At 61.3% G+C, this 55922-nt stretch carries 53 protein-coding genes and 1 pseudogene (2 of these 54 cut by a window edge); 39 read left to right on the forward strand and 15 right to left on the reverse strand.

The annotated features are described in order from the left end of the window. The 12 genes from cobA to ACSQ2W_RS15895 all read left to right on the forward strand — a co-directional run. Window positions 1-282 carry the end of a uroporphyrinogen-III C-methyltransferase gene (cobA, locus tag ACSQ2W_RS15840; protein WP_436087110.1) on the forward strand. It extends 561 nt beyond the left edge of the window, so only the last 282 of its 843 coding nucleotides appear in the window; its start codon lies off the left edge, out of view; it ends in the stop codon at window positions 280-282. Continuing rightward, window positions 279-1583, forward strand: coding sequence for a cobyrinate a,c-diamide synthase (locus ACSQ2W_RS15845; RefSeq protein ID WP_436087111.1), 1305 nt, complete (start codon window positions 279-281; stop codon window positions 1581-1583). The genes cobA and ACSQ2W_RS15845 overlap by 4 nt, the downstream gene beginning before the upstream one ends. Further along, window positions 1580-2584, forward strand: a complete 1005-nt coding sequence (cobD, locus tag ACSQ2W_RS15850; protein WP_436087112.1) for a threonine-phosphate decarboxylase CobD — start codon at window positions 1580-1582, stop codon at window positions 2582-2584. The genes ACSQ2W_RS15845 and cobD overlap by 4 nt, the downstream gene beginning before the upstream one ends. 13 nt (window positions 2585-2597) lie before the next feature. Further along, on the forward strand, window positions 2598-3581 hold the full coding sequence (cbiB, locus tag ACSQ2W_RS15855; protein WP_436087113.1) for an adenosylcobinamide-phosphate synthase CbiB: 984 nt from the start codon (window positions 2598-2600) through the stop codon (window positions 3579-3581). A 145-nt stretch (window positions 3582-3726) separates the two neighbouring features. After that, window positions 3727-4155, forward strand: a complete 429-nt coding sequence (locus ACSQ2W_RS15860; protein WP_436087114.1) for a L,D-transpeptidase — start codon at window positions 3727-3729, stop codon at window positions 4153-4155. Between the two features lie 176 nt (window positions 4156-4331). Next, window positions 4332-4616: an acyl carrier protein gene (locus ACSQ2W_RS15865; protein WP_436087115.1), complete on the forward strand. Its 285-nt coding sequence runs from the start codon at window positions 4332-4334 to the stop codon at window positions 4614-4616. 240 nt (window positions 4617-4856) lie between these two features. Next, entirely contained in the window at window positions 4857-5342 is a 486-nt protein-coding gene (locus ACSQ2W_RS15870) for a 3-hydroxyacyl-ACP dehydratase FabZ family protein (protein WP_436087116.1), read from the forward strand. A 2-nt stretch (window positions 5343-5344) separates the two neighbouring features. Continuing rightward, on the forward strand, window positions 5345-6550 hold the full coding sequence (locus tag ACSQ2W_RS15875) for a beta-ketoacyl-ACP synthase (protein ID WP_436087117.1): 1206 nt from the start codon (window positions 5345-5347) through the stop codon (window positions 6548-6550). A 13-nt stretch (window positions 6551-6563) separates the two neighbouring features. Beyond that, a complete protein-coding gene (locus ACSQ2W_RS15880) occupies window positions 6564-7850 on the forward strand; it encodes a beta-ketoacyl-ACP synthase (RefSeq protein ID WP_436087118.1) in 1287 nt (428 codons plus the stop codon). Between the two features lie 56 nt (window positions 7851-7906). Continuing rightward, the gene (locus tag ACSQ2W_RS15885; protein WP_436087119.1) at window positions 7907-8935 is read left to right on the forward strand and encodes a zinc-binding dehydrogenase; all 1029 of its coding nucleotides are present in this window, start codon (window positions 7907-7909) and stop codon (window positions 8933-8935) included. Window positions 8936-8946: 11 nt separating this feature from the next. Then, window positions 8947-9879 carry a lipid A biosynthesis lauroyl acyltransferase gene (locus ACSQ2W_RS15890; RefSeq protein ID WP_436087806.1) on the forward strand — a complete coding sequence of 311 codons (933 nt, stop codon included), beginning with the start codon at window positions 8947-8949 and terminating at the stop codon, window positions 9877-9879. A gap of 343 nt (window positions 9880-10222) precedes the next feature. Next, window positions 10223-10933: a PAS domain-containing protein gene (locus ACSQ2W_RS15895; protein ID WP_436087120.1), complete on the forward strand. Its 711-nt coding sequence runs from the start codon at window positions 10223-10225 to the stop codon at window positions 10931-10933. Between the two features lie 47 nt (window positions 10934-10980). Here ACSQ2W_RS15895 and ACSQ2W_RS15900 read toward each other — a convergent pair whose 3' ends face one another. Together ACSQ2W_RS15900 and ACSQ2W_RS15905 are read right to left on the reverse strand one after the other, a co-directional pair. Next, on the reverse strand, window positions 10981-11331 hold the full coding sequence (locus ACSQ2W_RS15900) for a VOC family protein (RefSeq protein ID WP_436087121.1): 351 nt from the start codon (window positions 11329-11331) through the stop codon (window positions 10981-10983). 14 nt (window positions 11332-11345) lie between these two features. Then, on the reverse strand, window positions 11346-11744 hold the full coding sequence (locus ACSQ2W_RS15905) for an SRPBCC family protein (protein WP_436087122.1): 399 nt from the start codon (window positions 11742-11744) through the stop codon (window positions 11346-11348). Between the two features lie 394 nt (window positions 11745-12138). On the opposite strand from ACSQ2W_RS15905, the gene gndA reads away from it, so the two are divergent. Continuing rightward, window positions 12139-13569 (forward strand): NADP-dependent phosphogluconate dehydrogenase, encoded by a 1431-nt coding sequence (gndA, locus tag ACSQ2W_RS15910; RefSeq protein ID WP_436087123.1) that lies wholly within the window; start codon window positions 12139-12141, stop codon window positions 13567-13569. A gap of 78 nt (window positions 13570-13647) precedes the next feature. On the opposite strand, the gene ACSQ2W_RS15915 is transcribed toward gndA, so the two are convergent. Next, window positions 13648-14676, reverse strand: coding sequence for a LacI family transcriptional regulator (locus tag ACSQ2W_RS15915; RefSeq protein WP_436087124.1), 1029 nt, complete (start codon window positions 14674-14676; stop codon window positions 13648-13650). Between the two features lie 487 nt (window positions 14677-15163). On the opposite strand from ACSQ2W_RS15915, the gene ACSQ2W_RS15920 reads away from it, so the two are divergent. From ACSQ2W_RS15920 to ACSQ2W_RS15960, 9 genes are all read left to right on the forward strand, one after another. Then, entirely contained in the window at window positions 15164-16396 is a 1233-nt protein-coding gene (locus ACSQ2W_RS15920; protein WP_436087125.1) for an ABC transporter substrate-binding protein, read from the forward strand. A gap of 204 nt (window positions 16397-16600) precedes the next feature. Continuing rightward, the gene (locus ACSQ2W_RS15925; RefSeq protein ID WP_436087126.1) at window positions 16601-17503 is read left to right on the forward strand and encodes a carbohydrate ABC transporter permease; all 903 of its coding nucleotides are present in this window, start codon (window positions 16601-16603) and stop codon (window positions 17501-17503) included. Window positions 17504-17603: 100 nt separating this feature from the next. Then, entirely contained in the window at window positions 17604-18431 is an 828-nt protein-coding gene (locus tag ACSQ2W_RS15930; RefSeq protein WP_436087807.1) for a carbohydrate ABC transporter permease, read from the forward strand. 4 nt (window positions 18432-18435) lie between these two features. Further along, on the forward strand, window positions 18436-19527 hold the full coding sequence (locus ACSQ2W_RS15935) for an ABC transporter ATP-binding protein (RefSeq protein WP_436087127.1): 1092 nt from the start codon (window positions 18436-18438) through the stop codon (window positions 19525-19527). Between the two features lie 94 nt (window positions 19528-19621). Continuing rightward, complete coding sequence (locus ACSQ2W_RS15940) at window positions 19622-22096, forward strand: beta-mannosidase (RefSeq protein ID WP_436087128.1); 2475 nt, start codon at window positions 19622-19624, stop codon at window positions 22094-22096. Between the two features lie 41 nt (window positions 22097-22137). Beyond that, the gene (locus tag ACSQ2W_RS15945) at window positions 22138-22899 is read left to right on the forward strand and encodes a sugar phosphate isomerase/epimerase family protein (RefSeq protein WP_436087129.1); all 762 of its coding nucleotides are present in this window, start codon (window positions 22138-22140) and stop codon (window positions 22897-22899) included. Window positions 22900-22914: 15 nt separating this feature from the next. After that, a complete protein-coding gene (locus tag ACSQ2W_RS15950; protein ID WP_436087130.1) occupies window positions 22915-24048 on the forward strand; it encodes a Gfo/Idh/MocA family protein in 1134 nt (377 codons plus the stop codon). A 140-nt stretch (window positions 24049-24188) separates the two neighbouring features. Continuing rightward, window positions 24189-25220 (forward strand): L-glyceraldehyde 3-phosphate reductase, encoded by a 1032-nt coding sequence (mgrA, locus tag ACSQ2W_RS15955; protein ID WP_436087131.1) that lies wholly within the window; start codon window positions 24189-24191, stop codon window positions 25218-25220. A 392-nt stretch (window positions 25221-25612) separates the two neighbouring features. After that, window positions 25613-26719 (forward strand): TRAP transporter substrate-binding protein, encoded by a 1107-nt coding sequence (locus ACSQ2W_RS15960; protein WP_436087132.1) that lies wholly within the window; start codon window positions 25613-25615, stop codon window positions 26717-26719. Between the two features lie 114 nt (window positions 26720-26833). Here the strand turns inward: ACSQ2W_RS15960 and ACSQ2W_RS15965 are convergent, their stop codons facing one another. Both ACSQ2W_RS15965 and ACSQ2W_RS15970 read right to left on the reverse strand, forming a co-directional pair. Continuing rightward, entirely contained in the window at window positions 26834-28630 is a 1797-nt protein-coding gene (locus ACSQ2W_RS15965; protein ID WP_436087133.1) for a TRAP transporter large permease, read from the reverse strand. Next, on the reverse strand, window positions 28627-29202 hold the full coding sequence (locus ACSQ2W_RS15970) for a TRAP transporter small permease subunit (RefSeq protein ID WP_436087134.1): 576 nt from the start codon (window positions 29200-29202) through the stop codon (window positions 28627-28629). The genes ACSQ2W_RS15965 and ACSQ2W_RS15970 overlap by 4 nt, the downstream gene beginning before the upstream one ends. Window positions 29203-29545: 343 nt before the next feature. Here ACSQ2W_RS15970 and ACSQ2W_RS15975 point away from each other — a divergent pair, with 343 nt between their 5' ends. Then, entirely contained in the window at window positions 29546-31165 is a 1620-nt protein-coding gene (locus tag ACSQ2W_RS15975) for a glycoside hydrolase family 43 protein (protein ID WP_436087135.1), read from the forward strand. Window positions 31166-31245: 80 nt separating this feature from the next. On the opposite strand, the gene ACSQ2W_RS15980 is transcribed toward ACSQ2W_RS15975, so the two are convergent. Both ACSQ2W_RS15980 and ACSQ2W_RS15985 read right to left on the reverse strand, forming a co-directional pair. After that, window positions 31246-32451 carry a GTP-binding protein gene (locus ACSQ2W_RS15980; RefSeq protein ID WP_436087136.1) on the reverse strand — a complete coding sequence of 402 codons (1206 nt, stop codon included), beginning with the start codon at window positions 32449-32451 and terminating at the stop codon, window positions 31246-31248. Window positions 32452-32545: 94 nt separating this feature from the next. Then, window positions 32546-33538, reverse strand: coding sequence for a zinc ABC transporter substrate-binding protein (locus ACSQ2W_RS15985; RefSeq protein WP_436087137.1), 993 nt, complete (start codon window positions 33536-33538; stop codon window positions 32546-32548). A gap of 105 nt (window positions 33539-33643) precedes the next feature. Here ACSQ2W_RS15985 and ACSQ2W_RS15990 point away from each other — a divergent pair, with 105 nt between their 5' ends. From ACSQ2W_RS15990 to ACSQ2W_RS16005, 4 genes are read left to right on the forward strand one after another with little or no spacing between them, the layout of a single operon-like run. Beyond that, window positions 33644-34552 (forward strand): ATP-binding cassette domain-containing protein, encoded by a 909-nt coding sequence (locus tag ACSQ2W_RS15990; RefSeq protein ID WP_436087138.1) that lies wholly within the window; start codon window positions 33644-33646, stop codon window positions 34550-34552. Further along, complete coding sequence (gene znuB, locus ACSQ2W_RS15995) at window positions 34545-35378, forward strand: zinc ABC transporter permease subunit ZnuB (protein WP_436087139.1); 834 nt, start codon at window positions 34545-34547, stop codon at window positions 35376-35378. Before ACSQ2W_RS15990 ends, znuB begins: the two co-directional genes overlap by 8 nt. Continuing rightward, on the forward strand, window positions 35375-35779 hold the full coding sequence (locus ACSQ2W_RS16000) for a Fur family transcriptional regulator (RefSeq protein ID WP_113007202.1): 405 nt from the start codon (window positions 35375-35377) through the stop codon (window positions 35777-35779). The genes znuB and ACSQ2W_RS16000 overlap by 4 nt, the downstream gene beginning before the upstream one ends. Before the next feature lie 39 nt (window positions 35780-35818). Further along, on the forward strand, window positions 35819-36091 hold the full coding sequence (locus ACSQ2W_RS16005) for a hypothetical protein (RefSeq protein WP_436087140.1): 273 nt from the start codon (window positions 35819-35821) through the stop codon (window positions 36089-36091). Window positions 36092-36196: 105 nt separating this feature from the next. On the opposite strand, the gene ACSQ2W_RS16010 is transcribed toward ACSQ2W_RS16005, so the two are convergent. The 3 genes from ACSQ2W_RS16010 to ACSQ2W_RS16020 form a co-directional block, all read right to left on the reverse strand. Then, on the reverse strand, window positions 36197-36727 hold the full coding sequence (locus tag ACSQ2W_RS16010; RefSeq protein ID WP_436087141.1) for a gamma carbonic anhydrase family protein: 531 nt from the start codon (window positions 36725-36727) through the stop codon (window positions 36197-36199). An 18-nt stretch (window positions 36728-36745) separates the two neighbouring features. Beyond that, window positions 36746-37432 carry a fumarylacetoacetate hydrolase family protein gene (locus ACSQ2W_RS16015; protein WP_436087142.1) on the reverse strand — a complete coding sequence of 229 codons (687 nt, stop codon included), beginning with the start codon at window positions 37430-37432 and terminating at the stop codon, window positions 36746-36748. A 67-nt stretch (window positions 37433-37499) separates the two neighbouring features. Continuing rightward, entirely contained in the window at window positions 37500-37703 is a 204-nt protein-coding gene (locus ACSQ2W_RS16020) for a hypothetical protein (RefSeq protein ID WP_436081025.1), read from the reverse strand. Between the two features lie 267 nt (window positions 37704-37970). Between ACSQ2W_RS16020 and ACSQ2W_RS16025 the strand changes: the two genes are divergently transcribed. From ACSQ2W_RS16025 to dusA, 3 genes are all read left to right on the forward strand, one after another. Continuing rightward, window positions 37971-38246: a hypothetical protein gene (locus tag ACSQ2W_RS16025; RefSeq protein ID WP_436087143.1), complete on the forward strand. Its 276-nt coding sequence runs from the start codon at window positions 37971-37973 to the stop codon at window positions 38244-38246. 254 nt (window positions 38247-38500) lie between these two features. Continuing rightward, window positions 38501-38743: a DUF982 domain-containing protein gene (locus tag ACSQ2W_RS16030; RefSeq protein ID WP_436087808.1), complete on the forward strand. Its 243-nt coding sequence runs from the start codon at window positions 38501-38503 to the stop codon at window positions 38741-38743. 328 nt (window positions 38744-39071) lie between these two features. Continuing rightward, entirely contained in the window at window positions 39072-40229 is a 1158-nt protein-coding gene (gene dusA / locus ACSQ2W_RS16035; protein ID WP_436087144.1) for a tRNA dihydrouridine(20/20a) synthase DusA, read from the forward strand. Window positions 40230-40360: 131 nt separating this feature from the next. On the opposite strand, the gene ACSQ2W_RS16040 is transcribed toward dusA, so the two are convergent. Beyond that, window positions 40361-40573: a cold-shock protein gene (locus ACSQ2W_RS16040; protein WP_018324555.1), complete on the reverse strand. Its 213-nt coding sequence runs from the start codon at window positions 40571-40573 to the stop codon at window positions 40361-40363. 420 nt (window positions 40574-40993) lie between these two features. On the opposite strand from ACSQ2W_RS16040, the gene ACSQ2W_RS16045 reads away from it, so the two are divergent. Next, window positions 40994-41638: a J domain-containing protein gene (locus ACSQ2W_RS16045; protein ID WP_436087145.1), complete on the forward strand. Its 645-nt coding sequence runs from the start codon at window positions 40994-40996 to the stop codon at window positions 41636-41638. Between the two features lie 19 nt (window positions 41639-41657). On the opposite strand, the gene ACSQ2W_RS16050 is transcribed toward ACSQ2W_RS16045, so the two are convergent. The 3 genes from ACSQ2W_RS16050 to uvrB all read right to left on the reverse strand — a co-directional run bounded on the left by ACSQ2W_RS16050 (window position 41658) and on the right by uvrB (window position 47553). Beyond that, entirely contained in the window at window positions 41658-42083 is a 426-nt protein-coding gene (locus ACSQ2W_RS16050) for a hypothetical protein (RefSeq protein WP_436087146.1), read from the reverse strand. Window positions 42084-43635: 1552 nt separating this feature from the next. Next, complete coding sequence (locus tag ACSQ2W_RS16055) at window positions 43636-44106, reverse strand: DUF3828 domain-containing protein (RefSeq protein WP_436087147.1); 471 nt, start codon at window positions 44104-44106, stop codon at window positions 43636-43638. A gap of 234 nt (window positions 44107-44340) precedes the next feature. Continuing rightward, a complete protein-coding gene (gene uvrB / locus ACSQ2W_RS16060; protein ID WP_436087148.1) occupies window positions 44341-47553 on the reverse strand; it encodes an excinuclease ABC subunit UvrB in 3213 nt (1070 codons plus the stop codon). A 181-nt stretch (window positions 47554-47734) separates the two neighbouring features. Here uvrB and ACSQ2W_RS16065 point away from each other — a divergent pair. Then, a pseudogene (locus tag ACSQ2W_RS16065) lies at window positions 47735-48087 on the forward strand (DMT family protein). 104 nt (window positions 48088-48191) lie between these two features. Here the strand turns inward: ACSQ2W_RS16065 and ACSQ2W_RS16070 are convergent. Continuing rightward, the gene (locus tag ACSQ2W_RS16070) at window positions 48192-48572 is read right to left on the reverse strand and encodes an acyl-CoA thioesterase (protein ID WP_436083042.1); all 381 of its coding nucleotides are present in this window, start codon (window positions 48570-48572) and stop codon (window positions 48192-48194) included. Between the two features lie 216 nt (window positions 48573-48788). Here ACSQ2W_RS16070 and ACSQ2W_RS16075 point away from each other — a divergent pair, with 216 nt between their 5' ends. The 7 genes from ACSQ2W_RS16075 to ACSQ2W_RS16105 all read left to right on the forward strand — a co-directional run. Further along, window positions 48789-50609: a methyl-accepting chemotaxis protein gene (locus ACSQ2W_RS16075; protein WP_436087149.1), complete on the forward strand. Its 1821-nt coding sequence runs from the start codon at window positions 48789-48791 to the stop codon at window positions 50607-50609. 247 nt (window positions 50610-50856) lie between these two features. Continuing rightward, a complete protein-coding gene (locus ACSQ2W_RS16080) occupies window positions 50857-51450 on the forward strand; it encodes a Kazal-type serine protease inhibitor family protein (protein WP_436087150.1) in 594 nt (197 codons plus the stop codon). A gap of 77 nt (window positions 51451-51527) precedes the next feature. After that, the gene (locus tag ACSQ2W_RS16085; protein ID WP_436087151.1) at window positions 51528-52337 is read left to right on the forward strand and encodes an endonuclease/exonuclease/phosphatase family protein; all 810 of its coding nucleotides are present in this window, start codon (window positions 51528-51530) and stop codon (window positions 52335-52337) included. Window positions 52338-52393: 56 nt separating this feature from the next. Further along, on the forward strand, window positions 52394-52837 hold the full coding sequence (locus ACSQ2W_RS16090) for a DUF488 domain-containing protein (RefSeq protein ID WP_436087152.1): 444 nt from the start codon (window positions 52394-52396) through the stop codon (window positions 52835-52837). Window positions 52838-53104: 267 nt separating this feature from the next. Further along, entirely contained in the window at window positions 53105-54436 is a 1332-nt protein-coding gene (locus ACSQ2W_RS16095; RefSeq protein WP_436087809.1) for an extensin-like domain-containing protein, read from the forward strand. Window positions 54437-54695: 259 nt separating this feature from the next. Then, on the forward strand, window positions 54696-55085 hold the full coding sequence (locus ACSQ2W_RS16100) for a nuclear transport factor 2 family protein (protein WP_436087153.1): 390 nt from the start codon (window positions 54696-54698) through the stop codon (window positions 55083-55085). A 743-nt stretch (window positions 55086-55828) separates the two neighbouring features. Beyond that, window positions 55829-55922: the start of a metalloregulator ArsR/SmtB family transcription factor gene (locus tag ACSQ2W_RS16105; protein ID WP_436087154.1), read on the forward strand. 245 nt of this gene lie beyond the right edge of the window; the window shows 94 of its 339 coding nt (coding positions 1-94); it begins with the start codon at window positions 55829-55831; the stop codon falls past the right edge of the window.

A 55922-nucleotide genomic window follows, 5' to 3' on the forward strand; every position in this document is an offset into this window, starting at 1 on the left:
CATATCAGCCAGATTACGGCCAATCTGATCTCCGCCGGCCGCTCGCCGGAGGAGCCGGTTGCCTTCGTCTGCAACGCCGCGACGCCGCAACAGACGGTGTTGGAAACAACGCTGGCGCGCGCCGAGGCGGACGTTGTCGCTTCCGGGCTGGAGCCGCCAGCCATCGTCGTTGTCGGCGAAGTCGTTCGCCTGCGCTCGGCCCTCGACTGGCTAGGCGCCCTTGAGGGGCGCGTGCTCGATGCAGATCCACTGTCGAGCCGCGCCTTCAGGGACCCCGCATGAACGGTCTCCTAATCGCGGCGCCGTCATCGGGTTCCGGAAAGACGACGGTAACGCTCGGACTGATGCGTGCGCTGCGCAATCGTGGCATCGCATCGGCGCCGGGCAAGGCGGGGCCGGACTATATAGATCCGGCTTTTCACACGGCCGCCAGCGGTAAGCCCTGCTTGAATTACGACCCCTGGGCGATGCGGCCGGATCTGCTTCGCGCCAATGCTGGCACGACGACCGCCAACGGCGAAACACTCGTCATCGAGGCCATGATGGGGCTTTACGATGCGGCAGCCGACGGAACGGGGTCGCCGGCCGATCTTGCTGCCTTGCTCGGCCTGCCGGTCATCCTTGTCATCGATTGCGCCCGCATGGCTCACTCGGTTGCTGCCCTGGTGCGCGGCTATGCCGACCATCGCGACGATGTCCATGTTTCGGGCGTCATCCTCAACAAGGTCGGCAGCGACCGTCACGAAAAGATGCTGCGCGACGCACTGGAGACGAGCGGTATGCCGGTGTTGGGCGTGCTTCGCCATAACGCTGCCCTCAATCTTCCGGAACGCCACCTCGGTCTCGTGCAGGCCGGCGAACATGGCGAGCTGAATGCGTTTATCGAGCGGGCGGCGACGCATGTTGAACAAGGCTGCGATCTGGATGCGATCCTGTCTGCAGCACGCTCCGTGTCGCCGCGCCGTTCAAACACGGATGTCCGGCCGCTGAAGCCGTTTGGCCAGAAAATCGCGATCGCCCGCGATATCGCCTTCGCCTTTTGCTACGAGCACCTTTTGTCCGGCTGGCGTAAGGTCGGTGCCGAATTGTCGTTCTTTTCACCGCTCGCGAATGAAGCGCCTTCGGAAGACGCCGACGCGGTCTATCTTCCGGGCGGCTATCCGGAGCTTCACGCCGGGATATTGGCGAATGCCGCGCGGTTCAAATCGGGCATGGCACTGGCACGCGACCGCCGCGCCCGGATTTTCGGCGAGTGCGGCGGTTACATGGTGCTCGGCGACACGCTTGTCGCAGCGGATGGCGCACGGTTCGAGATGCTGGGCTTCCTGCCGCTCTCGACCAGCTTTGCCGAGCGCAAGCGGCATCTCGGCTATCGGCGGATCAGGCCGCTCGACACCACGTTTTTTGACGGTCCGTTGATGGCGCATGAATTTCACTATGCTTCGATCCTGTCCGAGGGTGACGCCGATCGGCTGTTCGACACCACCGATGCCGTCGGCACGCCGCTTGGGCCTGCCGGTTTGCGGCGGGGACAGGTCGCCGGCTCGTTCATGCACATTATCGATACGGCCGGTGTCCCATGAGTGCTCCGATCATCCATGGCGGCGGGATAACCGAAGCGGCAGCCGCGTTCGGCGGAGTGCCAAGGGACTGGCTCGATCTGTCGACCGGCGTCAATCCCAATCCCGTGTCGCTGCCGGATATTCCGGTCAATGCCTGGCATCGGCTGCCAGACCGTCACCTGGTTGATGGCGCGCGAGCTGCCGCCGCCCGCTACTATCGCAGCGGCGATGTCCTGCCGCTTCCGGTTCCGGGCACGCAGTCGGTGATCCAGTTGCTGCCGCGTCTTATTAAAGCTGGCCGTCGCGTCGCCATTTTCGCGCCGACCTATGGCGAATATGCTCGCGTTTTACTAGCCGCCGGTTTTGCCGTCGATGAGATAACGGCGCCTGACGACCTCACGGCCGAGCACGGGTTGGCGATCCTGGTCAATCCCAACAATCCGACGGGACAGGCCCATTTTCCGGGCGAAATCATTGCCCTGGCGCGGCGAATGAAGGCGAATAACGGCACGCTGTTGGTTGATGAAGCCTTTGGCGACACGCAGCCTGATCTGAGTGTCGCGTTCTCGGTGGCAGAGCACGACAACCTGATCGTCTTTCGGTCGTTCGGCAAATTTTTCGGCCTTGCCGGCCTGCGGCTCGGTTTCGTCATTGCCGGCGAGCCGGTGCTGTCGGCCTTTCGCGAATGGCTTGGGCCATGGTCGGTATCCGGTCCGGCACTGGTGATTGCCGCGGCACTCATGAACGCTGATACGAATGCCGTTCAATCTGCCATCACGGAGCGGAAGACCGCGCTTGAAGATGTCCTCCTGAGGGCCGGGCTGAAGATCATCGGCGGTACGCCGCTTTTCACGCTGGTGGAGCTTGAGCAGGCTGCGCATCTCCACACACATCTGTGTCGGGCTTACATCCTGACGAGGAAATTCGATTATGCGCCGTCCTGGCTGAGGATTGGGCTTGCGCCGGATGTTGCAGGCGATACACGTTTGGCGGACGCCCTGCGCCGCGCGGACCTCGCCTGAACGGACCCCTTGCATGTCGACCGAAATCCTCGTTGTCCTCGTCGCCGCTTTGGTGCTCGACCGCATTGTCGGCGATCCCGACTGGCTCTGGCGCCGTCTGCCGCATCCGGTTGCGCTGTTCGGCACCATGATCGGCTGGTGCGACCGGACCTTCAATCGCAAGCATCTGGGCGACGATGCGGTGAAAATCAGCGGAGTTCTCGTCATTGCCGCGCTATTGGCGTGGAGCCTTGTCTGTGGCTGGCTGCTGCATCGGCTGTTTGCTCGATTGGGGCTATTCGGAATGGCGCTTGAAACAGTCCTCGTCGCTATCTTCCTGGCCCAGAAAAGCCTTGCCGACCATGTCTCGCGCGTCGCTTCGGGGCTGCGTCGCGGCGGGATGGAAGGCGGACGCAGGGCAGTATCGATGATCGTCGGGCGGGATTCGGAGACGCTGGACGAGCCGGCGGTCTGCCGTGCCGCGATCGAGAGCCTGGCCGAAAATTTCTCCGACGGCGTCGTCGCGCCCGCCTTCTGGTATGCCGTTCTCGGTCTGCCGGGGCTTCTCGCCTACAAGATGCTCAACACCGCCGATTCGATGATCGGCCACAAGAGCCCGAAATATCTGCATTTCGGCTGGGCCTCGGCCCGTCTCGACGATCTCGCCAATCTTCCTGCAGCTCGGCTGTCGATCTTCCTGATCGCCGCGGCTGCCGCTGTCACTGATGGCCGCCGAGCCGCCCGGAACGCCATCGGCACGGCGCTACGCGACCATGGCCTGCATCGTTCGCCGAATTCGGGATGGCCGGAGGCAGCGATGGCGGGCGCGCTCGACATTCAACTGGCAGGCCCGCGGATCTATACCGGTTCTCTTGTCAATGAACCGATGATCAATGGTTCCGGTCGGGCAGTTGCAACCGTCGGTGATGTCGAAACCGGTGTTTCCATATTCTACGGCGCCTGCACGGCGCTCGTCCTGTTGAGTGCGTCTGTCGCTGTCCTTGTCAGTGTAGCCTAGCGTCTTTACCGAGATCGGAAATTCTGATCCGGATTTGTTAATCCGGCATTTTCCATTTGTCTTAAGCGAATATCATTCGAATATTGTTAGGTCTGCGTCCGTTGGAACACCAGTAATAAGGTGCTTATATCCGGAGAGGACTTTAATGCGTAGAATCGTCGTGGCCCTTTTGGCCTTCTTGTTCATGCAAATTCATTTGCCGTCTGCATTTGCCGCTAATCTTATTGCCAATATCAGTCTTTCTTCTCAGACGATGACAGTCTCGCAGAACGGCATCGTCCGCTATCGCTGGAAGGTCTCGACCGCGCGCAAGGGCTATGTCACGCCGCAGGGAAGCTGGAGCGCCAAGTGGCTGTCGAAGAACCATCGCTCGCGCAAATATGACGACGCACCGATGCCCTATGCGGTGTTCTTCAACGGCGGTTACGCCGTTCACGCGACGTTCGATCTCAAGCGCCTCGGCCGTCCGGCTTCGCATGGGTGCGTTCGCCTGCACCCGGAAAATGCCGCGGAGTTCTTCTCGCTTGCAAGCCAGTACGGTCTGAAGAACACCAAGATCGTCGTGACCCGCTGAAGCTTGCGGCGGTTAAGCGGATGGAGTGGCTCCTGCGCAGCCGGACTGGCGGCGCGGGCCGCTTATCTGATGTTTGCGCAACACAATCGTCATAAATGCAACTCTTGGGCTCAAGGCCATTGGCTTTTCAGCGGCATTTACCTATAGGTTCGCCAAAACATGAATTCTAAAGAGGTATGCGCGTGACAGCTACATTCGACAAGGTTGCCGACATCATTGCAGAAACGAGCGAAATCGATCGCGAGACGATTACGCCGGAAAGCCACACCATCGACGATCTCGGCATCGACAGCCTGGACTTCCTCGACATCGTCTTTGCGATCGACAAGGAATTCGGCATCAAGATCCCGCTCGAAAAGTGGACCCAGGAAGTCAACGAAGGCAAGGTTTCGACTGAGGAATATTTCGTCCTCAAGAACCTGTGCGCCAAGATCGACGACCTGAAGGCTGCCAAGGGCTGACGAATGTCCCGCGTTCAGCACGCGGGAAACACGTGCATGAACGATCTCAATGCCGCCTGTCGCGTGGACTGCGCTTGACAGGCGGCATTTGCGTTTTTACTTGACGGTCGCATGATCGCGCCGCCGCACCGGTTTCGGGCGGGCCAAACCAGGCGGGATCATGCGCGGATTTGAAATCCGGAGCAGTTCACGCGCCACTTCTGATGCGCCGCGCTCCGGGCCAAGCTGGATTTGCTCCTGATGCTCCTTGAATATTTTCAGATGATCGACCGGATCGAGACCCTCGATCTCACCGCCAAGACGTTGACGGCGCGCTCGGTTGTTCCCGCCAAGAGCCCGGTGTTCGAGGGGCACTTTCCCGGCTATCCGCTGGTGCCAGGCGTTCTTCTGATCGAGACGATGGCGCAGGCCTCGGGTTTTCTCGTTCTTGCCGCCACCGATTTCGCGGCCATGCCGTTCCTGATGTCGGTTGATGGTGCCAAGATGCGCACCTTCGTCGAGCCGGAAGCCGTGCTCGACATCGAGGCCTTTCTGGAACATGACGGCTCCGGCTTTGCCGTCACGAAGGCGAAAATCACCTCGCAGGGCAAGAAGGTCTGCGACGCGCAATTAAAACTGCGAACCATGCCGTTCGATCAGGTGCCGCTTGGCCCGATCGTCAAGAAGCGTGCCGAAGAAGTGGGGCTGATGGCGGCGATGGCAGCTATGGCCACGACAGGAGAGTGACCATGAGCAAGTCTGCCAATGACGTAGTCATCACCGGTGTCGGCATCGTCACCAGCCAGGGGGTGGGCACCGAGGTGCACACTGCGCTTCTGACCGCCGCTCAGCCGCCAGCCGTGCGCATCGAGACCGAACGTTTCGCGCCCTATCCCGTGCATCCGCTGCCTGAAATCGACTGGTCGCAGCAGATTCCGAAACGCGGCGACCAGCGCCAGATGGAAAACTGGCAGCGCCTCGGCGTCTTCGCCGCTGGCTTGGCGCTGGATGATGCCGGTTTCAAGGATGACCTCGAAGCCTGCGGCTCGATGGACATGATCGTCGCGGCCGGTGGCGGCGAGCGCGACATCACCGTCGATTCGCTGATCGTCGACGAGGGGCTGAAGCGCAACGACCGCGAGCGGCTGCTCAACGAGAAGCTGACGACGGAACTGCGCCCGACCCTGTTTCTCGCCCAGCTTTCAAACCTGATGGCCGGCAATATCTCGATCGTTCACAAGGTTACCGGCTCCTCCCGCACCTTCATGGGCGAAGAGGGGGCCGGTATTTCGGCCGTGGAAACCGCCTTTGCCCGTATCAAGGCGGGCCAATCCACCCATACGCTCGTCGGCGGCGCCTTCGTTGCCGAACGGCAGGACGTGCTGCTTCTGGTCGAGGCTATCCAGGGCCACGCCCGCGGCGAATGGCAGCCGCTCTGGGCGCGCAAAGCCGAAGATGGCGGCGGCATGATCCTCGGTTCGGTCGGGGCTTTCCTCGTCCTGGAATCGCGCGCTCATGCGGAAGCCCGCGGCGCCCGCATCTATGCGTCGATCGACGCGATCGAGGGCGACCGCGGCAATCGCGACGCTGGCCGGTTGGAGGCGCGGCTCGAACGGCTTCTGGAGCCGGCGAAGGAGCGGGCAGGCGACGGGACCGTCGTTTTCTGCGGCACGACCGGCTTTCAAGATTTGGCCGCGCGCGAGCAGGCCGTGCTCGAGGCCACAGTTCCCGGTGCAGCACTTCGCGCCTATGGTGGCCTGACCGGGCATGCGCTCGAAGCCCAGTTTCCGCTTGGCTTGGCGCTCGCTGCGCTAACGCTCGACGGCCGGGCGAAGGTACCGCCGTTCGACACCGGCCGGGAACGGGCGATGACCGCCGGGGCAACGACGGCCGTCGTCACAACTGTCGGCCATGTTCGCGGTGAGGGTGTTGCCCTCCTGTCGGCCAATGCGTGAGGAGTGAACCATCATGACCGCATCGAAATTCACCGATCATCTCGGCCGTCCGATCATCGCCGTCACCGGCATGGGCGTCATTACCTCGCTCGGCCAGGGGCTGAAGGATAACTGGGCGGCGTTGACCGCCGGCGTCTCCGGCATTCACGCGATCAAGCGCTTTCCCACGGAAGGATTGTCGACCCGCATTTCCGGCACCGTCGATTTCATCGATGTGCCTGCGGAAAATTCCGTCGAGCGTTCCTATGCCTTCGCGCGTGCGACGACGGAGGAAGCACTGGCGCAGGCCGGGCTTTCCGGCGATTTCAACGGGCCGCTATTCCTCGCTGCCCCGCCGATCGAGCCGGAATGGAGCGACCGTTTCGCGCTCGCCGACCGGGCACCGGCCTCCGAACGCCCGGGCGATGCCTATGACCGCTTCATGGCGGTCCTGCGCAACAAGGCCGATCCGGTCTTTCACGAGGCCATGCTGTTCGGCGCCATTTCCGAACGTCTGGCCGATCGTTTCGGCACGCGCGGCCTGCCGGTGACGCTTTCGACCGCTTGTGCTTCCGGCGCGACGGCGATCCAGCTTGGCGTCGAGGCGATCCGCCAGGGTAGAACCGATCGTGCACTGACGGTTGCGACCGACGGTTCGGTCAGCGCCGAAGCGCTGATCCGCTTCTCGCTGCTGTCGGCGCTTTCCACCCAGAACGATCCGCCGGAGAAGGCCTCCAAGCCCTTCAGCAAGGATCGTGACGGTTTCGTCATCGCCGAAGGTGCAGCAACGCTGGTGCTCGAAAGCCTGGAAGCGGCGCTTGCCCGCGGCGCCCGCGTTCTCGGCATCATGAAGGGCTGCGGCGAGAAGGCCGATCTCTTCCACCGCACCCGCTCGTCCCCGGATGGCGGCCCGGCGATCGCGACGATTCGCGCGGCGCTGTCTGATGCGGGCCTTGCCGAAAGCGGCATCGGCTACATCAATGCTCATGGCACCTCGACGCCGGAAAACGACAAGATGGAATACGGCGCCATGTCGGCGGTCTTCGGCGAGGCGCTTGCCAGCATTCCAGTCTCATCGAACAAGTCGATGATCGGCCACACGCTGACGGCGGCCGGCGCGGTCGAGGCTGTCTTCTCGTTGCAGACCATGCTGACTGGCACCTTGCCGCCGACGATCAACTACACCAACGCCGATCCAGCAATCGTGCTCGACGTCGTGCCGAATGTGAAGCGGGATGCAAAGATCACGGCAGTCCTGTCGAACTCCTTCGGCTTTGGTGGCCAGAACGCCAGCCTTGTCATGACGGCGGAACCCGCCTAATCGGTCAGGCGACACTTTATCGATGAAGACGCCTTTGGGCGAAGGACTAAAATATCATGCGCGCTTTGCAACTGATCGACGACCGCAAGCTGGAAATCACCGACCTTCCCGAACCGGAAGCGCCGGGTCCCGGTGAAGTCACGCTCCGGGTCAAGGCGGTTGCGCTCAACCATATCGACGTTTGGGGCTGGCGCGGCATGGCCTTTGCCAAGCGCAAGATGCCGCTGGTGATCGGCGCGGAAGCGTCTGGTGTGGTCGATCAGATCGGCCCGGGCGTCGCCAATGTGCTGCCGGGGCAGCTCGTCTCGATCTACGGCGCGCGCACCTGCGGCCTTTGCCGCCCCTGCCGCGAGGGCCGCGACAATCTCTGCGAACATGTCGGCGGCGTGCACGGGTTCCATCTCGACGGCTTCGCGCAGGAAAAGGTAAACCTGCCGGCACGCCTGCTCGTTCCCGCACCTCCGGGCGTCGATGCGGTGGCCGCGGCTGTCGCTCCGGTGACCTTCGGCACCGTCGAGCACATGCTGTTCGACAATGCCAAGCTCGAACCCGGGGAAACCATTCTCATCCATGCCGGCGGCTCGGGCATCGGCTCGGCGGCGATCCAGCTTGCCAAGAAGATCGGCTGCACCGTTATCACTACCGTCGGTTCCGACGACAAGATCGAGAAGGCCAAGGCACTCGGCGCCGATCATGTCATCAACTACCGTACCGATCGCTTCGAGGGCGTCGTTCGCAAGCTTACCAAGAAAAAAGGCGTCGACGTCGTCTTCGAACATGTCGGCAAGGACACATGGGCAGCCTCCATGTTCAGCCTGAAGCGCGGCGGGCGTCTGGTGACGTGTGGGTCGACCTCAGGCGTCTCGACGGACATGAACCTGATGATGCTCTTCCAGCAGCAGTTGAAGCTGCTCGGCTCCTTCGGTTGCCGCATGGAGAACATGGCCAACGCCATGCAGAAGATGGCGCGTGGCCTCGTTCATCCGGTCATCGACACCGAAGTCGGCTTCAATGAAATCGACCGGGCGCTCGAGCGGATGGAGACACGGCAGGTCTTCGGCAAAATCATCCTGCGGATGGACTGAACATCGTGCGCATGCTGATCACACGGCTGGTTCTTTCGGCGGAGCACTTCCGCCAGTGGTCGATCGCCCAGTTCGTCTTCCTGTTGCTCGGCACGCTGAAACTGTTTCCAGCCAACGGCGCCATCGAATTCGCCGATCGTTTCACTCGCTGGCTCGGGCCGAAGTTGAAGCACCGGCACAAGCTGACCATGACCAATCTGCGCAATGCCTTTCCCGAAAAGAGCGAGGCGGAGATTGAGGCGATCGCGCTCGAAAGCTGGGGTAGCATCGGAAGGCTGGCGGCCGAATACGTCTTTCTCGACGAACTCTTCGATTTCGATCCGGCCAACCCCGAGCCGGGCCGTATCGAAGTTTCCGGCATCCCGTTGTTTATCGAGTTGCGCGACAATCCGCGACCGTTCATCGTCTTTACCGCCCATAGCGGCAATTTCGAACTGCTGCCCGTCGCCGGTGCGGCCTTCGGGCTGGACGTGACCGTGCTTTTCCGCCCGCCGAACAACCCTTATGTCGCCGACAAGGTGTTCGATTTCCGCAGGCAGCGCATGGGCAACCTCGTTCCCTCGCATGCCGGCTCGTCATTCACGCTTGCGCGCAAGCTGGAGGCGGGCGGCGCCGTCGGCGTGCTCGTCGACCAGAAGTTCCGCAAGGGGCTGACGACGAAATTCTTCGGCCGGGATGTCCGCACCAACCCGCTGCTGGCGAAACTGGTGCGGCAGTTCAACTGCGAGGTCTATCCGGCGCGCTCGATCCGGCTGCCGAACGGACGGTTCCGGCTCGAACTCGAACCGGCCATCACCATCCCGCGCAGGGCTGACGGCGGCGTCGACGTCAACGCGACGGCGCAACTGCTCAATGACAAGGTCGAGAGCTGGATCCGGGAGTATCCCGGGCAGTGGCTGTGGTACCACGACCGCTGGAACATCAAGCGCAGTCTGAAGGATTGATCGAAAGCGCCGGCGCGTCGCCAATGCGATAAATCACGATTGGCATATTCTGCCCGCATCGGTGCGATTCCCGATATTTTTTCGCGGATTAGCCGCCGAGTTGCCGCGGCACCTCTTCGCCGTGCTGCGGCATTTAAGCCATTTCGTTGCAATGCCAAAAATAAACTCAACGGCAACGTTTCCGGCCCGGTCCCGGGTGTTGTACGTGGTCTCTTTGCGTGTAGACTGAAGTACTGCAGCAGGCGATTGCAAGCGCTTCGGACGATCGAACATTCATATCTGGATTGCGATGCTTATTCCGTGGCTTCGGGCGCTCGGGTGGCGCGGGAGTGGGGGTGGAAAATTGAAGGCACTGATCGACCTTTTCTGGTTCAAGTATTCCCAGCTGCAACATGCCGTCAAATCTGGCGATGACCTTCTGATAAATATTCTTGATCGAGAGATCGAACCGGTTCTTGACGCCATCTATCACGAAGAAGCGAACGATTCGACCGACGCCCGTTTGCAGTTCCAGTTCGTTCTCGACCTGCTGCAGAAGGAGGCCGGCGACGTTTCGAGCGTGCTGCGCCAGCGCGGCGTCCTGCAGACGCTGGCGGACCGTTATTTCGCGGCGGGAACCGGTGACGTTTTCGAAAAATCCTTTGCGCCGCAGACGGCCGGTGGTTTGCAGAAGGGTCGTGTCGACGAGGGCTTCCTCAATGAGGCGATCCTCGACTGCATGCCGGATCGCATCGCCGTCATCACCACCGACTACAGTTATCTCTACACCAACTCGGTCAATGCCGCGCGGCTGGAAGAGCGGCCGATGGATCTTGTCGGCCGCCATATCGTCGAGTTCGTCGGCATTCAGCGCTTCGAGGAGCGGGTCAAACCGAACCTCGACCGATGTTTTTCCGGCGAACTGGTGGATTACACCTACCCCAAGGACGTTGAGAACCAGACGATCATCGTGCGGTGTCGGATGACGCCCTGCATCTCGAGCACTGGCAAGATCATCGGCGCAATCCTCATCCTTCAGGAGATCGCCGACCGCCGCCGCGCAATCGCCGCATAATGGCGGAAGGCGAGGGCCGGCCGCCCTCGCGCCTCATTTCGTCTCGGCTATTTGTCCGACCAGACCGCCAGTTCGTAGCCGTCCGGATCCTGGAAATGGAATCTCCTGCCGCCCGGAAAGGAAAAAGTCTCCTTGACGATGCGCGCGCCGGCCGCCTCCAGTCGCGCTTGCGTGGCTGCGAGATCGTCCGCATACAGGATCACCAATGGTCCGCCCGGCTTTACCGTTCCTGTCGTCAAGCCGCCAGTCAGCCGGCCGTCGCTGAATTCGCAGTATTGTGGACCGTAGTCGGTGAACGACCAGCCGAACGCAGCGCCGTAAAATGCCCTCGAACGGGCGATGTCGGCAACGGCGAATTCGATATTGTCGATCTGGCGATCGGTGCCTTTCTGGCCCATGTTCGTCTTCCTTGTTATGTTTCCAGCAGTTTTTTCAATGTGTTGAGGTCTTTCAGCACCCAGTTGGAATCGGCAATAAACTGTTCCTCGCTGGTATCGGGCAGTTTCAGCACCGTGAACATCACCTCCGAGCCGTCGCCATTCGGCACGACGCGCAGCGCATTGTTGACTTTAAGCCCCGATTCCATCGTCACGACATGGTCCATCACACCGAGATCGTTCCTCGGCGCAAATTTTACGCGGACGTCGCCAAGCGGGCCGTGTGCCACCCAATCCTCATCGTCGGGCTCCAAACCGCCGCCGAGGCCGGACGCCCAGAGCGGCATGTTTTCCGGCTTGGCAGCAAACTGATAAACGTCACGCCAGTTCCTGTTTATGCTGACATGGACGACTTTCGCTTCCATCACGTCCATCTGGTTTTCCTTTCATCGTTCCGACGAGCCCGGGAACGAACGGATCGGAATCTTGAACAAAATGAACAATCAGCCCGCCAATTGCCGGCAGCCGTCGCCAGGCGAAACGCTTGTCGGCATTCGTAGCTCGCAGGACATGTGGGCCTCATCGCCGCAACGGTCGAACCCTGTGTCCACCTGCGTAAAGCTTACCCGGCATACCCGGAAAAGTCCTCCTTTTTGACAACAATCGCTTGTCGTTAATCGATTTGAATGCCAAAACTCCGTCAGTATTCCGCAAGGCGCTTTCACGCATCCTGCTGCACGAAACGTCCTGCTCAAAGTCAATCTGGTGGAGTTATCGCGCGTGTCCAGCCGGGCATCGGCCACTTCACTGTCTAACGGAGGCACATACGTGGCACAGGCGGAAATCGGCCTTATCGGGCTCGGCGTTATGGGATCGAATCTGGCGCTCAATATTGCCGAGAAGGGCAACAAGATCGCAGTTTTCAACCGCACGGTCGAGGCGACGCGAAAGTTTTATGCCGATGCCGGTGAGTTGCAGAGCCAGATCGTGCCGTGCGAGACCATCGAGGAATTCGTTGCCGCCATCCGCCCGCCTCGGCCGATCATCATCATGATCAAGGCCGGCGAAGCTGTCGATCAGCAGATGGAACTGCTCAAGCCCTATCTTGAGAAGAACGACATCATGATCGATGCCGGCAATGCCAATTTCCGCGATACGATGCGCCGCTTCGACAATCTCAAGGACAGCGGCCTGACCTTTATCGGCATGGGCGTTTCCGGCGGTGAGGAGGGCGCACGCCATGGCCCGTCGATCATGGTCGGCGGCAAGGAGGAGTCCTGGAAGCGCGTCGAGAAGGTGCTGACCTCGATCGCCGCCAAGTACAACGGCGATCCTTGTGTTGCCTGGCTCGGCGAAAATGGTGCCGGTCATTTCGTCAAGACCATCCATAACGGCATCGAATATGCCGATATGCAGATGATCGCCGAAATTTACGGCATCCTGCGCGACGGCCTGAAGATGAGCGCCACCGAAATCGGCGAAGTCTTCGGTGAGTGGAACAAGGGCCGGCTGAATTCCTACCTGATCGAGATCACCGAGAAGGTGCTGAAGGCAGCTGACCCCATCACGGGCAAGCCGATCGTCGATCTGATCCTCGACAAGGCCGGCCAGAAGGGTACCGGCAAATGGTCGGTGATCGAAGCGCAGAACATGGGCGTCCCGGCAACCGGCATCGAAGCCGCTGTCGCCGCGCGCAGCATCTCTTCGATGAAGGATGAGCGCGAGACGGCCGAAAAGGTGCTGGGCTTGCCCAATGTCGGCGAGTTCAGGGTTGCTGACAGGGCCGCCTTCCTCAAGGATCTCGAGAGTGCGCTGCTCGCATCGAAGATCGGTGCGTATGCGCAAGGCTTTGCCGTCATGTCCGCCGCGTCCAGGGAATTCAACTGGAACCTGCCGATGCCGAGCATTGCCAAGATCTGGCGCGCCGGCTGCATCATCCGCTCGCAGTTCCTCGATGAGATCACCACGGCTTTCACCAAGGATCCTGATGTCGCCAACCTGATCGTTACGCCCGCCTTTGCAAGGATGGTCAAGGAGAGCGACGGCGCGCTTCGCCGTGTCGTTTCGGCGGCGGCTCTCGGCGGTCTGCCGGTGCCGGCACTCGCATCCGCGCTCGGTTATTTCGACAGCTACCGCCGCGGCCGCGGCACCGCAAACGTCATTCAGGCGCAGCGCGACTTCTTCGGCGCCCATGGCTTCGATCGCGTCGATGGCGCAGACGCGCATCACGGCCCTTGGGGCAGCGGCCTGAACACCTGACCTCAACGGTCTGCCGGTCGTTGGACAAAAAAGCCGCGCGGATCGATTCGCGCGGCTTTTCAACGCCTGGATGTCAGGTCAGCGCGCTTTGCTCAGACTCTGCAATTCTTCCGCCGGCAAACCGGCAATGCGGCCGATCACGGCCCTGGCCAACTCGCGGCCGGCGTGGCGGATGTCCTCGTTTATGGTGATGACTTCGGGACGCAGCCAGCTGAGGAAATCGCTGGGGACCTTCGAGACCATGTCGACATCCTGGTTGAGCTTTTTGCCAACGGCTTCGAGCCCGGCGATCAACGCGATCGAACCGGCGCCGGAACCCGAAACGATGCCGTCGGGCGCGTCGTCTGCGCGCATCAGCATCTCGAATGCCGCGCGGATTTCCACCAGACTATTGTCGAGGTCCACGGAGTTGAAGGCAACAGCCTCGACGCCGAAATCGCGAATGCCTGCATCAAAGCCCTTTCGCATGTGCCTATGGAAGGTCAGATGCGGCGGCGGCTGCAGGAGCACCATGCGCTTGCGCCCGAGAGCCGCCAGCCGCCGGACGGCCTCGTAGGCAAATCCTTCATTGTCGAAGTCGTGATAGGGATGGATCAGTCCCATATCGGTGCGGCCATGGGTGGCGAAGGGGAAATTCCGCTCCATCATCACTTCAACCCGCGGGTCCTTCGGCTCCGTACGCGAAATGATGACACCGTCCGCCGCACCCGTGTCGAGCACGTAGCGGACCGGGGCGAGAGCGTCCTTCGAAAACCTATAGGGTGTGATGACCAGATGATAGGGGGTCGAGGCCAATACCTCCGAAATGCCGACCACGATCGGGCTCGTCAGGCCCATCACCTCTTCTTCGAGGGATAGCACCAGGCTGATGACGTTGGTCTTGCCGGTGCGAAGGCGCACGCCGGCGCGGTTCGGCTGGTAGCCTACCTGTTTGGCGACGAGCCGTACGCGTTCCTTGGTTTCAGCCCCGATATCTGGGGCATCCTTCAAGGCACGAGAGACCGTCGTGATGCCAAGGCCCGTCATGAAGGCGATTGTCTTCAGGGTCGGACGTTCCTGCAATGAGGAGGGCGCCGGGGCCTGACTGCTCTTGGTTTTCTCGTCCATTCCCCGCCCATCGCCTTCCCATGTTCAGGCCGCATCGTTGCGGTTGCCTGCAGCAGACCCTCTGGTCTTTCATGCCTTATATATGATTTGTGACATATAGGCACCCATCGCACGCTCCTGCGTATTGTCGAAAATCTGTAACGATACAGTTGGCTTGTCGAGGGCTTTTTTTGTCGGCATGCCGCCTCCTTCTCCGTAGAGTTGAATCCTGCGTTCCATCACTTCAGCTTTGCATCTGCGAAGAAGCACGGGAAGTTCATGACGCGGAGCTTATGAGGAAATTCTCTGAAATAACTGGATAAATATGGATTTTTGAAAAGATACTGCACTGCAGCAAGTGGGCGAAGTGAATTTGTCGTGACATATATGTTTACATCCTATGCGAGTATTATATATTTTTTCATGAATTATGCGTTGTGGCTGTTGCGCCGGCAAATCGATTGAACTAAGTTTTTTCCGGTAACGTTACAGTGAGGGAGGAAAGCTCATGAAATTGCGTTTGTTGGCCGCTGCTTTGGCGGCGACTGTGGTGCTTCCATTCAGCGCAGCCAGCGCTGCAGATCTGGAAGTGACCCATTGGTGGACGTCGGGTGGTGAAGCCGCAGCGGTCGCCGAATTGGCAAAGGCGTTCGATGCTACCGGCAACAAATGGGTCGACGGTGCGATCGCCGGCTCCGGCGGTACAGCCCGGCCGATCATGATCAGCCGCATCACCGGCGGTGATCCGATGGGCGCCACGCAGTTTAATCACGGCCGGCAAGCCGAGGAGCTGGTCGAGGCCGGCCTGATGCGCGACCTGACCGATGTTGCGACGAGGGAAAACTGGAAGGACATCGTCAAGCCGTCGAGCCTGCTCGACAGCTGCACCATCGAGGGCAAGATCTATTGCGCGCCGGTCAACATTCATTCCTGGCAGTGGCTGTGGCTGTCGAATGCGGCCTTCAAGCAGGCCGGTGTCGACGTGCCGAAGAACTGGGATGAATTCGTCGCTGCGGCTCCGGCTCTGGAGAAGGCCGGCATCATACCGCTCGCCGTCGGTGGCCAGCCCTGGCAATCGGCCGGTGCGTTTGACGTGCTGATGGTCGCGATTGCCGGCAAGGACGTCTTCAATAAGGTGTTCGGCGAGAAGGATGCCGAAGTGGCCGCCGGTCCAGACATCGCCAAGGTCTTCAAGGCCGCTGATGATGCCCGCAAGATGTCCAAGGGCAGCAACGTGCAGGATTGGAACCAGGCTACCAATCTGGTCATCACCGGAAAGGCCGGTGGTCAGATCATGGGCGACTGGGCGCAGGGCGAATTCCAGGTTGCCGGCCAGAAAGCTGGCACGGATTATACCTGCCTTCCGGGTCTGGGCGTCAACGAGATCATCTCGACGGGTGGCGACGCTTTCTACTTCCCACTCCTGAAGGACGAGGAAAAGTCGAAGGCCCAGGAAGTGCTCGCCTCGACGCTGCTTGATCCCAAGACGCAGGTCGCCTTCAACCTGAAGAAGGGATCGCTGCCTGTACGGGGTGACGTCGACCTCGCCACGGCAAACGACTGCATGAAGAAGGGTCTCGAGATCCTTGCCAAGGGTAACGTGATCCAGGGCACCGACCAGCTTCTGTCTGCAGACAGCCAGAAGCAGAAGGAAGACCTCTTCTCCGAGTTCTTCGCCTCTACGATGACGCCGGAAGATGCGCAGAAGCGCTTCACCGACATCATCGCGTCGGCCGATTGATCAACGGCTACTCTGTCGAAAGCCGGTTCCGCGTTGCGCGGGGCCGGTCCGACCTCAAACCTGAATGATCAACTCGGTGTTGCGGCGGGCTCACGATGTCGTGCCACGGCCGGCGATCCTTCGGACTTGAGGATGGAGCGAAGTGGTGCGGTGTCCGCCGCCGCTTTCAATCGGTTGAACACTGACCCAAGGGAGGAGTGAGACATGACGGGCCAAGCGTATGCCGGCCGGCCAAATCAGTTGTTGCGCAATCTGCATTCCAAGATTGCCTCAATTCCGATGATACTGACCGCCGTTGTCATCTTTCTCGGCGGCACGCTTTGGACGGTGTTTTATTCCTTTACCAATTCGAAGCTCCTCCCGCGCCTCTCGTTTGTCGGGCTCGATCAGTATGAGCGTCTGTGGGCGGCCCCGCGCTGGCTGGTGTCCATTGAGAATCTCGCCATTTACGGCTTCTTCTCGCTGATTTTCAGCCTGGTGATCGGTTTCGTGCTCGCCGCATTGATGGACCAGAAGATCCGTTTCGAGAATACGTTCCGGACGATCTTCCTCTATCCGTTCGCTCTCTCCTTCATCGTCACCGGCCTGGTCTGGCAATGGGTGCTCAATCCGGAGTTCGGCGTGCAGTCGGTCGTTCGATCGCTCGGCTGGACGAGCTTCACCTTCGATCCGCTCTACAATCAGAGCATCGTCATCTATGGCATCCTGATCGCCGCCCTCTGGCAGGGAACGGGCCTCGTCATGTGCCTGATGCTCGCCGGCCTGCGCGGCATTGACGAGGACATCTGGAAAGCCTCCCGTGTCGATGGCATTCCGATGTGGAAGACCTATCTTTTCATCATCATTCCGATGATGCGCGCCGTCTTCATCACCACGCTCGTGATCATCGCAAGCGGCATCGTCCGGGTCTACGACCTCGTCGTGGCTCAGACGAGCGGCGGTCCCGGCATCGCCTCCGAGGTGCCCGCCAAATATGTCTACGACTACATGTTCCAGGCGCAGAATCTCGGTCAGGGGTTTGCCGCCTCGACCATGATGCTGATCACCGTTGCGATCATTATCGTACCCTGGGCCTATCTGGAATTCGGAGGACGCAAGCGTGGATGACACCGTATCGCTGAAGGCGCGGGCTGCCCATGGCGCCTCAAGACTGGCTCCGGGCCCACAGGGAAAAAAGCCTCGCCCGATTTTTTCGCCCAGAAACATCATGATCTATGGCGCGCTGATTTTCGCCGCGGCTTACTATCTCCTACCGCTCTACGTCATGATGGTCACCTCGCTGAAGGGCATGCCGGAAATCCGGCTCGGCAATATCTTTTCGCCGCCCCTCGAGATCACGTTCGAGCCTTGGGTCAAGGCCTGGTCCAGCGCCTGCACCGGCCTGAATTGTGACGGCCTGTCCCGCGGGTTCTGGAACTCGGTGCGGATCACCATTCCCTCGACGATCGTCTCGATCGCGATCGCATCCGTAAACGGCTACGCACTGGCGAACTGGCGCTTCAAGGGCGCCGACCTGTTCTTCACGATCCTGATCGTTGGCGCGTTCATCCCCTACCAGGTGATGATCTATCCGATCGTCATCGTGCTGCGTGAGATGGGCCTCTACGGTTCGCTCACTGGTCTGATCATCGTCCATACCATTTTCGGCATGCCGATTCTGACGCTCTTGTTCCGCAACTATTTCTCGTCGCTGCCGGAAGAGCTGTTCAAGGCGGCGCGTATCGACGGAGCCGGGTTCTGGACGATCTATTTCAAGATCATGCTGCCGATGTCGCTGCCAATCTTCGTCGTCGCCATGATCCTGCAGATCACCGGCATCTGGAACGACTTCCTGTTCGGCGTGGTGTTCACGAGGCCGGAATATTATCCGATGACCGTCCAGCTCAACAACATCGTCAACTCGGTCCAGGGCGTGAAGGAATACAACGTCAACATGGCGGCGACCATCCTCACGGGTGCCGTTCCATTGATCGTCTACTTCGTTTCCGGACGGCTTTTTGTCCGCGGTATTGCCGCCGGCGCAGTGAAAGGGTGAGTGCATGAACAACGTCAGCGTATCGGTCAAGGATCTGTCGTTGAGCTTCGGTGCCGTCACCGTGCTCGACACGCTGAACCTCGACATCAAGAACGGCGAATTCCTCGTCCTCCTCGGCTCGTCCGGTTGCGGCAAGTCCACCCTGTTGAACTGCATAGCCGGTCTTCTCGACGTCACCGGCGGCCAGATCTTCATCAAGGACAAGAACGTCACCTGGGAAGAGCCCAAGGACCGCGGCATCGGCATGGTGTTCCAGTCCTATGCGCTCTATCCGCAGATGACGGTCGAGCGGAACCTGTCCTTCGGCCTGCGCGTCGCCAAGCTGCCGGCCGCCGAAATCGACAAGCGCGTCACGCGCGCCGCCGAAATCCTGCAGATCCAGCCGTTACTCAAGCGCAAGCCATCGGAGCTGTCCGGCGGCCAGCGTCAGCGTGTCGCGATCGGCCGGGCATTGGTGCGCGACGTCGACGTCTTCCTGTTCGACGAGCCGCTTTCCAACCTCGACGCCAAGCTGCGCTCGGAACTGCGCGTCGAAATCAAGCGGCTTCACCAGTCGCTGAACAATACGATGATCTATGTCACCCACGACCAGATCGAGGCCCTGACGCTGGCCGACCGCATCGCCGTCATGAAGAGCGGCGTCATCCAGCAGCTTGCCGATCCGATGACGATCTACAATTTTCCCGAAAACCTCTTCGTCGCCGGCTTCATCGGCTCGCCGTCGATGAATTTCTTCCGCGGCGAGATCAAGGAGCGGGGAGGGCGCAAGGTGGTGGAAGTCAACGGCGTTGATTTCGGCATGGAGGCGTACCCGGCGCGCGGACCGCTGGAGGCCGGCCGCAATGTCGTTCTCGGCGTGCGACCGGAACACGTCAAGGTCGATGAAAACATGCCTGGAACGGAAGTTCACGATGCGGTCGTCGATATCGAGGAGCCGATGGGCGCCGACAACCTCCTTTGGCTGAGGCACGCCGGGCAAACCATGTCGGTGCGCATCGCCGGTTCGCGGCGCTACAAGCCTGGAACGGCGCTCAAACTCAGCTTCGACATGTCGATGGCCTCGGTCTTCGACGCCACCACCGAAAACAGGATCTGATCAATCCGTACCATCGGCCGCGCTTTCCGTGGCCGCCCAAAGACGATGACGCCTGTCCCCGAGCGGGCGCAGGCAGCCAATGGAATTTTTGACAATGTCTGCTGACACCTTCACGTCCGAACCCGTAGCGCTCGACCTATCCGGCGACTGGCTGCTTGCCTCGTCCGACAATAGTCATGCGCTGACGATCGCCATTCCGGGCGACGTCCACAGCGCCCTGCAGGCTGTCGGCATGATCGCCGATCCCTATGCCGGCCGCAACGAGAACGATGTTCAGTGGGTGGCGCACAAGGACTGGGTGCTTGAGCGTACATTCGAGATCGATGCGGCCGATCTCGCCGGTTTCTGGTATCTCGATATCGAAAGCCTGGACACGATCGCTTCGGTCTATGTCAACGATGAGCTGGTTCTTCAGGCGGAGAATTGCTTTCGCCGCTATCGCCCAGCGGTCGGTCCGGCCTTGAAAACGGGCCAGAACCGGCTGCGCGTCGTCATCCACTCGTCGATCGCCGCCGCCGCCGAACGGCAAGCGGCCCAGCCCTTCTATATTCCGTACTCGACCGGAAACTGCCCGATCCCCAACGGCAATATGCTGCGCAAGCCGCAATGCCATTTCGGCTGGGACTGGAACATCGCAATCGCGCCGCTCGGCATCTACGGTTCGATCGCACTCAAGAAGCTTGCGGTCGCCCGCATCGAACATGTCACAACCCGGCAGGTGCCGCAGGCCGGTGGTGCAATCGACCTTCAGGTGACGGTGACGCTTTTCGCCGAGGATCCCGGCATCGTCCGCATCGACTTTTCGCTCGACGGCGCAAGAGAGCATCTGGATTGCGCCGTCAATACCGGTGAGACACAGGTCACGCATGTCTTTACCGTCGAAGATCCGAAGCTCTGGTGGCCGGCTGGCAGCGGCGCGCAGGCATTGTGCGAACTCACCGTCTCGTTCCCGGGCGAGACGGTAACCCGGCAGATCGGCTTCCGCACCATCGAGCTGTTGACGGACGAGGACGACGCCGGCAGCCGCTTTGCCTTTCGTGTCAACGGCCGCGAGATTTTCTGCCGCGGCGCCAACTGGATCCCGGCCGATGCGCTCGCCTCGCTGGTGACGCCGGAGGGCGTCGAGGACCTGCTGCGCTCGGCGGTCGATGCCAACATGAACATGATCCGTGTCTGGGGTGGCGGCTTTTACGAGACGGACTGGTTCTACGATCTGTGCGACCGGCTGGGCCTGATGGTGTGGCAGGATTTCATGTTCGCCTGCAATCTCTACCCCTCGACCCCGGATTTCCTCGAAAACGTCGCGGCGGAGGTGGACTATCAGGTCAAGCGGCTATCGTCGCATCCATCGATCGCGCTCTGGTGTGGCGACAACGAACTGGTCGGAGCGCTTAACTGGTTTGAAGAGAGCCGCAGGGATCGCGACCGCTATCTCGTTTCCTACGACCGCCTCAACCGCACGATCGAGGCTAGCATCAAGGCCGCGGCGCCGGACGCGATCTGGTGGCCATCCAGCCCCTCCGTCGGCCCGCTCAACTTCGGCGATGCCTGGCATGCGGACGGTTCCGGCGACATGCACTATTGGTCAGTCTGGCACGAGAACAAGTCGTTCGACAATTACCGCACCGTCCGGCCGCGCTTCTGCTCGGAATTCGGTTTCCAGTCCTATACCTCGATGCCGGTCGTCCGACAGTTCGCGGAACAGAAGGACCTGAACATCGCCTCGCCGGTGATGGAAACGCACCAGAAGAATGCCGGCGGCAACGAGCGCATCGCCGCGACGATGTTCCGCTATTTCCGCTTCCCCAAGGATTTTTCGAATTTCGTCTATCTGAGCCAGATACAGCAGGGACTGGCGATCCGCACCGCCGTCGATTTCTGGCGGTCGCTCAAACCGCATTGCATGGGCACGCTCTATTGGCAGCTCAACGACACCTGGCCGGTTGCCTCATGGGCGAGCCTTGATCATGGCGGCAACTGGAAGGCCATGCATTACATGGTGCGGCGCTTCTTCCAGCCGGTGGCTGTCGCAGCCATCCCCTCCGACGATGGAAAGACCATCGCCTTCTCTATGGTCAACGACACCGCCGCGCCGGTCACGGTCGAGCTGCAGACCTTCCTTGTTTCGCTGTCGGGCGAGAAGCAGCCCCTGACGGCCGCCGCCGGTACCTGCAGCCCGGATCGCGCCGCAACACTGCTGACGATCGCTGCTGCGGATATCCCGGAGAACATGCTGCTGTTCTGGTCCTTCGAAGCATCGAATAGCATGCGCGGCGAGGGGCATCATGTGCAAGGCACCTACAAGGCGCTCGATCTAGTTCCGTCCGATCTCTTGATCTCGACGAGCGAGGCCGCTGACAACACCTACGAGGTCACGGTCACGGCGACCGGCCTTGCCCTGCATGTCGTTGTCGAGGCTGATGTCGAAGGTCGCTATTCCGACAATGCCTTCGACCTGACGGCCGGCGAGAGCCGCCTGATCCGCTTCACACCGAAACAACAGGCTGCTTCCGGCAACGCCCCGAGTTTCATGGCCTTCGATCTTCAATCCTGCCAGGGCAATGGCTGAGGCCCGCTCTGGCACATCCCCGTCCACCGAGGAGAATTCCGATGAAAGATATCAGCTTCCAGCTTTACAGCGCCCGCAATTTCCCGCCGCTTTCCGATGTCTTGAAGACAGTCGGTGCCGTCGGCTACAAACAGGTCGAGGGTTACGGCGCGCTGTACGCCGCGCTCGACGATAATGCCCTTGCTGCGCTGAAGGCCGACATGGACAAAAGCGGCGTCATCATGCCAACGGCCCATTTCGGTCTGGACATGCTCGAATCCGATCCGGCTGGCGTCCTTAAAATCGTCAATGCCCTCGGCATCAGGGCGATCTATTGCCCCTATCTGCTTCCCGAACAGCGGCCGACGGATGCCGCCGGCTGGAAGGCATTCGGGGAACGCCTGGAAAAGGCGGGAAAACCCTTCCGTGACGCCGGCCTCGACTTTGGCTGGCACAATCATGATTTCGAATTCGCCACGCTGCCGGACGGCTCGATCCCGCAGGACCATATCTTTGCCGGCGGACCGAAACTCTCCTGGGAAGCCGACATTGCCTGGGTCATCCGCGGCGGTGCCGATGCCTTTGCCTGGATCGAAAAATATGGCCGCCGCATTACGGCCGTCCACGTGAAGGACATCGCTGCAGCCGGCGAAAACGCGGATGAGGACGGCTGGGCCGACGTCGGCCACGGCACGGTCGATTGGAAGAGACTGTTCAAGGCGCTGACCGCGACACCTGCCCGGTACTACATCGTCGAGCACGACAACCCCAAGGACTTCAAGGCGACGGCCGAGCGCTCGATCGCGTCGATCAAGACCTACTGATAGAAAGAGCACATCATGACAAAGGAACTCGGCGTCGGCATCATCGGATGCGGCAACATTTCCACCACCTATTTCAGGCTTTCGCCGCTCTTCAAGGGCATCCGGGTGCTCGCATGCGCCGACATCAATCCGGCGGCCGCAGAGACGCGCGCATCCGAATATGACGTCAAGGCGCAGACCATCGAGGAACTGCTTGCCAATTCGGAGATCGACATCGTCGTCAACCTGACAATCCCGGAAGCGCATTTTCCCGTTTCCAAGATGATCCTCGAAGCCGGCAAGCACGTCTATTCCGAAAAGCCGCTCGTACTGACGCTCGAGCAGGGCGAGCAGTTGCGCGGCATCGCCACGGCCAGCAACCTGAAGGTCGGCTGCGCGCCGGACACCTTCCTCGGCGGTGCGCACCAGCTGGCGCGCGACTATATCGACCAAGGCAAAATCGGCCGCGTGACATCGGGCACCTGCCACGTGATGAGCCCGGGCATGGAAATGTGGCATCCGAACCCGGACTTTTTCTTCCTGCCCGGCGGCGGCCCGGTCCTCGACCTCGGCCCCTACTACATCGCCAACCTCGTCAACCTGATCGGCCCGGTCAAGCGGGTGGCGGCGCTGACCTCGATGGCCAACCATACGCGCACCATCACCAGTGAACCGCGCAAGGGCGAGGTCATTCCGGTGAAGACGCCGACCAACATCCATGCGCTGCTCGAATTCCAGAACGGAGCGACGGTGACGCTGTCGGCGAGCTGGGATGTCTGGTCGCACCGCCACGGCAACATGGAGCTCTATGGCACCGACGGCTCACTCTTCCTGCCAGATCCGAATTTCTTCGGAGGCACGGTCCTGGCGAGCGGCCGCGACAAGGATATTCAGCCCGTCGAGATGTGGGATCATCCCTTTGCTATTGACAATCAGGAACACCCGCAGGGGCCGATGGCCAACTACCGCACCGCCGGCCTTGCCGACATGGCGCTCGCCATCCTCGAAGGTCGCGATGCCCGTTGCTCGCTGGAGCGCGCGCTGCATGGCGTCGATGTCATGGTGTCGATCCTGCAGTCGGGCGCGACCGGCCAGTTCGTCGAACTGACGACGACCTGCACGCAGCCGGCGGCGCTCGGCATCGAGGAGGCCAAGGCGCTGTTGCGATAGGCCAAATTTGGGGGTGCAGGGGCAGTATCGCTTTGCACCGTCATCGCAGTAAAATATACCGATCCAAATCATTCCCGGAGCCGCGCTGCTTCGGGAATTCCGTTTTCAAGTATATTTCAGGCACAGGGCAGGATGAAACGATGAGCTGGCAACCCGCAGACAATCGCTATGAGACGATGACGTACAATCGCTGCGGCAAGAGCGGGCTGAAGCTGCCGGCGGTGTCGCTCGGCCTCTGGCACAATTTCGGCCATGACACGCCGCATGAGCGCAAGCTCGACATGTGCCGCACGGCCTTTGATCTCGGCATCACCCATTTCGATCTCGCCAACAATTACGGTCCGCCTCCGGGCTCGGCCGAAACCGCTTTCGGCGAAATCATGCGCACCGATTTTGCCAGCTTGCGCGACGAGCTGATCATTTCCTCAAAGGCCGGTTACGACATGTGGCCGGGTCCCTATGGCGAGTGGGGCAGCCGCAAATATCTGATCGCCTCCTGCGACCAGAGCCTGAAGCGCATGGGCCTCGACTATGTCGACATCTTCTACTCCCACCGCTTCGATCCGGCTACGCCGCTCGAAGAAACCTGTGCGGCGCTCGATCATATCGTCCGTTCGGGCAGGGCGCTTTATATCGGCATCTCGTCCTACAACTCGCAGCGCACCCGCGAGGCGGCTGCAATTCTCAAGGATCTCGGGACGCCGCTGCTTATCCATCAGCCGAGCTATTCGATGCTCAACCGCTGGGTCGAGGATGACGGGCTCATCGATACGCTCGAAGGCCTCGGCGTCGGCTCGATCGTGTTTTCGCCGCTGGCGCAGGGCATGCTGACGACGAAATATCTCGGTGGCATTCCCGCCGACAGCCGCGCGGCGCAGGATCACTTCCTCAAGAAGGACTTCATCCGCCCGTCGATCATCGACAATATCAGGAAACTTAACGAGATCGCCGAGAGGCGCGGCCAGACGCTGGCCCAGATGGCGATCGCCTGGGTGCTGCGCGGCGGCCACATCACCTCGGCGCTGATCGGCGCCAGCCGCTCGTCGCAGATCGTCGATTGCGTCGCCGCGCTGAAGAACGACACGTTCACGGCCGAGGAACTGGCAGAGATCGATGTCTACGCCAAGGAAGCTGACATCAATCTCTGGGCTTCGTCGGCGGAACGCGACTAGGCAAGCCGGCGAGAATAAAACAAGGCATCGGATCGTCGGATCCGGTGCCTTTGTCCGTTCGAAAGCCTGGTATATGCGCGGCACGCTTTTCCGGCGCTCCGGCTCTTTGACGATCTTGCCTGGCCGGTAACGTAAGTCGCTGCAAACATTGAAAGTTGTTATTAGACAAAAGTCGAAGAAGGGCTTTTCTTGGCACGGCTGGACATGAGGGGGCGAGCGTGTAATCTGCCCGCGGAGGCGGGTGATTTCATTGGAATTATCTGCCCGAATCTCGTGAATTCGAAAACGCGTATGTCCGTTTGAGCCAGTCGAAACCGAGTGGTGCGGCCAGCGCCCCGCGGGGAGGAACAGTTTCGGCAAAGCCGGCTGTCCGCGAAAACAGAGGAGAGAACATGGATCGCCGTTCATTCATCAAGCGTGCAGGTCTCGGTGGCGTCGGCGCTGCCGCGGCAACGACGCTCGCAGCGCCCGCCGTCGCCCAGAGCAGCCCCAAGATCAACTGGCGTCTCGCATCATCCTTTCCGAAGTCTCTCGACACGATCTATGGCGGTGCCGATGTGCTGTCGAAGTACGTCTCCGAAGCGACCGACGGCAATTTCCAGATCCAGGTCTTCGCCGCCGGCGAAATCGTCCCTGGCCTGCAGGCAGCCGACGCCGCCGCGGCCGGCACGGTCGAAGCCTGCCACACGGTTTCCTACTATTATTGGGGCAAGGATCCGGTCTGGGCTCTCGGCGCAGCAGTCCCGTTCGCGCTGAATGCCCGCGGCATGAATGCCTGGCACTATCATGGCGGTGGCATCGACATGTTCAACGAATTCCTGGCGACGCAAGGCCTCGTTGGATATCCCGGTGGCAACACCGGCGTGCAGATGGGCGGCTGGTTCCGCAAGGAGATCAAGACGGTCGCCGACATGCAGGGCCTGAAGATGCGTATCGGGGGCTTTGCGGGCAAGGTCGTCGAGAAACTCGGCGTCGTACCGCAGCAGATCGCCGGTGGCGACATCTATCCGTCGCTCGAAAAAGGCACCATCGACGCCGCCGAATGGGTCGGCCCCTATGATGACGAGAAGCTCGGCTTCTACAAGGTTGCGCCGTACTACTACTATCCCGGCTGGTGGGAAGGCGGACCGACTGTGCACGCCATGTTCAACAAGGCGGCTTTCGACGGCCTGCCGAAAAACTATCAGTCGCTGCTGCGCACTGCATGCCAGGCAACCGATGCGAACATGCTGCAGAAGTATGACTACCTCAATCCTGCGGCGATCAAGCGTCTCGTCGGCGCCGGCGCGAAGCTTAGCCCTTACAGCCCGGAAATCCTGTCGGCCTGCTTCGACGCGGCCAATGAGGTTTACGCTGGCATGGAAGCCTCGAACCCGACTTTCAAGAAGATCTGGGATTCGATCAAGGCGTTCCGCGGCGAGTACTACCTCAATGCCCAGATCGCCGAATACAACTACGACACCTTCATGATGATCCAGCAACGCGGCGGCAAGCTCTAAGCGCCGTCTCATCCCTGAAACGAAGAAACCCCGAAGCGCTCTGCGCTTCGGGGTTTTTCCATGCCCGTCATTGTCTGGAGGAGGGCCGGTGCGAACACCGGCCCGGCTTGTAGATCAGTTGAAGGACGGCGGGGCGCTCAGGTCGTTGGCGGGCTTCTTCTGCTCGCCACCGGCGCCATTCTGATCCGTCGGCTGCTGGCCGCCGTCGAGCGGATTGCCGCCAGGCAGTTGCAGACCACCCGGCAATCCGAGACCGCCGCCATTGTCCGGCAAGGTCAAGCCGCCACCACCCGTGCCGAAACCGGGCACCTCGATCTTGATCGTTGCTGGGTCCACGACGGCGGCGTCGCCCTTGTAGTGCATGACCATCTGTGGGAACATGATCGTCAACGCCACCATCAGGATCTGAATGCCGACGAACGGCACCGCCCCCCAATAGATCTGCCCTGTGGTCACGGGTTTCGTCAGCTTACCCGTGACCCGATCGAGATAAGGCACCTTGGCCGCGACCGAACGCAGGTAGAACAGCGCAAACCCGAAGGGCGGATGCATGAAGCTCGTCTGCATGTTGATGCCGAGCAGGACGCCGAACCAGATAAGGTCGATGCCGAGCGCGTTGGCCGCCGGTGCCAGCAGTGGCACGATGATGAAGGCGAGTTCGAAGAAATCCAGGAAGAACGCCAGGAAGAACACGAGCAGGTTGACGGTGATCAGGAAGCCGGTTTCACCGCCGGGCATCCCCACCAGCAGATGTTCCACCCAGACGTGGCCGTTGACTCCGTAGAAAGTCAGCGAGAACACCCGTGCGCCGATCAGGATGAACAGCACGAAGGCCGACAGACGGGTCGTGGCGGCCAGCGCGGAGCGGACCACATCCAAGGTCAGGCGTCCCTTGGCCGCTGCCATGATCAGGGCGCCGACAGCGCCCATGGCGCCGCCTTCCGTCGGCGTTGCAATGCCGAGGAAGATCGTCCCGAGCACGAGGAAGATCAGGGCCAGTGGCGGGATCAGGACGATGATGACCTGCTGGGCAAGCCTGGACATTGCATTGATCTTCAATCCCCTGTCGATGAGCGCAACCACGTAGATGAAGGCCACGCCGATAGTGGCGCCGAGAATATCGGCGTTTTCGCCCTGCGTCGACGAGAGGTAGATATGCGCCGCATAGGCGATACCCGCCGCAACGGCGAGCGCGACAAAGAGCGAGGTAACGCCCGAGCCGAGCGTGCGGGCTTCGAGCGGCAGCGCCGGCATCGAGTCACGCCGGACGAAGGTCATGATCAGGATATAGAGCATGTAGAGCCCGGTCAGCACCAGGCCGGGGATCAGGGCGCCGGCATACATGTCGCCGACCGAACGGCCGAGCTGGTCGGCAAGAACGATCAGGACCAGCGAAGGCGGAATGATCTGGGCAAGCGTGCCGGACGCCGCGATGACGCCGGAGGCGACGCGCCGGTCATAGCCGTAGCGCAGCATGATCGGCAGCGAGATCAGGCCCATGGCGATGACCGAAGCTGCAACCACGCCAGTGGTGGCTGCGAGCAGCGCTCCGACGAAGATCACCGCATAGGCAAGGCCACCGCGAATGGGGCCGAACAACTGGCCGATCGTGTCGAGAAGGTCCTCCGCCATGCCGGATCGTTCGAGCACGATCCCCATGAAGGTAAAGAAGGGGATGGCGAGCAATGTGTCGTTCGACATCACCCCCCAGAATCGTTCCGGCAGTGCATTGAGCAGAGGCCAGGAGAGATTGATGGAGCCGGCAGACAAGGGAGCAAGCTCCACGCCGATGAAGAAGAACAAGAGGCCATTGGCGGCGAGCGAAAAGGCAACGGGATAACCCAGCAGGAGGAACACGATCAATGACACGAACATGATCGGTGCGAGGTTTACGGCGATGAACTCGATCATGGGCGTGCCTCCGGGATGACGGCTTCGTCCAGCGGTGCGTGGGTCGGTACGTAGGGCGTCGGGTCATCCATGTTGCCGGTCATGATCGCGATCTTCTTGATGATCTCCGAAACGCCCTGCAGCGCGAGAAGGATAAAGCCGAAAAGGAGGATCGCCTTGGCTGGCCAGACGATCAGGCCACCGGCGCTGGATGAGCCTTCCTGCGAGCGAACGGACATCAGCACATAGGGGATCAGATAGTATGTCATCAGCAATACGAACGGCATCAGGAAGAAGACATGTCCGAACAGGTCGATCCAGTGCTGCACGCGGCGCGAAAACTTGCCGTAGACGACGTCGATGCGGATATGCTCGTTCTGGCTGAGCGTATACGCAGCCGCGAGCATGAAGGCGGCACCGAAAAGATACCACTGCGCCTCCAGCCAGGCGTTCGACGACATGTTGAATATTTTTCGGATGATAGCATTGCCGGCACTGACCAGAACGGCCACCAGGATCAGCCAGGAGACTGATTTGCCGATGATTTCCGTGACACGGTCGATGAGCCTGCTGATACCGAGCAGTGCGGTCATAAGAGTTCCTCCCCGCCAAGCTGATTTTCGATTTTGTTGCCAAGCATAGCCACAGTGCCGATTTCAAGCCCCGTTTCAAGCCTGCGGCTGGATTTTCCCGTGTGGTATGGCAACGTCATACCAAAGTTGTACCTAGGCTTTGCTGCAGTGCCCAAAGGATGGGCAAAAATCGCGGGGAATCGCGTTGTTGCGGACGAGTTGGCGAGGCACAGTCTGCATGGAAGCCGGGCCGCGAGTCGGACGGAGAAGGCGAATTTCACCACCGATACCTCCGCAAGGGACTTGAATTGGCGGCCAGTTTGGGGATTGGATGATGTCTAAGAAACGATGAGGTACGTTCGTCATGAGCGCGTTGATCCGTAACCCCATTCTGCCGGGCTTCAATCCCGACCCGTCCATCTGCCGCGTGGGCGAGGATTACTACATCGCCACGTCCACGTTCGAATGGTATCCCGGCGTGCAGATCCACCACTCGCCCGACCTGGTCAACTGGCGGCTGGTGCGCCGGCCGCTGGAGCGCGCAAGCCAGCTCGACATGCGCGGCAATCCCGACAGCTGCGGCATCTGGGCGCCATGCCTGTCGCACGCCGACGGCCTGTTCTTTCTGGTCTACACCGACGTCAAGCGCTTCGACGGCAACTTCAAGGATGCGCACAACTATATCGTCACATCCGAGTCGATCGAGGGCGATTGGTCGGATCCGACCTATGTCAATTCCTCCGGCTTCGACCCGTCGCTGTTCCACGATGATGACGGCCGCAAATGGTTCCTCAATATGCAGTGGAATCATCGCACGGAAAGCTTTGGCGGTTCGCCGAAGAGCCCGGCTTTCGATGGCATCCTGCTGCAGGAATGGGACCCGATCTCGAAAAAGCTCGTCGGGCCGATCAAGAATATCTTCGCCGGCAGTACCCAAGGGCTTGTCGAAGGTCCGCACCTCTTCAAGCGCAATGGATGGTACTATCTGACCACGGCCGAGGGCGGCACGGGATACGATCACGTCGTGACCATGGCTCGCTCGCGGACGATCGAAGGCCCCTACGAGATACATCCGCAGACGCATCTGATCACCTCCAAGGATGCGCCGGACGCGGTGCTGCAAAGGGCAGGGCACGGCCAGTATGTCGAGACGCCGGACGGGCAGGCCTATCATACGCATCTCACCGGGCGCCCGCTGCCGCCGCTCCGGCGCTGTACGCTCGGCCGTGAGACGGCGCTGCAGAAATGCGTCTGGGGTGATGACGGATGGCTCTATCTGGAGCAGGGTGGTGTCGTACCGGCCGTCGAGGTTCCGGCGCCGGGCGAGACCGCTGTCGTCGAAAAGCCCGCAAGGATCGAAACCGATTTCGACCGCCCGGCGTTGCCCGATGATTTCCAATGGCTGCGCACGCCTCTGCCCGAGCGGATTTTCTCGCTGACGGAGAAGCCCGGTCATCTGCGGCTGTACGGCCGCGAAAGCATCGGCAGCTGGTTCGAACAGGCGGTGGTGGCGCGCCGCCAGGAGCACCATTCCTTCCGTGCGGAGACGGTCGTCGAATTCGAGCCGGATACCTATCAGCAGGCCGCTGGTCTGACCCACTACTACAACCGCCATAAGTTTCACGCGCTCGCTGTTACCCTGCATGAAAAGCTCGGCCGGGTCGTGACGATCTTCTCCTGCGCCGGCGATTTTCCGCATGGCCGCATGACGTTTCCCTCCGACGGCGGCATCACCGTCCCGTTCGGACAGGTCCATCTGGCAATGGAAGTCCGGGGTAACGAGCTACAGTTCTTCTGGCACCCTGACGGCTACCAGGCCTGGCGCAAGATCGGCCCGGTGCTCGATGCGGGCGTCGTTTCGGACGAGGGCGGGCGCGGCGAACACGGCTCGTTCACCGGCGCTTTCGCGGGCGTTTTTGCGTTCGACACATCGGGTCGGGCCAAGGTCGCCGATTTCGATCGCTTTAGCTACGAGGCGTTGTAATTCACCGTTGAGTGAGAAAGCACGGTTGTCGAGAGCGGCGTCGTGCCGCCTTTCGAGAACAGCGGATAGTGCTCGCGCCGCTAGCTCGCCCTGGCGGACCAATCCGCGAACGGATCGGGCAGTGTCCGCCAGTGCTCTGGCGTGAAGCTGCCGGCATCAACCAGACAATCGTCAAGCTCGGCTTCCAGTGCCGTCTGGTTCATCGGGTCGGCGCCGATGAAGACGATCTCCTGGCGCCGGTCGCCCCAGATGGGATCAAGGTAGGGCTTCATCATCGCCAAAAAACCCGGATCGTCCGGCCACTGGGCTTTGGGAACCGCCGACCACCACAGGCCCATCTTCGATGTGCGCACCATGGGACCCGCCTGGCTCAGTTCGCCGACATGATGCGGCCGTGTCGCCAGCCAGAAGAAGCCCTTGGCGCGGACGACGCCCGGCCAGGAACGATTGATGAAGGCATGAAACCGGGCGGGATCGAACGGCCGTTTCGCGCGGTAGACGAAGGAGCGGATGCCATATTCCTCCGTTTCCGGCACATGGTCCTTGAAGCCGTGCAGTTCCTTGTACCAGAGCGGATGCTGCTCGGCCTTCGCCATATCGAACAGCCCGGTGCCCAGCACATCGCGTAGCGCCACCCGCCCGAAATCCGTCTCGAGCAGCCGTGCATCCGGATTGAGGCCGACGATGATCTTGCGCGCCGCGTCAAGCTTTTCGGGCGTGGCGCTGCCGGTCTTGTTGAGGATGACGACGTCGGCGAATTCGATCTGTTCGACCAGCAGATCGACAAGCGTGCGGTTGTCGCCCTCTCCGGCCGTGTCGCCGCGGTCGGCGAGGAAATCGTCGCAGGAATAGTCGGCCAAGAGGCTCGCGGCATCGACGACGGTTACCATCGTATCGAGCCGCGCCACATCCGAGAGGCTGGCGCCGTTTTCGTCGCGGAACTCGAAGGTCGTTGCGACGGGGAGCGGTTCGGCAATGCCGGTCGATTCGATCAGCAGATAGTCGAACCGGTCCTGCTCGGCGAGTTTGCGTACCTCGTTCAGAAGGTCGTCGCGTAGCGTGCAGCAGATGCAGCCATTGGTCATTTCGACCAGTTGCTCCTCCGTCCGCGACAGGTTCGCGCCGCCGTCGCGCACCAGTGCGGCATCGATGTTCACCTCGCTCATGTCGTTGACGATGATGGCGACGCGCAAGCCATCACGATTGTTGAGGATATGATTGAGCACCGTCGTCTTTCCGGCGCCGAGAAAGCCGGAGAGAACGGTGACCGGAAGTCTGTCGGACATTATCCTGCATCCTTAATGTTATACTATTACACAAATTGGTCTGAAAAAGGCGGACCTGTGGCCCGCCTTCAAAGGTCGTTGGGAGGGAACCTGTTTAGCTGCCGTTGGAAAGGCAGGTTTTCAGCGAGGTGCCGATGCCTTCCATCAGCTGGAAATAGAGGTCGGGGCCGGCCTCGAGGGTGGCGGCTTCCGGGTCGAGTGTACCGGATTTCGCCGGGGTGCCTTCGAGCACGACATTGACCAGCTTCGGCTCGAACTCCGGTTCGGCAAAGACGCAGGTTGCGCCAAGTTCGACGATCTTGGCGTGGATCTCAGACAGGCGCTCGGCGCCGGGCAGAACCTCGGGGCTGACGGTGATCGAGCCTGCCACCTTCACATGGTAGCGATGTTCGAAATACTGGTAGGCGTCGTGAAAGACGATGAAGGGCTTGTCCTTGATCGGCGCGACGGTTTCCGTAAGCGTCTTGTCGAGTGCGTCGAGCCGCGTGTTCAGGGCTTCGAGATTGGTCTTGTAGGTTTGGGCGTTGCCCGGATCTGCGGCCGCCAGCGTCTTTTCGATTTCGGCTGCCATCGCCTTGGCATTGGCCGGATCGAGCCAGAGGTGCATGTCGAACTCACCCTCTTCGTGGTGGTGACCCTCCTCATGGGCGTGATCCTCGGCGCCTTCTGCGCTTGCTTCATGTTCGCCGCCGTCGTCATGCGCCTCGAACGCACCGCCTTCGCGGAATTTCAGCTTCTCAAGTCCGGGCACATCGTCCAGTTCGACGATCTTCGCGCCGCTGCCCAGTGATTCCAGCGGCTTTTCCAGAAAGGCCTCCAGCCCATGCCCGACCCAGAAGACGATATTGGCGTTTTCCAGCGCCGAGGCGTTGGAGGGCTTCATGCTATAGGTGTGGGGGGAGGCGGCGCCCTCGACGATCAACGTCGGTTCGCCGAGCCCTTTCATGATCGAGGCAACCAGCGAGTGGATCGGCTTGATCGATGCAACAACGTTCGGGACTTCGGCATGGGCGGTGCCCGTTGCCAGAAGCATGGAGGGGGCGAAAAGCAGGGAGGATGTGAGAAGGAGGGATTTTTTCAGGCTCATGCGGGGACTCCTGTCTTGTAAATCAATGTAATGTTATTACATCAATTGCGTTATGCTATAACGTGTGGCATAGCGGCTGGCAACACCGAAATCCGGATTTTTTGGATGCTCCGCACGCCCGACCAGAAGCCTCTCGTCCTCATGAACAATGCCGGCGTGCGCCGCAGCGGCCGCTGGCTGGTGCGCGGCGTCGAGTTCTCGATCATGAGCGGCGAGATCGTGACACTGATCGGCCCGAACGGTTCGGGCAAATCGACGACAGCGAAAACCGCGATCGGCGTTTTGAAGCCGGACGAGGGCTGGGTCGAGCGAAAGCCGGGCCTGAAGATCGGTTATGTGCCGCAGAAACTGGCCATCGACTGGACGCTACCCCTGACGGTCGAGCGCCTGATGACGCTGACCGGCCCGCTGAAGGGCCGCGAGATCGAGGAAGCGCTGCAAGCGACCGGCATTGCGCATCTGGCCCGCGCCGAGGTGCAGCACCTGTCCGGCGGCGAATTCCAGCGGGCCCTGCTTGCCCGCGCCGTTGCCCGCAAGCCCGATCTGCTCGTTCTCGACGAACCGGTGCAGGGTGTCGACTTCTCCGGCGAGATCGCGCTCTACGACCTGATCAAATCCATCCGTAACCAGACCGGCTGCGGCATCCTGTTGATCTCCCACGACCTGCATGTGGTGATGGCCGAGACCGACACGGTGATCTGCCTCAACGGCCATGTCTGCTGCCGCGGCACGCCGCAGATCGTCAGCCAGAGCCCGGAGTATCTGAAGCTGTTCGGCAGCCGCGCGGCCAAGACGCTTGCCGTCTACAGCCACGATCACGATCACACCCATCTGCCCGACGGCCGCGTGCTGCATGCCGATGGCAGCATCACCGAACATTGCCACCCGGAGGATGGCCACCACCACGCCCACGACGCCCATGATCATGCCGATCATGTCCACGGCCCGGATTGCGGCTGCGGCCATCAGAGCCGCCTGCAGGGCTTCGACAACAAGGAGACGCGCCGTGTTTGACGATTTCTTCACCCGCGCGCTCGTTGCCGGCATCGGCCTTGCCATAACCGTCGGCCCGCTCGGCTGCTTCGTCATCTGGCGCCGCATGGCCTATTTCGGCGACACCATGGCCCATTCGGCATTGCTCGGCGTGGCGCTGTCGCTGCTGTTCGAACTCAATCTCATGCTCAGCGTCTTCATTGTCGCCGCGGCCGTGTCGCTACTTCTGCTTCTCCTGCAGAAGCGCGGCGCGCTTTCGACCGACGCGCTGCTCGGTATCCTCTCCCATTCGGCGCTGTCGATCGGCCTCGTCATGGTCGCCTTCATGAGCTGGGTGCGGATCGACCTCGTCGGCTTCCTGTTCGGCGATATCCTCGCGGTCTCTGAAGCGGATATCGATCTCGTCTGGGGCGGCGGTATTCTCGTCTTGTTTGCGATCGTCTATCTCTGGCGGCCGCTGCTTGCCTCCACCGTCAACCCGGAACTGGCCGAGGCCGAAGGCCTGCAGCCGGAGCGCGCACGGCTCTATTTCATGCTGCTGATGGCCTTGGTGATAGCGATCGCCATGAAGATCGTCGGCATCCTGCTGATCACATCGCTGCTGATTATCCCGGCGGCAACCGCCCGCCGCTTTGCCACGTCGCCCGAGATCATGGCCGTGCTTGCCTCGGTCATCGGCGTGCTCGCCGTCACCGGCGGATTGTTCGGCTCGCTGCACTTTGATACGCCGTCCGGACCCTCGATCGTGGTTGCGGCGATGGGGCTTTTCGTCCTCAGCCTTCTGCCGTTCGGCCGCAACGGCGAAACCGAAACAGCCATTCACTCGACGCATGGAGGGCATCACTGATGGCGCAGCAACTCACCAAGAACCAGACGCTGGTGCTGGATGCGCTGACCCACGCCGAGGGCCCGCTCAGCGCCTATACCATCCTCGACAAGCTACGCGACCACGGTTTTCGCGCGCCGCTGCAGGTCTATCGCGCGCTGGACAAGCTGCTAGAATTTGGCATGATCCACCGTCTCGAAAGCCTCAACTCCTTCGTCGCCTGCGCCCATCCGGATCATCATCATCACCATGATCACGGCGTGACGGCCTTTGCGATCTGCGAGGACTGCGGCCAAGTCACCGAAATGCATGATGCGGGTATAGAGGAACGGCTCTCGGCGCTCGCCGGCAGGGAGCATTTCAAGACGGAAAAGACGACGATCGAGATTCGCGGCCACTGCCAGAACTGCACCTGCGCATAATCTCCGTCAGGACCCGTCAAACCATATCCATTTCAAGCGATGTCCGAACATCCTGATCACCGGCGAGCCTTTGCCGGTCGAAAAGATCACGGGCGCGCTGAGGTCACAGGCGGCACCATCAACCGCAACGGCACGCTGGTCGTACCGGGTCGAAATGGTGGCATCGATACGGTCCTGTCGCAGGTCGTCGAGTGGTCGCCTCGGCCCAGCGTTCGCGCGCGCCGATCCAGAAACTTATCCGGCGGGTTTGTGCCTTCCGTCGTCGTTGTCGCGGTAGCGGCTTTCGTCGGCTGGCAGGTGCTCTACCGTTGACCGGTCGCCGCTCTCGCCGATGATTGCCGCCGCCGCCATGAGCCTGTCCTCGGTCTCCGTCGTCGCTAACGCGCTCCGGTTGAGGCACTGAAACTTTGACCGCAACTACCCAAGGACTGACAGGCTTGTCGCGAAAAGCTGCCATTTCTTGACATAGCCGTTCGCCGAGTTCTTCAAACCGGCGACGGCCGCATCATCCAGCAGCCTGATGGCCTTTGCCGGTGCGCCGACGATCAGGGAATTGTCGGGAAAGACCTTGCCTTCCGTTACCAGCGCGTTGGCGCCGACCAGGCAGTTGTTGCCGATGACCGCGCCATTCAGCACCGTCGCGCCCATGCCGATCAACGAATTGTCGCCAATGGTGCAGCCGTGCACGATGGCGTGATGGCCGATGGTGCAGCCTTGGCCGATCGCCACCGGAAAGCCGGGATCGACATGGATGACGACGCCTTCCTGGATATTGGTGCGGGCGCCGATCCGGATCGGCTCATTGTCGCCGCGCAGCACAGCGCCGAACCAGACGCCGACATCCTCGCCCAGTTCGACCCTGCCGATGACATGCGCGTCCGGCGCCACCCAATAGCTGCCTTGCGCCGGGACAGATGGTCGGGTTGGGCCAAGTGCATAAAGCGGCATGATTTTTCCTTCTTGTCCTTAAACGACCGTGACGGTCAGCGTCGCAACGCCGTCGATACCACAGGAAACCACATCACCGCGCGACACCGGTCCTACGCCCGAGGGCGTCCCCGTCATGATGACGTCTCCGGCAGCAAGCGTGAAAAACGTCGACAGTTCGGCGATGATTTCCGGCACCTTCCAGATCATCTGGTTGAGGTCGCCATACTGTTTCCTGTCGCCGTTGACCGTCAGCCAGATATTGCCGTCGGCGGGATGACCTATGGTCGCGGCCGGAACGATCTCTGAAACCGGCGCCGAGTGTTCGAAGGCTTTCGCCGCCGTCCAGGGCTTGCCAGCCGCCTTCGCCGCGGCCTGGAGGTCGCGGCGGGTGAAATCGATGCCAACGGCATAGCCGTAAACGCAATCGAGGGCGTCGCCTGTCGCGATATCGTTGCCGCCCTTTTGCAGCGCGACGACAAGTTCGACTTCGTGATGAACGTCTAAGGAAAGCGGCGGGTACGGAAAGTCCGTGCCCCGCAGCACCAGATTGTCCGGATTTTTCTGAAAGAAGAATGGCGCTTCGCGATCGGGATCTTGGCCCATCTCTATTGCGTGGGCCGCATAGTTGCGCCCCACGCAATAGACGCGGCGAACGGGAAAGGCCCGCTCGGTATTCGCAACCGGCAACAGAACCGGGGCGGGAAGGGGAACAATTGTGGTCATCGGCATCCAGGCATTCGATTGCGGATGCCGGACGATAGCACCCCTTTACGGGGTGGGGAAAGGTGCATCAGCTGCAGGCATAGGCCTCAAGCTGATCACGCGTCAGAAACCGGCTTCCAGCTCGGGAATTGAGGTCCGGGTGGGTATATTCGAGGCTGGGGACATCCGGAAGCTCCAGCGCCTGGCGCACGGTCATGATGCCGACGTCACGGCGATCAGCACCACGCTTCAAACTGACTTCAACGATGCGATACAGATTTTCCTCTGCCATGTTTTCTCTCCCGTCGCGTTATTTTTTTTGATTCTGGATTGCAGTTGTTACTCCGAAATCGGTTTTTATGGGGCATACATCTAATAACATGCCACAGGTAAACGAATCACAACAGTCATTTTTCAGCAAAGGGCTTGATTTCGTGTCGTAACGATGGCGTGATCTTCTATCGAAAGAGCCGTTCGGGCGCATTTTTCGAGCATACGCCCAAGGTTCGGGCATCCTCTCCGTCTTTTGATGGAACTATATTACTTTTGACATGTTTCCTTGCTGAAGAAGAAGAGGAGCATGAAGATGGCAAATATCAAAAAATTGCGAACCGGTTTCACGGGCGAATTGGGTGAGGCAGGCGGCGCATCTGCAAAAGCAAAGCGGGCGGCAAGCTATGTCAAGGATGAAGCTACGGCGGTCGCAAGGATTGCGCACGATCACCGATCGGCAACAAGCACGGCGTTGCTCGTTTTCGGCGCCGCGGCTTTTCTTGCCGGCTATCTGATCGGCAGTGCCGCGAACCCGCCACCGCATCGCAGCCATTATTGGTAAAATTGCTGCACCGCATAACATTTGCCTTGATTTTGCTGCAATGCGGTAATAAAGTCATATTTATCGCAGCGATTCACCTCCTCCCGGAAAGCTGCGATCGATCAGCGGTCACCTCCTCCCGACCGTGGGTCATTTTCAGAAGCCTGCCGCACCTCCTCCCGCGGCAGGCTTTTTTCATTTTGCCGACTGCCCAGCCGGAACCAAATCGGTTATCCTCCGATTATGGTTTGGCAAGAAAATCGGAGGAGACGCTCATGCCATATGCCAAATGGTCCCGTCCCGTGGAAGTTGGGTTTGGACAAAAAGGCTCTCAGCTCGTCCAGGGACCGTTCGATGCCCTGATCTGCCTGATGGACACCTGGCCGGATCTGCGTGGTCCGCGCTACGTCGCCGCCAGGAGCCTGTGCCGTGCAGCACTCGACGGCCGCAAGTCGCCCGAGGAAGCAAGGGAAGTGTTCATTTCGGCCGCGAAAGAGGCAAAGCTTCAGGCGCATTGATGCGTCCGGCATAGAATTGCGAAAACCGGCCGTGCATCAAGCCGCGGCATCCTGCCGTTGTTTTTGCGGCAGAGCCGGTTCGCACGATTGAAATCGATCATCGTTACATGCCGGCGATGGGCCAGGCGGTCTTCTCGCTCCTCTTGCTTTACGTACCTGTGCACCTTGTCGTCTCGCGCCTTCACCCAAAGTTCCATCTCGCTTTCAAAACCGGCCCGCTGTATAAGGCCGCGGTTAATGGCGCCGTTTAGCCGGATGATACCTTCCCGCTTGTGCGCCCCAGCCTCATTATGCTGCCTGCGGAGCGTGCGGGGATGAAAGTGTTTTCATGAGCGACGAAACAACATTGGCGGCTGGCGCGAGCGGTTCGGCGTATTTCAGGGCACCGGTTTTCGCGGTTGCGCCGATGATCGACTGGACCGATCGTCACTACCGGTTCATGGCCCGGCAGCTTTCGAAGCATGCGCTGCTCTATACCGAAATGATCGTCTGCGAGGCGATCCTGCGTGGCGACCGGCAGCGGCTGCTGGGGCTTGATGACACCGAGCAGCCGGTGGCGTTGCAGCTCGGCGGCAACGATCCGGCCAAGATGGCGGCAGTGGCGCGGATCGGTGAAGACTTCGGCTATGCCGAGATCAACATGAATGTCGGCTGTCCCTCGGACCGGGTGCAGTCGGGTACGTTCGGGGCCTGCCTGATGCGCGAGCCGGCGGTGGTGGCTGATTGCGTGGCGGCGATGAAGGCGGCGGTGTCAATCCCGGTGACGGTCAAATGCCGGATCGGCGTCGACGACCAGGAGCCGGAGGTGGCGTTGCGCGATCTCGCGTCCCAGGTCGCAAAGGCTGGTGCCGATGCCGTCTGGGTGCATGCGCGCAAAGCCTGGCTGCTGGGGCTGTCGCCGAAGGAGAACCGCGATATTCCGCCGCTGGATTATGATCTGGTTCATCGTCTCAAATCAGAAAATCCTCATCTTTTCATTGGTCTGAACGGCGGTCTTGGAAGTCTGAATCAGGCCCTTGAGGAGCTGAATCGTGAGTCTAAGGCGGAGCGGGATGCGGGCGGAAAACCGCTGCACACTTTTCCTCATCCCGCTCTGGATGGCGTCATGCTCGGCCGAACCGCCTATCATGATAGCGCCATGCTGACGGCCGTGGACCAATATTTTTCGCATCCGCTGACCGGGGCACCGCCGATCGACTTGAGCGGCGAGGCCTTTACCGCCGACGGGCACCGGCAGTCGCTGGCGTTCTGGGCCGATGTCCGTGACGCGATGATGTGGCATGCGGCCCGGCATATTGCCTCGGGCGGACGGCTGATTCATGTGACGCGGCACATGGTCGGCCTGTTCCAGGGCTGGCCGGGGGCGCGGCGGTTCCGGCAGATCCTGTCGGCCGATGCGACGCGTGCCGGGGCCGGGCCGGAGGTGATCGCCGCGGCGTTTGACGCGATTTTTGCCGCGGCCGAGGCGAAACAGGCGGCGGAGTAGTGCGTAGCCAATAGCCAATAGTCAGTAAAGCATTGATTCTATTGGCTACCGGCTATTCGCTATCACAACAAAAAAACGGCGCCCCGAGGGACGCCGTTCAATTCAGTCATCGCAAAGCGATCAGATCCGGCTTAGGCAGCCTGGATGTTGACGGCCTTCGGGCCTTTGCCCATGCGATCCGGCTCGGTGTCGAAGGTGACCTGCTGGCCGTCCTTCAGGGTCTGGAGACCAGCGGCCTGCAGCGCCGAGATGTGGACGAAAACGTCCTTGGCGCCGCCTTCCGGCGTGATGAAGCCAAAGCCCTTGTCCTGGTTGAAGAATTTTACGGTGCCCTTGGTGGCCATGGGAGAAGTCCTTATTCCCTTGATGATGTGCCTTCACCCCTGCCAGGGTGGAGACCTTTTTTCTTTCCGGTTTTGTCTTTATTCCGGAAAGCCAGTCGGAGAAGTCGATAACGGGGAAAGAACGCCTACAGTGCCTTTTCGGCACGCCCGGATTTCTCCGGGACCATACAGCCAGTCCAGTCTCCGGGATGCAAACGCCCGAACGTTGAAATAATTGGCAGCAATTCGTGAAAATAGCAAGCGATTAATGGCCAATATTTCAACCGCATGCTGTCTCTTTTCCGGGGCAATCTCTGCAGGTTGCGGCCTGGGACGCAATCGCACAGCCGGCCGGGGAAAACCGCCCGTTGCCGCCGTGTCTCCACAATTTCGTCCCGGCCATGGCGGAAGAAGGGGCGGCCCGCCCTCCGGTCCGCCTTGATGCGGGGGGCGCGAAGGGGTAGGGCGGGAACGACGGATGCTGGAAGACGAGGTGGCCTGGTGATCGATCCTTATGAAACGCTTGGACTTGAGCGCGATGCCGACGAGCAGGCGATCAAGACGGCCTGGCGCAAGGCGGCGAAAACTGTTCATCCCGACCAGGGCGGCGACCGGGACGATTTCGGCCGGCTGCAGGCCTGCTACGAGCTGTTGAAGGACCCGGTGCGGCGCAAGGTCTATGACAATACCGGCTACGACCCGCAGCTTGCCGATCCGCGCGACCTGAAGGGCATCCTGATGCTGGAAACGCTGGTCAACGAGTTCATCCTCGACGAGCGCGAGCCCGGCAGCTTCGACCCGCTCGCCGCCATGCGCCGAAAACTGTCGGACGACATCGTCAAGAGCCGCTTCCACATCCTCGAGCTGGAACGCCACCGCGCCCGCGTGCGCCAGCACATCGACCGGCTCGGCCGCCGGCCGGCCGCCGACGTGCTCGGCTCGATGCTGCGCACCCGCTCGCAATCCATCGCCGACGCCATCCGCAATGCCGAAAGCCAGATCGAGGCGATCGAGCAGGCCTATACGATGCTCGAGGGCTATTCGTATGAGCTGGAACTGCTGCCGGAGGTGAAGGCGGCGGAGTAGGGTGGCGCCGGTCATGCGGTTAGTAGTAGCGGGCGGGGGCTTGCGCCGCCGCCGTAAGCGAGACTACGGCGCGGCCGGGCTTGCCGGTGGTCATCCTGTACCAGCGGGGCAGGGCCGCATGCAGCCAGTGGCCGCGCAGCTGGGCGCGGCGGACGATCTCGCCGACGAGCATCAGGAAGGGATCGTCGATTGCGCGGATATAATGCCCGAGGAAATGGATGTGATCGTCGTCGGCCCATTGGCAATGGTCCAGCAATCGCTTGTAGAATGTCTGCTCGCCGGGGGTGAGGTGATGCAGGCAGGCCGGCCCCTGCGCCGCGCCGCCCTGGCAGCGCCCGCGCCGCCGGCAGGCGGGATCGGCGCAGCGGTCGCCCGGCAGGCCGAACATCTCGATGGTGCGTTGCCGCAGCGCTGTTCGGCGTCGCTCGGTAAATGACGGGGGCATGGCTTTTCTCCGGTTGGTGACTGGGTGATCGGGTGGGCACGCCATCGCCTTCACGCGACCGGCCGGCCCGCGGTTTGCCGCATTGTCATGTCCGCCGCCTGTCTGGCTTCGGACGGGGCGCTCGCGAGAGCCTCGTTGGGTGGTGGGAAAGTGGCTCTCGCCAGCGCCCCGTTCGGCGGTTTTTGCCCGCGCACTCATTCCGCTACGGCCTTTTGGGCCCTCTGTGCATCGCACGCCCGCAGCAGCATCAGCCTGCGGAGGGGAATTTTCGCACGAACCCCGGATCTGAGGACTTCCGTCCTTTCCCCAAACCCGACGCCGGTCCCGCCTCGCTGCCACGGCTGGCAGGGTATCCGAGGTGGGACGGGGGGATTATGGCATGGGGGCGGGGGGCGGGGATGTTGAGGGGGTGGCGGAGATGCCTTTATCGGCAAAGTGTGGGACTGGGATTTTGACTAAGGTGTTGATTTTGTGTTCGCTGCCACGGGGAGCGGTGGGGAAGGTGTCGCTCTCGCAGCAGATTGTCATCCCCGTTTTGCCGAGCGGCGTGGTACTTCTCCCCTGTGGGAGAGGAAGCAGATTGAATAGATCTCACTTCATAGTCGTTGTGCACGCTATCTTGGGGACAAATACCGGTTCCACGATGCGTTCCAATTGGGGGGGCGGGGATAAGACGATGAGTTTGATTGAGAGATTTGTGCAAAGAATATCGACGTTGCGGATTGAGGACTGCTTCAATCCTTATGCCGACGCTTGTTCAGTTTTCGACAAAAAACTAGCGCCCTCCATCCGGCGCCAGAATCTGTTGCAGATACTAACCTCTCTAAGTTCAGCGCAGATGATTGATGTCTGGGTAGGTCGGGACTTGGGTTATAAGGGGGGACGTAGGACGGGCCTAGCACTAACTGATGAGTATAGCTTGGCTCTTTACGCGACGCATCTCAAGTTAAATTCTTTGGAACGCGCGACGAACGGGCCAGCGTCAAAAGAGCGGACCGCAGCAAATATCTTCCGAATACTTACGGAGGTCGATCTGCCTGTCTTAACATGGAACGTGTTTCCTCTGCATCCACATGAATCGGGAAAGCCCTTTAGCAATCGCCAACATACACGGGCAGAGGCAGAAGTAGGGGTGACCTTTCTCAAAGAACTTTGCACAATCTTTTCCGTAAGGCGCGTCATCGCAATCGGCAACGATGCAGCGGCTTGGACGCGGTCCATTACTCCAGAGCAGTTCCACGTTCGTCATCCGAGCTATGGGGGGCAAACCGAATTTCTTACGCGAATGCGTGAGCTTTACTCGCTCTCGTCATAGGCGGCACGCGATTGAAATTGCTTTAGTTTTAGCTAACTCACCACGCGTGGTTCGTCCGTCGCTCTTCACTGCCTCGGTCGCCCGTCTTGCTCTTCGTCTTCTTCTGCCGCTTCACATCGCCCGCGTCCTCCTGGGAGCCGACGCCGGGCTTGGGGTTTGGCGTCGTCGGCGCTGGATCCTCGGGTCAAGCCCGAGGACGACGGGGCGGGAGAAGCCTCTCTTGCTGCATATCTCTCCCTACCGCGCGCCATCAAACAACGCGCTCAAGCTCCACGGATACTCCCCCTGCTGGTTGGCGATGTCGTCGACCTTCCAGCCGCCGTGTTCCTTGACCAGGGTGTAGTACAGCGTCACCGGCACGGAGTTCTTGAAGGTCACCTCCACCTCCGCAGTGTCGTCGATGACGATCGGCTGGCCGACGTCGATGTCGGTGGCTTCGCCGTCATTGCCTGAAATGACCGGGTCGAAATCGATGGTGCCGGCGTCGCCGGGTTCGGTTTTGTCGAGGTCGGCCTGGAAGCGGGCGTTCAGCTGGTCGGAGAAGAACGGGGAATAGAGCGAGGGGGCGTCCGGATCGGTCTCTGTGGTGTCGTAGCGGTAGAGGGCTTGCAGCAGGGCCTGCGGTGTGTCGAAGGTTTCGGCGGCGGCGGGGAGGGCGGAGAGAGCTGAGAGTGCGGCAAACAGCAGGGCGAGGGTGGGCAGGCGCATGACGGGGTCCTTTGCGGCGAGGTCAGCGAGGACTAACCGATGTTCGCCGGTCGGGCCATGGTGCATTTTTGGGGATATGGGAGTGCGGAGTTTGCTGGCTTGCCCCTCACCCTAGCCCTCTCCCCGCACGTGGTGAGAGGGGATGACGGAGGGTGCCGCTGGTTCCTTCTCCCCGTTTCGACGGGGAGAAGGTGCCCGATAGGGCGGATGAGGGGCATTCTGGCTGCGAGGGTGTCAGTGGCCCGGCCGCCCCGTCTTGCCCTTGGTCTTCTTCTGCCGCTTCGCATCGCCCGCATCCTCGTAGGAGCCGACGCCGGGCTTGGCGCGGAGGAGGGGTTTGGGGTCGTCGGCGCTGGATCCTCGGGTCAAGCCCGAGGATGACGGAGGAGAGGCCGAGGATGACGGAGGAGGGGCCGAAGATGACGAAGGAGAGCCCGAGGATGACGGAGAGGAGTGGGGCTCGCGCTTTACCGGCTGGTCCTGCATTTGCGGTTTATCGGGCAGCTTGCCCTTGGTGTTGAGCGGTTTTTCGGTGCGGCCGACGGTCATTTCGTCGAGGGTGTTTTTGCGGAAGAGCCCCTCATCCGCGCTTCGGGCACGGGGAGAAGGGATGGACACGTCGCGGCCCATCTCGTCGAGGCCGGGTTTGGTGAAGAGGCTGCGGCCGGGTTGATCTCCACCCTTGTGGGGGAGATGGCCCGAAGGGTCAGAGGGGGGTATCGCAGCGGATTCCGAGTGTGAGGAGGCTTTACCCCCCTCTGTCCTGTCGGACATCTCCCCCACAAGGGGGGAGATCGACTCGCGGCTGGCTTTGCCGCCCTTCTTGCTGCTTCCGCCTTCCAGCGCCCTGGCCTCCTGCCGTGCCATCGGGTCGTCCATGACGGCGAGTTCGGCGGCTTTGAGGCGTTTGATTTCGTCGCGCAGGCGGGCGGCTGTTTCGAAGTCGAGGTCGGCGGCGGCGTTGCGCATCTGTTTTTCCAGCGCTTCGAGATGGGCGGCGAGGTTGTTGCCGACCAGCTGGGTGATGCCGCCCTTGACGCCCTTGATGCCGATATCGGCGCGGACATGGTCCTTCTCGTAGACCGAGTCGAGGATGTCGGAGATCTTCGCCTTGACGGATTCCGGGGTGATGCCGTTGGCCTCGTTATAGGCCATCTGCTTTTCGCGGCGGCGGGCGGTTTCCTCCATGGCGCGGCTCATCGAGCCGGTAACCGTGTCGGCATAGAGGATGACCTTGCCGTCGACGTTGCGGGCGGCGCGGCCGATCGTCTGGACCAGTGACGTTTCCGAGCGCAAAAAACCTTCCTTGTCGGCATCGAGAATGGCGACGAAGCCGCATTCGGGGATGTCCAGGCCTTCGCGCAACAGGTTGATGCCGACCAGCACGTCGAAAGCGCCCAAGCGCAGGTCGCGGATGATCTCGATGCGCTCCAGCGTGTCGATGTCGGAATGCATGTAGCGGACGCGGACACCCTGCTCGTGCAGATATTCGGTCAAGTCCTCGGCCATGCGCTTGGTGAGCACGGTGACGAGGGTGCGGTAGCCGGCCGCCGCGGTCTCGCGGATTTCGCCGAGCACGTCGTCGACCTGGGTCTTGGCCGACCTCACCTCCACCGGGGGATCGATCAGGCCGGTGGGGCGGATGACCTGTTCGGCAAAGACGCCGCCGGCCTGTTCCAGCTCCCACGCAGCAGGCGTCGCCGAGACGGCGATGGTTTCGGGGCGCATGGCGTCCCATTCCTCGAAGCGCAGCGGCCGGTTGTCCATGCAGGATGGCAGGCGAAAACCGTATTCGGCCAGCGTCGCTTTTCTTCTAAAGTCTCCTCGGTACATGCCGCCGATCTGGCTGACGGAGACATGGCTCTCGTCGATGAACAAAAGGGCGTTGTCGGGGATGTATTCGAACAAGGTCGGCGGCGGCTCGCCGGGCTGGCGGCCGGTCAGGTAGCGCGAATAGTTCTCGATGCCGGCGCAGGAGCCGGTCGCCTCGAGCATCTCGATGTCGTAGCGGGTGCGCTGCTCCAGCCGCTGGGCTTCGAGCAGGCGGCCGCCCTTTTCCAGCTCGGCGAGGCGGAGTTTCAGCTCCTCCTTGATCGACTTGATCGCTTGGTTGAGCGTCGGGCGCGGCGTGACGTAGTGGGAATTGGCGTAGATTTTTACCGATTTCAGGTCGTCGGTCTTCTGGCCGGTCAGCGGATCGAACTCGGTGATGGCGTCGATCTCGTCGCCGAACATCGAGATGCGCCACGCAGCATCTTCAAGGTGGGCCGGGAAGATCTCGATCGTGTCGCCCCGAACTCGGAAGGAGCCGCGCTGAAAATCCATGTCGCGGCGCTTGTATTGCTGGGCGACGAGGTCGGCCAGAAGCTGCCGTTGATCCAGCGTGTCGCCGACCGTCATCTGGAAGGTCATGGCGGTGTAGGTCTCGACCGAGCCGATACCGTAGATGCAGGAGACCGAGGCGACGATGATGACGTCGTCGCGCTCGATCAGCGAGCGGGTGGCCGAGTGGCGCATGCGGTCGATCTGCTCGTTGATCGAGGATTCCTTCTCGATGAAGGTATCCGAGCGCGGCACATAGGCTTCCGGCTGGTAATAGTCGTAGTAGGAGACGAAATATTCCACCGCGTTGTCGGGGAAGAAGTTCTTGAACTCGGAATAGAGCTGGGCGGCCAAGGTCTTGTTCGGCGCCAGGATGACGGCGGGGCGCTGCGTCGCCTCGATCACCTTGGCCATGGTGAAGGTCTTGCCGGAGCCGGTGACGCCGAGCAGGACCTGGGTGCGGTCGTGGTTCTCCAGCCCCTCGACGAGGTCTTTGATCGCGGTCGGCTGGTCGCCGGCGGGCTCGTAGTCGGATTTCATGACGATCCGCAGGCCGCCCTCGGATTTCTCCGGCCGGGCCGGCCGGTGCGGCGTCCACAGTTTGCCATCCTTGAACAGCGGATTGCCGCTCTCGATCAGCGCCGAGAGGGCTTCGACGGTGGCGGTGACGCCATTTTCTGCGCTCACGGGCTGGTCGCCCTCCGCGCGGGGCGCCGGACGGCCGGCGGCGGACGCTTGTCCGCTGCGCTTCGCTCCGGAGGTTCCCTGCCGGCCAAGGCCCAGCCGTTCGGCTTCCTCCAGCGAGATGTCGAGGCCGGCGACCGGATTGAGCCCGGCGGCGGCGCGGGTCTTCGGATCGGTGGTGCCGCCCATCGACGTGCCGCGCGCGGAGCGGCTGGCGCCGACGCCATCGCTGTTCTTCGCCTTCTGTGCGGCGATCTCGACCTTCTTGCGGTGTTTTCCGGCCTTCGAGGCGACATCGTGGCGGGTCTCGATCGTCTCGGCCTCGGCCATGCGCTGCAGCTCTTCGGCCCAGTCGGCGACGTTCGACGACAGCGGTGCGCCTGTCAGCGGGGCCTGAGGGGCTTCCTCGAAGCCGGCGGATTTTTTCGGTGCTTTCGACATGCCGGGAATATGGCGAGAGTCCGCCGGAAAGGGAAGGGGGAGATGAGTACAAAAAGGCAACGGATATACCGCTGCTGCCAGTTTCTGACACGGGCTGCGGCGCATTCCCGGCGGGGCTTGCCGGTCGCGGCGCAGTCCGGCTAGAAGCGGATTGCTGTCAAAACCCTCCCAGGATTCCTCCATGGCCTTTGCGATCAACCCGGCCGCCGTCTGGCCGATCCTGCTGCTGCTGTGTCGAACGTGTTCATGACCTTCGCGTGGTACGGCCATCTGAAACACGCCTCGTCGCCGCTCTATATGGCGATCGTCGCCAGCTGGGGCATCGCCTTCTTCGAATATTGCCTGGCGGTCCCGGCCAACCGGATCGGCAACGCGGTCTATTCGGCGGCACAGCTGAAGACGATGCAGGAGGTGATCACGCTCGCCGTCTTTACCGCCTTCTCCGTCTTCTGGCTGAAGGAAACCCTGACCTGGAACCACGCGATCGGCTTTTGCCTGATCGCTGGTGGCGCGGCCTTTGTGTTCAAGGCGTAGCGTCGCAGGCCCGCGCGCGACTTTGCCTGCCATGCCGACTTCGACGCTTCCGGCGCCCGGAGCTTACGGCGTGGCCGCAATTTTTCCTCGGGACGCCATGATTCTCAGGCTTCCGGCGGTACCGGTTTCGGCCGGCCGGTTTCGTCCAGCGCCACCATGACGAACAGCGCATCGGTGACCTTGTCCATGCGGTCCGAGAGATAACGCTGCGCCCAGGCTTCCACCTTCAGCGTCATCGAGGTACGGCCGACCTTGATGACATCGGTATAGATGCAGAGCGTATCGCCGATCTTGACCGGCATTTCGAAGGCCATTTCCTTGACGGCGGCGGTGACGACGCGGCCGCGCGCCCGCTCGGCGGCGCGGATACCGCAGGAAAGGTCCATCTGCGCCATCACCCAGCCGCCGAAAATATCGCCGGCGGCATTGGCATCCGCCGGCATCGCCAGGGTGCGCAGGGTGAGGTCGCCGTTCGGTTTCGTCATCATCGAGCTTCTCCGTTTTGTTCGATGTAACCCAAGGCGGCGCGATCGGCAAAGACCCGTGAGAAAATATGGGTTGGGCCAGCATCACGGATGCATGGGATCAGGCGCTAACAAAGCGTAAATTGAAACCTGTCAATTTTGGCGTTCGATTGTTAGGGAGTTTGAAAATACGTGCCTGTACCTTGTGGCCTCTAAATCCGAGGGGGGCCTTGCTCTATGAAGAATTTTCGTATTTCCGTGCGCCTGTATGCGCTGGTGGGACTGGCACTTGTGACCATGGCCGCCGTCATGATGCTTGGCCTGTTCCAGGAGCAGGACAAGCTGGTCGCGCAGCGCAAGGCGATGCTCGCGGCGATGAACGAGAATGCCGTCACGGTCTTCGAGGCCTATTACAAGCAGGAACAGGCCGGCACGCTCAGTCAGGCGGACGCGCAGGCGCGCGCCATCGAGGCGGTCAGTGCGATGCGCTATCAGGGCAACGGCTATTTCTGGATCAACGACATGCATCCGAAAATGGTGATGCATCCGATCAAGCCTGCATTGAACGGTACGGACCTTACCGAAAACAAGGATCCGAACGGCAAGCATCTGTTCATCGAGTTCGTTAACACCGTTAAAGCCGAGGGCAAGGGCTTCGTAGACTACTACTGGCCGAAGCCGGGTGCAGAAGAACCAGTGCTGAAATATTCGCATGTTGCCGGATTCAAGCCCTGGGGCTGGGTCGTCGGTACCGGCGTCTACGCCGACGACCTTGCTGCGATGTTCCGTGAAGGCCTGATCCAGGTTGCGGTGATCTGCGGCGTCGCAGCCCTCATCATCCTGCTTGCCGCCTTTTCGATCGTTCGCAGCGTCGTTCGCCCGGTCGAACGCCTGAAGGCCTCGATGCGGGCGATCGCGGACGAGGATGTTTCGGGCGCGGTGCCGGAAACCGACCGCAAGGACGAGATCGGCCAGATGGCGAGTGTGCTGGTCGTTCTGCGCGACTCGGTCAAAGAGCGCATCGAGCTTCGCGAGCGCGAGGCCGGACAGCAGAGCCAGCTCGATGAAGAACGGCGCAGCAACGAGCACCGCCTGCAGTCGGGCGCGCAGGCGCAGGCCGATGCCATGTCGACGGTCGGAGCAGCGCTGGAAAAGCTGGCGAGTGGCGACCTGACGGCCGAAATCGGCCGCATCGCGCCGGAATATTCCAAGCTGCGCGAGGATTTCAACACGGCGGTGACGGCGCTGCGCGGTGTCATCCAGTCGATCGCGCAATCGACCGAAGTGGTCCATGGCAGCGCCGGCGACATTTCGCAGGCCGCCAACAACCTGTCGCGCCGCACCGAGCAGCAGGCCGCAGCGCTTGAAGAGACCGCGGCGGCGCTGGACGAGATCACCTCGACGGTGAAGAGCGCATCCGAGCGGGCGGCCGAAGCGCGCGAGATGGTCAACGAGACGAAGGGCAGCGCCGCCAAATCCGGCGACATCGTCCGCAACGCGGTTGCCGCGATGAGCCGCATCGAGGGCTCGTCCAGCCGCATCAGCCAGATCATCGGCGTCATCGACGAAATCGCCTTCCAGACCAACCTGCTTGCGCTTAACGCCGGCGTCGAGGCGGCGCGGGCAGGCGAAGCCGGCCGCGGCTTTGCGGTCGTCGCCCAGGAAGTGCGGGAACTGGCGCAGCGTTCGGCGGGTGCTGCCAAGGAGATCAAGGAACTGATCCGCAATTCGGCAACGGAAGTCGAAACCGGCGTGACGCTGGTGCGTTCGACCGGAGACGCGCTGATGGAGATCGAGGCGCTGGTCAACCGGGTAAACGACCATGTGGCCTCGATCGCCACGGCCGCGCGCGAGCAGGCGACCGGTCTTGCCGAGGTCAATACGGCCGTCAACAGCATGGACCAGATGACCCAGCAGAATGCGGCGATGGTCGAGGAGACGACGGCGGCGAGCCAGACGCTGGCGCAGGAGAGCCGCGAACTGAAGAGCCTGCTGCAGACCTTCCGCCTTTCATCCAGCAGCGGCAGCAGCCAGACCGCCTATGGGCGCGCTGCCTGATCCCTACAAAAAGACGGAAATGCCGACTGCCCGCGTTCGCAAGGACGCGGGCTCTTTCTTGTTCCCTGGCGATTGTGCGATATGAAAAGGCGCAATCTGAGGTTTTTGGGCGATCGTCGCGCCATTCGCGACGCATGCCTTGACCATGCCGGATTTGCAGCGAGAATGGCGCTGCGATTCAAGATGTTACAGCGTCCCGCCGCGTCGGTTTCGATGTGCGACGTTTAAAAAAATGGGAGGACTGCCAGTGACGCCGTTTCGACGTGTGATGTCCCGGATCGGGGCGCTGGTGGCGCTGTCGCTCAGCGTGCTTTCGGCCTGCACCGTGGTCGTCGACGAACCCCGCCCGCGTCCGGAACCGTCCTTCGCGCAGATGTGCACGATGGAATACGACCCGGTCTGCGCCCGTCGCGGCGACGACCGCAGGACCTTTGGCAATGCCTGCCAGGCGCGGGCAGAGGGATACCGCATCATCGGCCGCGGCGAATGCCGACCGGAGCGGCCCGATTTCGATGATGATCGCCCGCAGGTCTGCACGCGCGAATACGATCCCGTCTGCGCCCGGCAGGGACGCCTCCAGCAGACGTTCGCCAACGGCTGCATGGCCGAAGCCGAAGGCTTCCGCGTGATCGGCCGCGGCGAATGCCGCCGCCCGGAAACTCTGCCGATTGATGACTCGGGGATGCGGCCGGGCCGCGATCCGGATCGCCGGCCGCAGGCCTGCACCCGCGAATACGCGCCGGTCTGCGCCCGCCAGGGACGCCAGCGGCAGACCTTTCCGAATGCGTGCACGGCGGAGGCCGAGGGGTTCCGGGTGATCGATAATGGGCCGTGCCAATAAGGCAGGCACACTCGTCTGACGATCGAGCCGCCCTCAGGGCGGTTCACAGTTGGGGACGGAAAACAGGAAGCGGCGGTATGTCTCTGCGCATCGTTTCATTGAACACCTGGGGTGGCCGGGTTTACGAGCCGCTGATGCGTTATCTCGTCGATGTGGACGCGGATGTGATCTGCCTGCAGGAGGTGGTGCGTACGGGGGCTGCCAAGGCGGACTGGCTGGTCTACCGGGATCATGGCGTGGAACTGCTGCAACGGGCCAATCTGTTCGACGAGATACGGACCGCACTTCCGTCCCATGATGCCTTCTTTTGTCCCACCGCGCGCGGCACGCTGTTTGATGGCGACGAGGAAGTTCCATCCGAATTCGGACTGGCAACGTTTGTGCGCCGTTCGCTGGCCGTCATCGGCCAGGCCAGTGATTTCGTCCATGGTGAATTTTCAGCGGACGGCTGGGGGCCGCATCCGCGGGCGCGCAACGCCCATTGTGTCCGGCTGTTCAGCTATGCGGACGGCTTTCCGGTGACCATCGCCCAGATGCACGGTCTTCGCGATCTCAACGGCAAGGGCGATACGCCGGCGCGCGAAGAGCAGACGGAGGCGCTGATCGACATCATCCTGAACCTGTGGCGCGGCGATGAGCGGCTGGTGGTTTGCGGCGATTTCAACGTCCTGCCGGAGAGCCGGATGTTCGGTGCGCTCGCCGATCTGGGGTTGTCCGATCTTGTGACCGCGCGGGGGCATAACGATACGCGGACGTCCTACTACGAAAAACCGGGACGCTTTGCCGACTATCTGCTGGTGACGCTGAAGGTGGAGGTCGTGGGCTTCGACGTGGTCGAGCAGCCCGAAGTCTCCGACCATCGCGCGCTGCTGCTGGAGATGCGATAGGATCGGCATTCGCATTGTTCCGTGATGGGGCTGGGAAAAAATGCGAGGACGGGCAGATGCAGGTTGACGTTACCACGATCGGGTTCACCCAGAGCAGCGCGGCGGATTTCTTCGGCCGTCTCCGGCAGGCCGGCGTGAAGAGGGTGATGGACATCCGGCTTCACAATACGTCCCAGCTGGCCGGTTTCGCCAAGGCCGGCGATCTGCCGTATTTTCTTAAAGAACTGTGTGGCGCGGACTACGTCCATCAACCGCTGCTCGCGCCGACCGAAGACATTCTCACCGCCTTCAAGAAGGACAAGGGCGACTGGAACACGATGCGCCATCGGTTCATGAGCCTGATGGCCGAGCGCCGGATCGAGAGCCGGCTCGAGCCCGCGATGTTTGCGGGGAGTTGCCTGCTCTGCTCCGAGGCCTTGCCGCACCAGTGCCACCGCCAGCTTGTCTGCGACTATCTGAATGGAAAATGGAGCGGGGCGCTCTCCGTCAGGCATTTGTGACGGACGTTCTTGCCGGCGTCGAGGCGGGCTGGGACCACATCCGGCAAGGAAAACGAAAGGCTTCGTTTACCCTGTTTGCATAAAATCTGCTTCGATCACGGCCTTTGCGAATTGATGCCCGCCTTTCGACACAGGTGGACCTCAGGTTTCATGCGGGCCGGGCGGCTACGGATGGTGCGTTCCGGCGCATCGTCACCACGAGCTAACAGCGTTGCAGCGTCTTGACCGGCGGTTTGACGCTCGGCACTGCAGAGGGCGGCAATGAGTATGGCGTATGTTTCCCTTTTCCGGCGGCCCGCGCTTGTCTTCGTGCTGGAGCTTTCGCTTTCGCTTGCGGCCTGTTCGACGGATGATTTGAGCCCGCCGGCCCGGATCGATTCGTCGGCGCGGGTAAGCGCCATCGAACCGGTCGGTGATCACGGACGGGGGAGGCGCGAAACCGCCTATCCCTCGGCGGAAACACCGGTCGGCACATTCTCGGAGAACGCGGGCTCGGAGAACGCGGGCTCGGAGAACGCGGGCGATGCGGTGCCTGTCGATCCGCGGCTGCAGACAAGTGAGCGGCTGCCGATGATCGATAGCGAGCCGATGAACGATGCGCAGCAGCCTTCCGCTGTCGCCAGCGTGCAGCCGATGGTGGTACCGCCCGAAGGCGTCAACATGGACGCGATGCTGGGCGTCGAGCCGGTTTCGGCGCCGGTCGTCGGCCTTGCCGAGGAACAGAGCCGCGATATCGCCGTGAGCAATGAGATCGCCGAGGGCAATGCCAGCCAGCCGGTCGTCGGCGGCATCGGTGGCGATACGGTGCAGCAGCTTGGCGGGCCGCAAGGTGTGATGGCTTCGGCGCAGGCGGATCCCGGCTATGACCCGGACCTGCCGCCGTTGAGCCCGGAGAAAATGGCGGCCGAGGAAGCGCGCAAGGCGCAGTTTCTCGAACAGCAGCAGCGGGTGATGCTGCGCCGGCAACAGGCGCAGGAAGAGCAGCAGGTGGCTTTCCTGCCGCGCGCCGAAAACCCCGTGAGCGAACCCGATTTCACCGGCCGCATGCCGGCCTCCGAAGTCGCCTGCCGAAAGCGGCTGAAGAAGCTGCGCGTCGAATTCACCGACATTCCGCGCATCTCCGATAGCAAAGCCTGCGGCATCGACTATCCAATCGAACTGACAGGCCTTTCCGGCGGCATCGACGTCAAGCCCGCCGTCAAGCTCAACTGCGAGGTGACGGAAGCCTTTGCCCTGTGGGTGAAGAACGAGCTGGCGCCGTCGGCCCGCTACCGCTATCTCTCCGGCGTCAAGACGATCAAGCCGCTCGGCGGCTATTCCTGCCGGACGATGAACTCGCGGCGCGGCAACCCGATGTCGGAACATGCCCGCGGCAACGCCATCGACGTCGGCAAGTTCGTGCTGAAGTCCGGCAAGAAGATCGACGTGCGCAAGCCGGGCTTCTTCGCCTTCCGCGAAAAGGGGCTGTTGAAGGCGGTACGCAACGACAGCTGCAAATATTTCAACACCGTGCTCGGCCCCGGCAGCGACCCGCAGCACAAGGATCACTTCCATTTCGACCTGAGGAACCGCAAGTCGGGCTACCGGCACTGCGATTGAGCGCGGGCATGTGAGCGCTTTCGGGTGAATGGCAACGGCAGCAATCTGCCAAAGCGGCCATTGGTCCGTGCATGCTTTTCATAGCCTGTCCGCAGAAGTGACGTCGTGCTGGCGGGTGCATACACCAGTTGTGCAACCGCCCGTGTCGCTGGAGTCCACGGACATCGACGATATTCTGATAACTCAGATTGTGGCGGTGTCGGTGGAACCCGACCCAGATATTGAGCGTTTTGCGGCGGTACACATGTAGGAGGACGTCATGAACGCTCATGCCATGCCAACGAAGGACGAGATCGTGGCCCTTGAGAAGTCCTATTGGGACGCAATGAAGGCGAAAGACGGCCGGCGCACTTCAGAACTATCGGGGAAGACCGCCCTCGTCACCGGTGCACAAGGGGTTATGCGTATCGAGAAACAGAAAATGGGGAAGATGACCGAGGACGGAAAATGGACCCTCGAATCCTATGATCTCGAAGACGTCGAAGTATCCACGCCTTCCCCCGACATTGCGCTCATCGCCTACACTGTCAGGCAAAGCGTCACGATGGACGGAAAGTCGCGAAATCTGCGAGCAGCCGATAGTTCTGTTTGGATACGCGGATCAAAAGGATGGGAGTGCCACGCCCACAGCGAGACGGTTCTAAAGTGAGCGTGGGTGACTGCCAGAGTAGTCCTTACGTGCGCGAGGCCGTTCATGGGGGCGAGGCGTCTAGATGTCCGTGAAGTCGAACGCGCCTAGGGGATTCGCGGACATTTAAGCTGCAGTTTATCGACTCCACCGCACCTCCGACGGATTGGAAGAGCGGTCGATAGACACCAACCCGGTTCCGTCGGATCCAAAATTCGCGAAATCGACGGCATCCAGCGCCCTTTTCATGGATCAATGACATCGAGGATGAACCGGCGCGCTGGTTCCAGGGCCGGTTTTTACCGGCCTTCCTTTTTCGTGAGGCGGGTCGGGAGCCGCCAGGCGGCCACTAGCATCGTCTTTCACTGAAGGTGAACCGAACCGAAGGGGGACTGCGGGCAGGTTCTTGCAGATCATGCGAGCGGTGTTCCACGGCGCGAACATGAGGGACGACCATCATGGTTTCATGACAGGCAGGGCCTATTTCCCAATCGTCGCGATCGCTGTTGCGCTTTCGGCCGGCGAGGTTGGCCACGTCGCCGGCCGCTGTTTGATCCTGTTCCTGATCCAATGCCGCTCTCGCCGTCCGGCGGGCAGGGCCGTCTTTCGCGTTTTCATCTTGAAAATCGATAATATACAATATATGTAATTGTTAATTGGTGTGGCGTCCTGGAATGGTTTCATGTCGCTGGATGCCGTCGCGCCGTTTGCTGCGCAAAAGCCGGATATGCGGGGATTAAATTCCGCTGAATGCGTGAAAGGACATGACCTTGACATCGAATGCCGGCCTGTCGCGCCTGCGCGCCGACATGGCCACGCGCGCCACGGATGCCGCCGAGTTTCTGCGCATCCTCGCCA

Origin of the sequence: Pararhizobium sp. LjRoot255, assembly GCF_964252905.1 — a bacterium.
Lineage (GTDB): Bacteria > Pseudomonadota > Alphaproteobacteria > Rhizobiales > Rhizobiaceae > Pararhizobium.

What these genes read in the sequence shown, in the direction of transcription:
- ACSQ2W_RS15860 (WP_436087114.1), top strand. Translation starts at nt 3,727, where the DNA reads ATGCGTAGAATCGTCGTGGCCCTTTTGGCCTTCTTGTTCATGCAAATT.
- ACSQ2W_RS15970 (WP_436087134.1), bottom strand. Translation starts at nt 29,202, where the DNA reads ATGACCGCACTGCTCGGTATCAGCAGGCTCATCGACCGTGTCACGGAA.
- ACSQ2W_RS16045 (WP_436087145.1), top strand. Translation starts at nt 40,994, where the DNA reads ATGCGGGGGGCGCGAAGGGGTAGGGCGGGAACGACGGATGCTGGAAGA.
- ACSQ2W_RS15990 (WP_436087138.1), top strand. Translation starts at nt 33,644, where the DNA reads ATGCTCCGCACGCCCGACCAGAAGCCTCTCGTCCTCATGAACAATGCC.
- ACSQ2W_RS16075 (WP_436087149.1), top strand. Translation starts at nt 48,789, where the DNA reads ATGAAGAATTTTCGTATTTCCGTGCGCCTGTATGCGCTGGTGGGACTG.
- ACSQ2W_RS15975 (WP_436087135.1), top strand. Translation starts at nt 29,546, where the DNA reads ATGAGCGCGTTGATCCGTAACCCCATTCTGCCGGGCTTCAATCCCGAC.
- ACSQ2W_RS15900 (WP_436087121.1), bottom strand. Translation starts at nt 11,331, where the DNA reads ATGGGCCAGAAAGGCACCGATCGCCAGATCGACAATATCGAATTCGCC.
- cobD (WP_436087112.1), top strand. Translation starts at nt 1,580, where the DNA reads ATGAGTGCTCCGATCATCCATGGCGGCGGGATAACCGAAGCGGCAGCC.
- ACSQ2W_RS15940 (WP_436087128.1), top strand. Translation starts at nt 19,622, where the DNA reads ATGTCTGCTGACACCTTCACGTCCGAACCCGTAGCGCTCGACCTATCC.
- ACSQ2W_RS16055 (WP_436087147.1), bottom strand. Translation starts at nt 44,106, where the DNA reads ATGCGCCTGCCCACCCTCGCCCTGCTGTTTGCCGCACTCTCAGCTCTC.
- ACSQ2W_RS16015 (WP_436087142.1), bottom strand. Translation starts at nt 37,432, where the DNA reads ATGACCACAATTGTTCCCCTTCCCGCCCCGGTTCTGTTGCCGGTTGCG.
- ACSQ2W_RS15890 (WP_436087806.1), top strand. Translation starts at nt 8,947, where the DNA reads ATGCTGATCACACGGCTGGTTCTTTCGGCGGAGCACTTCCGCCAGTGG.
- ACSQ2W_RS15920 (WP_436087125.1), top strand. Translation starts at nt 15,164, where the DNA reads ATGAAATTGCGTTTGTTGGCCGCTGCTTTGGCGGCGACTGTGGTGCTT.
- ACSQ2W_RS15845 (WP_436087111.1), top strand. Translation starts at nt 279, where the DNA reads ATGAACGGTCTCCTAATCGCGGCGCCGTCATCGGGTTCCGGAAAGACG.
- dusA (WP_436087144.1), top strand. Translation starts at nt 39,072, where the DNA reads ATGAGCGACGAAACAACATTGGCGGCTGGCGCGAGCGGTTCGGCGTAT.
- ACSQ2W_RS15930 (WP_436087807.1), top strand. Translation starts at nt 17,604, where the DNA reads ATGATCTATGGCGCGCTGATTTTCGCCGCGGCTTACTATCTCCTACCG.
- ACSQ2W_RS16030 (WP_436087808.1), top strand. Translation starts at nt 38,501, where the DNA reads ATGCCATATGCCAAATGGTCCCGTCCCGTGGAAGTTGGGTTTGGACAA.
- ACSQ2W_RS15950 (WP_436087130.1), top strand. Translation starts at nt 22,915, where the DNA reads ATGACAAAGGAACTCGGCGTCGGCATCATCGGATGCGGCAACATTTCC.
- ACSQ2W_RS15960 (WP_436087132.1), top strand. Translation starts at nt 25,613, where the DNA reads ATGGATCGCCGTTCATTCATCAAGCGTGCAGGTCTCGGTGGCGTCGGC.
- ACSQ2W_RS15870 (WP_436087116.1), top strand. Translation starts at nt 4,857, where the DNA reads ATGCTCCTTGAATATTTTCAGATGATCGACCGGATCGAGACCCTCGAT.
- ACSQ2W_RS16085 (WP_436087151.1), top strand. Translation starts at nt 51,528, where the DNA reads ATGTCTCTGCGCATCGTTTCATTGAACACCTGGGGTGGCCGGGTTTAC.
- ACSQ2W_RS15885 (WP_436087119.1), top strand. Translation starts at nt 7,907, where the DNA reads ATGCGCGCTTTGCAACTGATCGACGACCGCAAGCTGGAAATCACCGAC.
- ACSQ2W_RS15935 (WP_436087127.1), top strand. Translation starts at nt 18,436, where the DNA reads ATGAACAACGTCAGCGTATCGGTCAAGGATCTGTCGTTGAGCTTCGGT.
- ACSQ2W_RS15915 (WP_436087124.1), bottom strand. Translation starts at nt 14,676, where the DNA reads ATGGACGAGAAAACCAAGAGCAGTCAGGCCCCGGCGCCCTCCTCATTG.
- ACSQ2W_RS15925 (WP_436087126.1), top strand. Translation starts at nt 16,601, where the DNA reads ATGACGGGCCAAGCGTATGCCGGCCGGCCAAATCAGTTGTTGCGCAAT.
- ACSQ2W_RS16090 (WP_436087152.1), top strand. Translation starts at nt 52,394, where the DNA reads ATGCAGGTTGACGTTACCACGATCGGGTTCACCCAGAGCAGCGCGGCG.
- ACSQ2W_RS15905 (WP_436087122.1), bottom strand. Translation starts at nt 11,744, where the DNA reads ATGGACGTGATGGAAGCGAAAGTCGTCCATGTCAGCATAAACAGGAAC.
- ACSQ2W_RS15875 (WP_436087117.1), top strand. Translation starts at nt 5,345, where the DNA reads ATGAGCAAGTCTGCCAATGACGTAGTCATCACCGGTGTCGGCATCGTC.
- ACSQ2W_RS16005 (WP_436087140.1), top strand. Translation starts at nt 35,819, where the DNA reads ATGTCCGAACATCCTGATCACCGGCGAGCCTTTGCCGGTCGAAAAGAT.
- mgrA (WP_436087131.1), top strand. Translation starts at nt 24,189, where the DNA reads ATGAGCTGGCAACCCGCAGACAATCGCTATGAGACGATGACGTACAAT.
- cbiB (WP_436087113.1), top strand. Translation starts at nt 2,598, where the DNA reads ATGTCGACCGAAATCCTCGTTGTCCTCGTCGCCGCTTTGGTGCTCGAC.
- ACSQ2W_RS15965 (WP_436087133.1), bottom strand. Translation starts at nt 28,630, where the DNA reads ATGATCGAGTTCATCGCCGTAAACCTCGCACCGATCATGTTCGTGTCA.
- ACSQ2W_RS16010 (WP_436087141.1), bottom strand. Translation starts at nt 36,727, where the DNA reads ATGCCGCTTTATGCACTTGGCCCAACCCGACCATCTGTCCCGGCGCAA.
- ACSQ2W_RS15865 (WP_436087115.1), top strand. Translation starts at nt 4,332, where the DNA reads ATGCGCGTGACAGCTACATTCGACAAGGTTGCCGACATCATTGCAGAA.
- ACSQ2W_RS15945 (WP_436087129.1), top strand. Translation starts at nt 22,138, where the DNA reads ATGAAAGATATCAGCTTCCAGCTTTACAGCGCCCGCAATTTCCCGCCG.
- ACSQ2W_RS15985 (WP_436087137.1), bottom strand. Translation starts at nt 33,538, where the DNA reads ATGAGCCTGAAAAAATCCCTCCTTCTCACATCCTCCCTGCTTTTCGCC.
- uvrB (WP_436087148.1), bottom strand. Translation starts at nt 47,553, where the DNA reads ATGTCGAAAGCACCGAAAAAATCCGCCGGCTTCGAGGAAGCCCCTCAG.
- ACSQ2W_RS16040 (WP_018324555.1), bottom strand. Translation starts at nt 40,573, where the DNA reads ATGGCCACCAAGGGCACCGTAAAATTCTTCAACCAGGACAAGGGCTTT.
- ACSQ2W_RS15880 (WP_436087118.1), top strand. Translation starts at nt 6,564, where the DNA reads ATGACCGCATCGAAATTCACCGATCATCTCGGCCGTCCGATCATCGCC.
- ACSQ2W_RS16020 (WP_436081025.1), bottom strand. Translation starts at nt 37,703, where the DNA reads ATGGCAGAGGAAAATCTGTATCGCATCGTTGAAGTCAGTTTGAAGCGT.
- ACSQ2W_RS16050 (WP_436087146.1), bottom strand. Translation starts at nt 42,083, where the DNA reads ATGCCCCCGTCATTTACCGAGCGACGCCGAACAGCGCTGCGGCAACGC.
- ACSQ2W_RS15980 (WP_436087136.1), bottom strand. Translation starts at nt 32,451, where the DNA reads ATGTCCGACAGACTTCCGGTCACCGTTCTCTCCGGCTTTCTCGGCGCC.
- ACSQ2W_RS16070 (WP_436083042.1), bottom strand. Translation starts at nt 48,572, where the DNA reads ATGACGAAACCGAACGGCGACCTCACCCTGCGCACCCTGGCGATGCCG.
- ACSQ2W_RS16100 (WP_436087153.1), top strand. Translation starts at nt 54,696, where the DNA reads ATGAACGCTCATGCCATGCCAACGAAGGACGAGATCGTGGCCCTTGAG.
- ACSQ2W_RS16095 (WP_436087809.1), top strand. Translation starts at nt 53,105, where the DNA reads ATGGCGTATGTTTCCCTTTTCCGGCGGCCCGCGCTTGTCTTCGTGCTG.